The sequence below is a fragment of the Thalassobacillus sp. C254 genome (assembly GCF_001310615.1).
Map to the genome: position 1 here is coordinate 230,135 of NZ_BAXQ01000003.1, position 55,942 is coordinate 286,076.

The following is a 55,942-nucleotide window of genomic DNA, read 5'->3' on the forward strand; positions in this document are numbered from 1 at the left end:
ATTTTTCTAACCTCCTTAAGTCAATGGCTTTCTTCTCCTTTTCTTGCCTGCAGGACCCTGCTCGGCAAATTTTTTCCTAATTTTTCTTCAATAAACAAGGAAGCATGGAGAAGCTTATCCTCCTCTACTCCTGTCTCAATTCCCATCCCATGAAGCATATATAATAAATCTTCAGTAGAGACATTTCCTGAAGCACCTGGTGCATAAGGACAGCCTCCAAGACCTCCGCAGGCACTGTCAAAAGTAGTAATTCCTGCCTGTAATGAGGCCAGTACATTAGCAAGAGCAGTACCACGGGTATCGTGGAAGTGCATGGCCAGCTTATCTTTAGGAAGGTTTGCAACCAGGTGACCTAAGACATCCTGAACCTGCTTAGGATTAGCTACACCAATTGTGTCACCAAGAGACAGCTCTTCAATTCCCATGTCAAACAGAGTATGAGCCACTTTTAATACTTGTTCTGTTTCAACCATTCCTTCATATGGCATCCAAACACCGTCGAAAGGTAGCCTCTTACAGACTTTCCTGCACGCTCTCCTTCTTTTACGACTTCTTGTAATACCGTAAATGTTTCGTCTATGGATTTATTGATGTTTTTCCTGTTATGGGTTTCGCTGGCTGACATAAAAATTGAAATTTCATCAATATTTGTTTCAAGCGCCCCTTCCAGTCCTTTCATATTTGGTACCAGCGCAGCATAGGTAACTTCTTTCTTTCTCTTAATGCCTTTTGCCACTTCTTTTGCATCGGCTAATGCTGGTACCCACTTTGGATGTACAAATGAAGAAATCTCTATATAAGATAGCCCGCTTTCTGTCAATTGATTGATCCATGAAATCTTATCTTCAGTGTTAACAAAAGAAGATTCATTTTGCAGGCCGTCTCTTGGTCCGACTTCTTTTATTTGAACCTTTTCAGACAACATCCTCACCTCCTCTTTCTCTTTTGTCTAATCAAATATCAGGAGGTCTTCGCCTTCATTAACAAAGTCTCCTTCCTGCTTAAGGATAGTCTTCACACTTCCTCCCTGTTCAGCCGTTACCGGGATCTCCATTTTCATAGATTCCAAGATCATAATATCCTCACCCGCGTTAACTATATCTCCTTCTTTCACTAAAATCTTCCAAATATTCCCTGCCATATTTGCCGAAATCTTACTCATCACAAGCCTCCTGAACTTTTATTGTTTAGTTCGAGCAGAAACACCCTTTGTTTCCGCTCGAACTGAGCTCTCTGTTATACCGAAGGTGCTCGCAGCACATCTTGAATAAAAGCGGTTGTTGCTTCTCCTTTTATAAATGATGGATGTTTCACTACCTCTAAAAGCATGGAAATGTTTGTTTTGATTCCTTCTATGCGGTAATTTTCCAAGGCTTTTTGAAGTTGTTCCATCGCTTCATCTCTATTTGTACCGGTAACAATTAACTTTGCAAGCATTGGATCATAAAAAGGAGTCACTACTGAACCCTCGCTCACTCCGCATTCGTGCCTTACAGCTTTTCCTGAAGGCATTTCAAAGACTGTGATTGTTCCAGGGGATGGGAAAAATGTCTTTGGATCTTCAGCGTATATCCTTACTTCTATCGCATGGCCACTTAAGCTGATTTCCTGTTGGGTTAAAGGAAGCGGCTGTCCAGCTGCTACTGCTAGCTGCCATTCAACAAGATCAGTTCCAGTTACTTCTTCGGTTACTGGGTGCTCTACTTGCAATCGAGTATTCATCTCTAAAAAATAGAAGTTCTTTTCCTCATCTACTAAAAACTCAATAGTACCTGCGTTCTGATATCCCAGTGCTTTCGCAGCTTTCACTGCTGTTTCTCCCATCTCTTTTCTTAAGGAATCACTGACAAAAGGAGATGGAGATTCTTCGACGACTTTTTGGTTTCTCCTTTGCACAGAACAATCCCTTTCACCTAAATGAACGCAGTTTCCATGTTTATCGGCAAACACTTGAATTTCAATGTGCCGTGGATTTTCTACAACTTTTTCCAAATACATGGCTCCATTGCCGAAGAAACTTATAGCCCTTTTTTGGTTTCCTTCATATATCTTTCGCAGTTCTTCTTCTGTCTCAGCTCTCTGCATCCCTATTCCACCGCCTCCAGCCGAGGCTTTGAGCATGACAGGGTAACCAATTCTTTTCGCTGTTTCAGCAGCCTCATCTACATTCTCAATCGGGCTGCTCACACCTGGTACCACCGGGACTCCTGCTTTTTCCATTTCAAGGCGAGCTTCGATTTTACTTCCCATTTTTTCCATTACCTCAGGAGTCGGGCCAATAAATGTAATGCCTTCGGCTTCGCATTTGCGGGCAAAATCACCGTTTTCTGAAAGGAGGCCGTATCCCGGGTGAATCGCATCCACTCCAGAATCCTTGGCCGCTTGAAGGATAGCATCTATATTCAAATAGCTTTCATTCACTTTTGGAGGGCCGATGAAATGAGATTCATCAGCCATCCCTGCATGAAGAGCATTCTTGTCTGCTTCTGAATAAACGGAAACCGTTTTAATCCCTAAATTCCGGCACGTTCTTATCACCCGGCAGGCAATTTCTCCACGATTTGCAATCAGTACTTTTTTGAACATACAGCCACCTCTATTCCTCTTTAGATTTCAAATGATGACAACGCTTTCAAAATCATTATCAGCTAGACGTAGAAAATGTGTCTTTTGCCTGTTCCCTCAGTTTAAACTTTTGAATTTTTCCTGATGCAGTCATTGGATATTCATCAACAAATGTAATGTAGCGAGGGATTTTAAAACGTGAAATTTGTCCTTCACAATAATTACGTATTTCTTCAGGAGTGCAGCTTTCTCCTTCTTTTAATCTAATCCATGCTGATACTTCTTCTCCGTATTTCTGATCAGGTATTCCTACAACCTGCACGTCTAACACTTTAGGGTGCTGGTATAAAAACTCTTCTATTTCTCGTGGGTAAATGTTTTCACCACCGCGAATAATCATATCTTTTAATCTTCCTGTAATCCGGCAGTATCCATGTTCGTCCATCACTGCAAGGTCCCCGGTGTGAAGCCACCCGTCTTCTGTCAGCACTTCTTTTGTGGCTGCTTGATTATTATAATAGCCCTTCATAACATGGTAGCCCCTCGTGCACAATTCTCCTTGTGTACCTGTCTCCACTTCCTTGTCCGTCCCAGGCTCGACTATTTTCACCTCGACATTCGGCAAGGCTCTTCCTACTGTTTCAACCTTTCGTTCAATAGAGTCATCTACTCTTGTCTGGGTTATCACAGGGGAAGATTCAGTCTGACCATAAGCAATGGTTATTTCTTCTGCTCCCATTTTGTTCATTACATTCCTCATTACTTCTATAGGGCAGTTTGTTCCTGCCATAATACCCGTTCTCAGACTTGAAAGGTTATACTTATTAAAGTTTGGATGATTCAGCTCAGCTATGAACATTGTCGGCACACCGTGCAGAGCTGTGCACTTTTCCTGTTCTACCGCCTGGAGAACTTTTTCAGGATCAAACTCCTCTACTGGAACCATGGTTGCCCTGTGGTTACACAAGCCATTGTACCTAGAACACACCCAAAGCAGTGAAAGAAAGGGACCGGGATACATAATCTGTCTTTACTTGATAGATTCATACATTCACCAATGTTAAGACCATTGTTTGTTATATTATAATGAGTCAGCATGACCCCTTTTGGAAAGCCAGTGGTCCCTGATGTATACTGCATGTTAATCACATCATGGGGATCCAGACTTGCCAGCCTTTTATCGAGGGCTTCGTCTGTTACTTGATCGCCTTTTTCCATAACATCCTGCCATGTATACATTCCAGGCAGCCGCTCTTCCCCAAGAAATATGACATTTTTCAAATAAGGAAGTGTTTCAGACTTTAGGTTTCCAGGCTCTGCATTTTTAAGTTCAGGCACAATTTCATAAAGCATTTCCACATAGGAAGATCCTTTAAAGCTTTCTTGAAGAATGACAGTTGAGGATTCTGATTGCTTTAATAAATATTCCAGCTCTGATGTCCGGTAATTTGTGTTAACCGTAACAAGAACCCCTCCCATTTTCCCTGTGGAAAATTGAGAAATGAGCCACTCTGGTTTGTTTGTGCCCCAAATTGCCATGTGGTCTCCTTTTTCAATTCCAAGGCTCATAAACCCTTTTGCAGCCTGGCGGCACACTTCTTCAAATTGAGCATACGTATAACGGAGGTCTCTGTCAGGATAAACGACGGCCTCAACTTCCGGCTGTGTCTTTGAGACATTCTTTAAAAGCTCCCCCACCGTCACGTTAAGAATATCTGCCATGGTTCTTCCCCCTTATTAATAAAGTTAGAATTAACAGCCAAGTTCCCTGGCAATAACAAGACGCTGAACTTCAGAAGTTCCTTCTCCGATTTCCATAAGCTTGGTATCGCGAAGCATGCGCTCAACTTCATACTCTCTCATGTATCCATAACCGCCATGGATTTGTATCGCTTGATTACACGCTCTCGTGGACATTTCCGAAGCAAACAGCTTTGCAAAGGATGCTTCTTTTTTGAATGGTTTGCTTGATCCTTCAGCCAGGCAGCTTTTAACACCATTGTCCGTGCCAGATCAATTTCCATCGCCATATCTGCAAGCTTAAATTGAATTGCCTGGAAGCTGGAAATCGTTTTGCCGAACTGCTTTCTTTCTTTTGAATATTGAAGAGCTCTTTCGAATGCTCCTTGTGCAATACCTACTGCTAAAGCAGCAATAGAGATTCTTCCACCGTCAAGGGTATATAAAAATTGCTTAAAGCCGCCTTTCGGGTCTCCTAAGATATTTTCCTTTGGTACTCTTACATCCTCAAGAATTAACTCTGATGTATTAGAACCTCTCACGCCCATTTTTTCGTAAGGACTTGTAATGGTAAAACCTTCAGCATCAGTTGGAACAATAAAAGCTGAAATAATATTTTTTCCTCTTTCATCTTTGCCTGTCACCGCAGTCACCGTTACTGTTCTTGCATACTGGGCATTAGTTATCCAGCATTTTTCACCGTTAATTACATATTCGTCTCCATCAAGAACTGCTCTTGTCTGGGTTCCGCCGGCATCTGAACCAGCGTTCGGTTCAGTTAGACCAAAAGAAGCTAATGATTTACCAGAAGCTAAAGGAATTAGATGTTCCTGCTTTTGTTGTTCAGTCCCAAAATAATAGAGGGGACTTGCTCCCAGAGATACAGCTGCAGCATAACTCAATCCTGTGCTTCCGCAAGCTTTCCCAATTTCTTCTACCGCCAGGGCATAAGAGATGGTATCTCCCCAGATCCTCCATATTCTTCAGGAAAGGGGATACCTAACAAGCCCAATTCTCCCATCTTTTTAAATGTTTCCTCAGGGAACCTTGCTTCACGGTCGACTTCTTCTGCTTTCGGGGCTACCTCTTGTTTAGCAAAATCCCTTACCATATTTCTTATCATTGTTTGTTCCTTAGTCAATTCAAAGTTCATTCTTTATTCCTCCTTTATTTATAGCAGCGTGTACACTGAGCAAATGCTCAGAATTCATAAGAAAAATGATCCTAGATAAGGAGTGGTCCCTCCTAGGAATATATGCGGGGAAGCGTCACACTACACCGGACGCTTCTTTTGTCTGTAAGTTTTTGTGTTTCGGTAATTGTTTCTCCCATTACTTCCTCCGCCTAAGTACAAATCTTTCACTTCGTCATTATCAAGCAGTTGAGCTACCTTTCCTTGGAGAACAATACGGCCGTTTTCCATGATATAGCCGTAATCAGCAATGGAGAGTGCTACATTGGCATTTTGTTCAACAACCAGAATAGAGGTCCCTTCTTCCTTATTGATTTCTTTAATATTGTGGAAAATTTCTTTGACTAACAAAGGAGCTATACCTAAAGATGGCTCATCAAGCAACAGAACTTTTGGTTTAGCCATGATTCCCCTGCCAATGGCAAGCATCTGCTGCTCCCCGCCAGAGAGAAATCCTGCAGCTCTTCCTTTCAAGGCTTTAAGCTTCGGGAAATAGTGATACACTCTTTCCAGGTCTGGTTTCAACTGGTTACGGTCTTTTCTTGTATAGCTCCAGCCAGCAAATTTTCTTCTACTGTTAAATGCTTAAACACCCTTCTTCCTTCAATACATTGAAAGATTCCTTTGCTTACTACTTGATCAGGCGTCAGTCCATTGAGTGACTCATTGTTAAAAGAAATGGAACCATTGACTATCTGTCCCCCTTCACCTTTAAGGAGACCAGAAATCGACTTTAGGGTTGTGGATTTTCCGGCACCGTTGCTCCCCATCAACGCCACAATTTTCCCTTCTGGTACCTCAAGAGACACCCCTTTTAAAGATACTATTATCTTTGAGTAAACCGTTTCTAAATTATGAACGCGAAGCATATCAACACTCCGTTCTTTAAGTAAGATAGGTGATAAAGACATGAGGAACACAGTAAGTTATCCCTATGTTCCTCTGCCGATATTCTATTCGTAATCTTCGTGACTGAAGTAGTCTTCAATAATCTCAAACTGACCGTCTTTCACTTGAGCCAGCCTGATATCCTTCGTTCCCGCATGATCATCAGCGGAGAAACTCACCGGTGCTGCCAAACCGTTAAGATCCAAATCAGTAATCTGTTCAATTCCTTCTTTAATGCCGTCTCCTGTTAAGTCAGGGGCATTGCGGATTCCTTCTGCCATTATGCTTGCAGTTACCCATCCCTGGACAAATTTCTGGTCAATATCTTCTAATGTTTTTCCTTGAGTTTCTAAATATTCTTCAATTTCGCCCAATCCTTCCAGGTCCTCATATGGAAAGGCATGAGTTACTACTCCAATCATCCCTTCAGCAGCATCCCCTGCAATATCAATGACACCTTCACCTGTAGCCCAGTTTAATCCGATAAATTGTGTATCAATTCCAAGTGTCTGTGCTTCACGAAGTATAGTTGATGTTGCTCCCCATGTTTGTTGGATAATAGCATAATCGGGGTCTTTACTCTGCATATTAAGCATTTGAGATTGTGCCTCTGTGGCTGCTACATCAATGACCTGCTCATCCACAACCTCTACACCATGCTCGGCAGCATATTCCTTAATATCTTCAACCGGAGAGCGACCAAAAGCTGTATCGTTATATAATAGTGCTAATGTAGGATCACCGTCTCCTTCATGGTTTTCTTTAATCCATTGGACAACTGCTCTTCCTTGATCAGAGTAAGTAGCTGCAGTTAAGAAATTATAAGGCTTTCATCCATATCTTTTAAATTTTCTGAATAAGCAGCTGAGAAGTATGGCAATTGATCATTAGCAACCTGCTGCCTAAGTGCTTCTGTATCAGCTGTTCCCCATCCTAATACGGCGGCTACTTCGTGGCGGTCTCTCAGGGTTTGATAAATCCTTTGTCCCTCTGAAATATCATAAGCGTAATCCTCGCCAATTAACTCCACCGTAACGCCATCAATACCGCCGTTTTCATTTAGCCATTCCACATATGCCTCCTCGCCGTCAGCATATGGAGAACCAACATCTCCTGTTCCTCCAGTAATATCGTAAAGAGCACCGATTTTCACTGTATCGCCGGCTTCTGCTACGTCAGCTTCTCCTTCAGCGTCCTGAGTACTACTGGCTCCTTCCTCACCGCCTCCACATGCTGACAGTGCTCCTGCTAATAGCATGCCTGTACCTGCTGCCCCAACCCATCTTTTCCACTTTATTGTCATTTGATCTCCCCCATGTTTTCTTTTATCAGGAACAGACAAAACGTCTGGCATCCTCATTAATAGGTAAACGGCCAAAGCTTGAAGTAATTTCTTATATTGCTCCAGATATGGGCAAGCCCTCCTGGTTCAAAAATAAGAAACAAAATAATGACTGCCCCAAAAGCAATTTCCTGAATCGCCGCTAACTGGTGGCCGGCATTAGGCAGAAACACAGATAAAACTTCAGTGAAATAGGAAAGGCCAACAGGCATCAATGTGATAAAAAAGGCGCCTAGAATTGCTCCTAGAATGCTCCCAAGTCCGCCGACCAGGATCATTGCTAAGTACTGAATTGAAACATCAATACTGTAAAGCTCAGGACTAACAATCATGGTGTAATGTCCCATTAAAGCCCCTGCAATTCCAACGAAGAAAGAACTGATGGCAAAAGCAATTACTTTATAGTTGAATAAATTAATTCCCATAATTTGAGCAGCAACATCCTGGTCTCTGACCGCCATGAAAGCCCGGCCTGTTCTCGTTCTAAATAGATTGAGAGAAAAGATGGTAGTAAACAGCAGGATGACCAGGCAGAGATAGTAATAACTGGAGGCCGACATTAAGGTATACCCGCCAATTGAGGGGCGTTGCAGCACCATACCGGAAGTTCCTCCTGTTAATCCGTCCCATCTGCTGATGACAAAAAGAATAATTACTTGAGCTGCAAGTGTGGCGATGGCAAGATATAAACCTTTCAGCCTAAGTGACGGAATTCCAAATATTCCTCCGACAAAGGCCGTAACAAGTCCTGCGGCTGGAACCGCCAGCCAGAAGCTTAGACCAAGGCTCGTTGTTAAAATAGCCGACGTATATCCCCCTACCCCTAGAAAAGCCCCCACTCCGATGGAGATTTGGCCAGTAAACCCAGTTAAGATGTTAAGACCGATTGCCCCTATGGAGGCAATTAAACAAAGGGTCGCCAAACCTACTACGTAATTTGATGTAAACAGCGGCACTAAGGCAAAAAGGGCAATAAGCAAAATCATTCTCATCTTCACTCTCGGTATCGTGAAGAGTGCCATATCATGATTGTATTTTGTTTTATAATTACCGCATTCCATGACAAAAGGATTTCTCATTTTCTCCCATCACACCCTTTCTATACCGCCCTTACCGAACAATCCATGTGGTCTAAGCATTAAAATGAAAACTACAAGGATAAACGGGACTACTTCTTTTAACCCTCCTCCAACCATTGGATCCAGGTATCCACCCGCCATGCTTTGGAAAATCCCGATTGTAAAGCCGCCAACTATAGCTCCCGGAATACTGTCAAGTCCACCTAATATGACAACTGGCAAGACAGTCAGGCCAATAATAGCCATGGTTGCATTTACACCATTGATGTTTCCTAACAAGACTCCCCCTACAGCAGCTACGATAGAAGCAATGGCCCAGGTTACAGCAAAGACCTTTTTCACACTTATCCCCATAGACTGTGCAGCCATTTGGTCATCGGCAACAGCCCTCATCGCAAGGCCCATCTTTGAGTATTTGAAAAACAGCGTAAAAAGAAGAAGCAGTGTCATAACAATGACAAAGGACCAGAGATACACAGGTGTAATGACTAAATCCCCGGCTCTAATTGGTGTGGCTGGAAAGATTTGCGGATACGTTCTTGTTTGATGTCCCCAAATCAGGTGAACAATCCCCCCGAGTAAACTTGCAAGTCCTATGGTTGCCATTATCACTGAAATAACCGGAGCATTCTGTAATGGCCGAAGAACGGTCTTCTCAACTCCCAGCCCTATAACAGCGTTTACCGCCAAGGTAATGGCTAATGCGAGTAGAAACGGGATTTGAAAAATAGTGATAAGAGTTAAACATACATATGCCCCGATTAAGACAAACTCACCGTTGGCCAGGTTCAAAGCATCACTAGCCTTATAAATTAGAACAAATCCTAAAGCTACCAGCGCATAAATACTGCCGACTACGATGCCGCTAACCAGCATTTGCATAAAAAACGTCACCTAGGCAACCTCCCTCTTTTCACCTAATGAAATAACAGGAATGATTTGTTCGTTTACATTTCCTTTTGTAAATGAAACCCTTTCATCAGAGGAATATAAAGAATCAAGCAACTGTTTATATTTTTGTTCTACGTAAGGCCGCCTAAGCTTGTACGTTGGAGTCATTTCATCTTCTGAAGCATTAAGCTCCTTTGGAAGAATAATGAATTTCTTAAAATCAATGCTTTCTGGCAAGAGAGCGGTGATCTGAGATACTTCTTCATGTATCAGCTGGATAACATCCGGATTCGTAGACAAATCCTCATAGGTAGTGTAGGAAAGCTGCTTTTTGTCAGCCCATCTCCCTACATTTTCCATACTGATATTAATTAAACCAACCATATAAGGCTGCTGTTTTCCATAAAGCAAAGCTTCTTGAATATAAGGACTCATCTTCAGCTTGCTCTCTATCGAGCTTGGAGCAACTGCTTGACCTTGTACTCCAGTAATGACTTCTTCTTTCCTTCCAGTCAGACGAACCTGGCCGTCTTCCAGCTTTTCCCCTGTATCTCCCAGGTTTATATATCCGTCTTGATCAAGGTTCAATGCTTCCCCATTAAGATAACCAAGACACTTTCCAGCGGATTTTATAAGGATCTCTTTATCCTCTGTAATCTTAAGGTCTACATGGGGCAGAGGTTCTCCCACACTTTCTGCATCTAGCTTTCCGTCTCTTTGAACAAGAGAAATACCAGAAAGCTCAGTGGCTCCATATGTTTGTTTCACATTTACTCCAATGGAATGAAAGAAATACATCCCCTCATTACCTAAAGAAGCTCCATTTATATAAGCCCTTTTGATTCTTGCTAATCCCAGGTGATCTCTTATTGCACTAAACACTAAGTAGTCGCCAAATTTGTAGATGACTTTCTCTTTTAAAGATAGAGGTTTTCCTCCAAAGTCTGCTTCTGCTTTTCGTTTTCCATAGCGGTTGAAAAAATTGTACACTTTCTTCTTGAAGGACGAGGTATCATTGATGCGGAGATTGAATCTAGCTATGATATTTTCGTAGGTTCTTGGAGTTGCCATCAAGAGATGTGGACCTATTTCCCTTAAGTCCTGCAAGGCTGTTGATGGTTCTTCTGGGAAGTTAATTGTTAATTTTTGCTGGAATGATAATGACAATACAATCAATTGTTCAGACGCCCATGCCAAAGGCAAGAATGATAGATAGTCATCTTTAGAAGAGACCGGGTCCACTTCTTGAAGAGCTGTACCAGTAGCCAGTAAATTATAATGGGATAATAAGATTCCTTTAGGATGGCCCATGGTTCCCGGAGAGTAACACAGGAAGGCTGGATCTTCACCATTCCCCTGTTCAATCTCTTTAACGATGTTTATTTCGCTGCTCTCATTTGCAGCTTTTTGAACATCATCCCAATAAATGAGCCGGTGATCAGAATAGTTTTTTAATCCTTTTGGGTTAATAAAAATAATTGTTTCCACTAAAGGAAGATGGTCTATGATTTTTAACACTTTATCTACCTGTTCCTGGTCTTCTGCTACTATAATCTTAGCTTTACAATCGTTGATCAAGTGATCAAGCTGTTCAGGAGTGCTTTCTTGAAACAGCCCCGTTGAGACCCCCCCAAGACTTTGACAAGCAAGCTCAGCATAGATCCACTCCGGCCTATTGTCACTTAAGATGACCATCCGGTCACCTTTTTGAAATTCGAATAGGTGCTTTATAGCAAGAGCGAAAGATTCAACGTTATCTTTGACTTCTTTCCATGAAATTTCTTTCCAAATGCCAAGCTTTTTTTTCTGAAAGCCGTCCTTTCTGGCTCACTTTCTGCAAGTTCTAACAGAAGCTTTGGAAATGTGTCTTTTCCCATTTATAAGAATCCTCCCCTTGTCAGCTTACTTCTTCATCTTCTTCCTCTCCTAAATAAGCACTGATCACCGCTTCATTTTCTTTTATCTCTTCAGGTGTACCAAAGCCTATAAGCTTTCCAAAATCAAGTACGGCTATATGGTCGGATAAATCCATTACCACACCCATATCATGTTCAATCAGCACTACCGTCATGTCCTGGAGAGCATTCATATCAAGGATAAAACGAGCCATGTCTTGCTTCTCTGAGCTGTTCATACCAGCCATGGCTCATCAAGGAGAATAAGCTCAGGCTGTAATGCCAGGGCCCGTCCTACTTCTACTCTTTTTTGCAGCCCGTAAGGAAGCCTTCCCACTGGAGTATGGCGAATATCCTTAAGCTCTAAAAAAGTCAATAACTTCCTCCACAGCTTTTCTGTGAGCTACTTCTTCTTTTTGAGCAGCTCCCCAGTAGAATCCCCCAGACAAAAGTCCTGACTTCATTTTTGTGTGCCGGCCCAGCTTTAAATTATCAAGCACAGACATTTGTGAAAATAAAGCTATGTTCTGGAAAGCTCGGGAAATTCCTAAGTTTGTTCTTTTATGGGGTTTCATGTTGATAATATCCTTCCCCATAAATTTAATTGAGCCTTGAGACGGACTATACAATCCGCTAATGCAGTTCAGCATACTTGTTTTCCCTGCACCATTAGGCCCAATAAGAGAAAATATTTCTCCTTTTTCAATATGATAAGTAACGTCTACCAAAGCCTTAACTCCCCCAAATTGAAGTGAAACGTTTTCCACTTCTAATGCTGGCATCCTCTTCCCTCCTCTGATGTAAGCGCTATCATCTTTCTAAGATTGATTATAAGGATGAGCTATCACTCAAGTCAACAAAATTTTGATAATTTTTAGAAAATTATCAAAACTATTGTTGGTTTATCTTTTGTTAGTAATATGAAAATATTTTTTAAAAAGAACAAGAGACCATAAGGAATAGGAAATTAGATACTCGATGAGACCAGTCAGAAAGGCACAATTTTTATGAATTGCAGGTAATTTTATTTCAAGTATAGAAAAATCAAGTACAGCCTTCTAAATCAGTATTTGATGTAAGGATATGCTTTTATGACAAAAGCACTGTGTCCTGAAGCCAGTCGACCTTCTTTCTATATAGGGAAGGGGCATAACCTTTCACTCTTACTTACGTTCCAAATTTATTTAAAGATTCCAAATATTTGTCAGGAAACCATGATATAATGACTTATAGGCTATTGCTATAAGGATTAGACAACATTAAGAAGTCACACTAAAGGGGTGTTATGTCCATTGACTTTTGCCATTATATTAGGTGTCATACTTGTCGTTTCGATCATTTCCTGGATCATCGGCTATAACAGTCTAATTAAGTGCTTAAATTGGGTGGAAGAATCATGGGCCCAAATTGACGTGCAATTAAAGAGAAGATATGAGTTGATACCAACTCTCGTAGAGACGGTAAAAGGATATGCAGCCCATGAAAAAGAAACGTTAGAAAAGGTCATAGAATTACGAAATCAAATCACAGCACCTTCAAATGATAGAGCTGAACAAATGGAGGCAAACGATCAATTGAGCGGAATGCTTGAAAACTTATTTGCCTTGGGAGAGGATTACCCGGAATTAAAGGCGAATGAAAATTTTAAAGCTTTGCAGGAAGAATTAATCCAAACGGAAAACAAGATTGCCGATGCTCGTCAACTATACAATGATACCGTTAAAAAGTATAACTCACGCATCCAATCTATCCCTACCAACTTTGTAGCAAACATCCATAATTTTAACAGACGAGACTTTTTAGAGACTCCGGCAGCAGAACAAGAAAACGTTCAGGTATCTTTTTAAGCAGGAGCATAAAAGGAGGTACGACTGCTCCTCTTTATATTTCTGATCGGTTAAGAAAGAAAGTTTCAAGCCTCCCGGTTCTGAGCAACCACCCGCTTTTACGAAAGAATCCACAGTATATCAGTAATGTAACAATACCTATAACAATTTACGATTTCTTCACTTTTAAAAAAATTCTTAGAGTTATATATAATGACCAATTGCCAATAAGAAAAGAAATAAAGGAGTTTATTTTTCTCTCATTCCATGTAACAAGAAACGAAGAAATATTACGAATTTGATATAGTAGTGACAGAGGGAGGCGCTTTGGTTCTATTCCAAACAGCAAGAGATATCCTTTTTCGACAATTTTAGATCATCTCAACCTGCCTCTTATACGTACGATACCATTTTGGGTGGCTGCATGCCGCCTCTTTTTTTTGTCTTTTTTACTTAACATATACCGGCAGACTTTCACCTAATTGAACGTGTTCCAGTGTCAGTATACAGCGTCTCCCCAGCAATGTTACTCCTCTTTCTTTTGCATCAAGAAGAGCTTTTGCAAAAGCAGGATCGATATGGTCTGCAGGACTGATAGACATTACGTCATTTCGCTGAGCCACAAATAAAACAACGGTTTCTATATTTTCTCTCTCTTGAAAATGAGATAACTCTTGTACATGGCGTGCTCCTCTTTTAGTTACAGCGTCTGGAAACAGGCCCCGTTCACCTTTTGCAAGTGTCACACTTTTCACTTCTAATAACATCTTTTTATTGTCCTTGCTTTCAAGGAGAAAATCCCACCGGGAATCACCGAACTTATACTCTGCACGCTTAAATTCCCAGTCACATAATTCCTCTATTTTTTTCTCTTTTAAGGCTGTTTCAATTAAACGATTGGGCAAAGTGGTATTAATTGAAACAAGCTGTCCTTCAGAAGAAGAGGCTAAAACTGCGCTCCATTGTGTTTTTCTTGCAGGCTTATTTATGTACTGCAGCCACACTTTTCTCCCGGGTATGAGCAATTCCTTTAACCTGCCTGGATCAGGAAGATGAACGGTAACCAGCTCACCTGTCGGCTTGTTTAGTTCTTTATTAATAAGCTGGCAGTGAATAATAAACCGATTGGGCCTTTCGACAAAAATAGCTGGGTGCAATGGTTCATCATAGTAAATCACTGGCTTGTCAGACATTTTCTTTCTCACCCTTCACCAGGAAATGAACCAATGACTGGGGTTCAGCAAAAACAATAATTCTGTCAGCCACTTGTTCTGATAAAAAACCTTCTTTCACCATATGTTTTATGAGTGTAAGTAAAGGATCATAATAATGATCAGTATTAAGAAGTGCACAATACTTTTCATGCTGCCCTATTGCATACCAGGTGAGAACCTCTACAAATTCCTCCAGCGTTCCTATGCCCCCAGGAAGAGCAATAAATGCATCAGCATACTCATACATTTTTGCCTTTCTTTCATGCATTGTCTTTACGGTGATCAATTCTGTTACATGCTGATGAGCGATTTCTATATCCTTCAACGTTTCAGGCACAATCCCAATCACTTCTCCTTGCCTTCCTAACGCCCCATCTGCCACAGCTCCCATCAACCCGCTGCTTCCTCCTCCATAGACAGTGATGATCTTATTTTGGGCCAGCTCCTCTCCAAGCTTTTTAGCTTCTTGAAGGTAGAGGGAACGATTTCCATTTCTTGAACCGCAAAAAACTGTGATATGTTTCATTCAATCAGCCATTCCTTTCATTGAATCTTTGGATTAAAGCATCAACTTGAAGTTCACGAGTGGAATCAACAAACCAATCTGCTTCTCTCGCAGCTTGTTCTTCTCCGACGCCAACAGAAAAGATACCAGCCGATTGAAGGGCCCTGATTCCTGCCTCACTATCTTCAATTCCTGCACATTCTTTTGGACTTACCCCCGCCATTTCCGCCCCCTTTAAAAATATTTCAGGATCAGGCTTGCGATTGGAAATGGTATGTACATCAACAATGTGGTCAAAATAGTTTTTAATCCCGACATTGGAAATGACCGTTCTTGCATTAGTACTTGAAGAGGTTAATACTGCTTTGAAATCGGCAGCTCTGGTCTGTTCTAGAAAATCTTTGACGCCAGGTAACAAGTCTTCCGGGCTAAGGTCCTCTATTAAAGCCTGGTAATATGTATTTCTCTGCTCTCCAAGCTTTAGCTTTTCTTCGTAAGAATAGCTCTCTTCCTTTTGTTTCAAAAGAGCTTCTATGGCATCCATACGGCTTCTTCCCTGGAGTTTCATGTTCATTTCATGGTCAAAAGAGACACCAAGATCTTCAGCGAGCATTTTGTTCGCCTTGTAATGAAGAGGAACTGTATTGGTAAGGACTCCATCAAGGTCAAATAAAACAGCTTTTAAACTAGAATTCAAAAAAACCCTCCTTTTATGCTTTATTATTTTATCACACCTCCTTTCACTCTATGGTCAGCAAAAAACGTTCTATTTTTATCAAGAAAAGTTTCATTGCCAATACCTACCTGATAAAATGAAGGCTAAGCATACGTATGAAGTAAACACTACAATAAATGAAAAACTCACAAAGGAGAATGTTTATGACAGACTTTGAGAAAAAGCTAACGAATTATGCAGAGCTTGCTGTGAAAAAGGGAGTAAATATTCAAGAGGGACAAACCCTTGTCATTAATGCTTCACTAGAACTCGCCGAGTTTGTAAGACTGGTAGCAAAGACTGCATATAACGCCGGAGCAAGGAATGTCCATGTGGAATGGAGCGATGATAAGCTGACAAGGATAAAATACGACATGGCTCCTGAAGAAGCCTTTGAGGAGTATCCTGAATGGAAAGCGAGAGGGTTTGAAGAGCTTGCCGAAAAGGGAGCTGCTTTTATGACCATTAAAGGAACAGACCCTGACCTGCTTAAAGGAGTAGATCCAAAACGTATTTCCGCGGCCAACAAAGCAGCTGGAAAAGCTATGGATACATTCAGAGATTACATACAATCTGATAAGGTAAGCTGGCTTGTCATCGCTGCCCCCACCAGGGAATGGGCCAAAGAGTGTTCCCGGATTCAACTGGAGAGGAAGCTGTCAGCCATCTGTGGGAAGCTATTTTTAAAGCTGTCCGTGCAGATGTGGATAATCCGGTACAGGCATGGATGAACATGACCAGAAGCTTCAGGACAAAGCAAAGTTCCTAAATAACAAGCGGTTCCAAAAGCTTCACTATACTGCCCCGGGCACTGACTTAACGATCGAGCTTCCTGAAGAACACATGTGGATTGGCGGTGGAAGCCCTAATAAAAAAGGGGTTCACTTTATTGCCAATATGCCTACTGAAGAGGTTTTTACGGTACCTTTTAAAACGGGAGTAAATGGATATGTAAAGAATTCCAAGCCGCTTAACTACAGTGGAAATTTAATTGATAATTTCACTATCCACTTTAAAGATGGAAAAATCGTGGATTTCTCTGCGGAAGAAGGAGAAGAAACGTTAAAGCATTTAATTGAAACAGATGAAGGCTCTCACTATTTAGGTGAAGTAGCTCTCGTTCCCCACAGTTCGCCAATTTCTCAAACAGGCATTCTATTTTATAACACCCTCTTTGATGAAAATGCATCTAATCATTTAGCGATTGGCAGCGCATATGCTTTTTGTGTAAAAGACGGAGACAAAATGGATAAAGAGGAAAAAGAAAAAAATGGATTAAATACAAGTATAACTCATGTTGATTTTATGATTGGTACTGGGGACATGAACATCGACGGAATCTCCAAAAACGGAGAGAAAGAACCTCTTTTCAGGAATGGAGAGTGGGCTGTCTAGTCTCCTGGAAATGGAGAAGAACTGCTGTTATCTATTACAGCAGTTCTTTTTTCACATGCCAGGTTTCGGAGTAGCACAACAAGGAAATGTATTAACCATAAGTACAGGTATGAGAAAGGAGTTGTCACTTTTTATGGGTTTACCAAGGGTATTAACAATCGCTGGCTCTGACACAAGCGGTGGAGCAGGGATTCAGGCTGACTTGAAAACCTTTCAAGAGCTTGGAGTATACGGAATGACCGCTTTAACAACCATTGTTGCCCAGAATCCTTTTAAAGAATGGCAGCATGATGTATATCCTCAAGAACTTTCTGTTCTTGAAGCACAGCTGGATACAGTTTTATCCGGCATAGGAGCGGATGCTGTGAAAACAGGCATGCTCGGTTCCAAAGAGGTGATTGACCTTGCGGCAAAAAAAATAGACGAGCACAACATTGAAACAGTAGTAGTGGATCCTGTCATGGTTTGCAAAGGGACTGATGAGCCTCTTAACCCGGAACTTGACCAGTATTTGAAAGAAGTCCTCGTACCTAAGGCCTTGCTGGTGACACCAAATCTATTTGAAGCTGCCCAGCTGTCCGGCTTGAACCAAGTAAGCACACTTGAAGACATGAAGAAGGCTGCTGAAATCATTTATGAGTCAGGCCCAAGTTTTGTCCTTATAAAAGGGGGAAACGATATCGATCCTGACACTTCAATTGACGTCTTTTATGATGGAAAAAGCTTTGAGTTTGTGGAATCTGAACGCATAAACACAGAGTATACTCATGGCGCAGGCTGTACTCATTCTGCTGCAATTACGGCACAACTGGTCAAAGGGCGGCCAATGAGAGAAGCTATTGAAACAGGTAAGCAATTTGCATCATCTGCCATAAAAGAATCCTTTAAGCTTAATCAATACGTTGGGGCAGTGAATCATACGGCATACCGGTATCATTCAGTGACAAAAGATTAATAGAAAAAGCACCCTGTTTTCCAGCTATTCTCCTCAATTGTTTTTAAACAACTGAGCTGCAGCTACTCACAGGGTGCTTTTTCATTTGTAGAGTGGTAATTTAATCAGGGGCTTGAGGACACTGTAAAATTATGAAAGAACTTTGCTTAGAAAGCTTTGAGTACGGGGATGCTGAGGATTATCAAAGACTTCTGCCGGAGTTCCTTCCTCCATAAAAACACCCTCATCAATAAAAAACACTCTGTCCCCTACTTCCTTAGCAAATCCCATTTCGTGTGTTACAACTACCATAGTCATTCCCTCTTGGGCCAGCTCTTTCATTACACTAAGGACATCCCCGACCAGCTCTGGATCTAATGCAGAAGTCGGCTCATCAAACAGCATCACTGTTGGATTCATGGCCAGCGCTCTGGCAATGGCAACCCGTTGTTTTTGCCCCCCTGACAGGCTGTTCGGATAAGCAGAAGCTTTGTCAGCCAGCCCTACTTTCTCGAGCAGAGACTTTCCTATTTTGTCTGCTTCCTGTTTTGCCATACCTTTAACCTTTTGAGGAGCCAAAGTTACATTTTCTAATACTGTTTTGTGAGGAAATAGGTTAAAATGCTGAAAAACCATTCCTACTCGTGAACGAACATCATTAATGTCAGTATGAGGATCAGTGATGTCGTCCCCGTCTACAATGACTTGCCCTGATGTTATTTCTTCCAGCATGTTCAGGCAGCGCAGAAATGTACTCTTCCCTGAACCCGATGGGCCTATAACACACACTACTTCTTTCTCCCTGATTTCAGTAGTAATCCCCTTTAACACTTCTGTGTCACCAAAGGACTTTCTTAAATCTTTAACTGTAATCATTCTCGTTCCAGCCTCCGTTCATAGCGGCGTAATATAACCATTGACGGAATTGTGATTATGAGGTAGAACACACACACCATGAGGTAGGCTCAAAGTAAACAAAGGTTCCGCTGGCATATTGCCGGCCTTGGTAAAGAATGTCTGTCACTGCAATAGCTGAAAATAAAGATGTATCTTTTAAACTGATAATGAACTGATTTCCAAGCGGTGGAATCATTCTTTTTAAAGCCTGGGGCCAAATAATGTAGCGCATTGTCTGGGAAGAAGAAAGTCCCAATGAACGCCCTGCCTCGGTCTGACCTTTTTCTACAGATTGAACAGACCCTCGTACAATTTCAGCAATGTAGGCTCCAGCGTTAAGGGCAATTGCCAAAATGGATGCTGTCAGCTTATCCAAATTAACCCCCAGCAGTTCTGGAAGACCAAAATATAAAAAGAAAATCTGTGCCAAAAGAGGAGTACCCCTTACAATTTCAACATAAACCGTGGCTATTCCATAAACCAGTTTATTATTTGATATCCTCATTAATCCAAATATAGCACCAATAATAAAACCAAAAAATACCCCGACAAAGGTAATTAACAAGGTATATTGCAGCCCCTGCAATAAAAAGGCATAACGTCTATGTAATGATTAGCTGTATAAAGATACATGACGGAATATTTCATTCCTTCCTTTTCTAAGTGGTAAAAAGCGTGACAAGTAGATACCTGCCACGCTCTTTTGCCTTATAATCCTTCTGGACGGTCACCGAACCATTTCTCGTAAATATCTCCAAATGTTCCATCTTCCTTGAGTGCATCAATTGCTGCATCTACTTCATCAACCAGCTCTGAACCTTTAGGAAAAGCAATTCCGTATTGCTCTCCCGTAAGCGTATCGCCTACGATTTGAAGCTCTCCGCCTGTCTCGGTTTCAGCATAGTATTGTACGTTTGGAAGATCATAAAGAACTGCATCTGCTCTTTCTGTTAATACAGCTTGGTAAGCCTCTGGAATTTCTGGAAATGCTTCAATGTTTGCTTCTGTGTTTTCGTTTAAGTAGTCTTCGCTTGTTGACCCAACACGAGTCGCTACTGTTAAACCATCCACATCATCAATAGATTGGATATCTGATCCGTCTTTTACAGCCAGCACGAGCCCGGCATCATAATATGGCTGAGAAAAATCTATGTTTTCTTGACGTTCTTCCGTAATTGTCATACCTGCAATACCCATATCAAAACGTTCTGATGGAATAGCAGCAACAATTCCTGAGAACTCCATTTGTTCAATTTCAATTTCAAATCCAGCTTCATCTGCTATAGCGTTAATTAAGTCGATATCAAATCCAACTAATTCACCATCTTCAAGAAACTCAAATGGAATGTAATTGTTATCAGTCGCCACAGAATAGGTTTCTGTCTCTCCGTCTGAAGCTGCTTCTTCACTATCTTCCTCTTCCTCTGTGCCTTCAGTTTCTTCTTCAGCAGCATCCTCCGTCTCTGCATCTATACCAGTATCCTCATCCCCGCCAGTATCCTCTGCTTCACCACAGGCTGCTGCGAACATGAGAATAAATGACATAAGAAGAAATAATAATACCTTTTTCATGCGTTATCCCCCTTTTGTACTAATCTATTTCTACTTACAAAGTGGATTATATCATAAAATTACATATAATTTATTAATTTTCAAAAAATTTTACTTATGAACTCGTAATTTGAAATTAATCAATAAAACACTTTTTTCGTAGAAATAAAGGGATTTTTATAATTATGCAAATAAGGTTAATATTTACCTCTTCCTCTCATATATAGGGAAAAGAGACTATATACGCTTTACTCGCTCTCTAACTAAATATTTTGAATATTTAATTTTATCTGGTATGATAAACATGCAACAATCATATACGAAAGGATGACTTTCATGCACCGATACTCTTCAACGTTTATTTCTGATGTTACTTATGAGTCTGAGGTCTTTCATGACATCCCTTGTCGTTTTTCATTAACTGTTGCCTTTAACCGGCCCAAAGGCCGCCACCTTTCTTTGATATTGTCGAATCCCTTTACTTATGAAGAAGACCGGCGAGACCCTGCTTTAAAACAGCTGGAAAACCTGGCCGTCAATCATCTTCATGATGTTTCTTCGATGACTATTATCAGCCTTCTCCCTTTTTGCGGAGACTCTGAAGAAGTAAAAATCCATACCCAGGAATCCATGCATAGAAGTACGTATGAAACAATTATAAAAAGAAACCAAAGCACCATCAAAAAAGCTGCTGCCTTGTCGGATGGTTTAGTAACAGCCTGGGGGCCACCTCCTTACAATGTTAAAAGAGATCTTGTCGGGCGCTTGTATCAAAAAGAGAAAAGGTGGCTTTTGAAATTCCTCAAAGCTGAAGACAAACCGCTTTTCGTGCTGGACAAAAATGAAGAACAGCCATTGACAAAAGGATCCCATCCTCGTGAACCTCACAGAGGTAATTCGTGTGTCGGGCTGATTCCTTCGCTTATCATAAGCAGCACTCGTGTAGGCATAGCTGAAGCATAATAGCTAACGAATAAGAAGAACCCTCTTGGAGGAGCCTTCTAAGGCTGTTGAGATACTCTTCTCAACAGCCTTTTAAATGATTTTGCTTGAGAACACTTAGCTGCCCTTGAAAGTACAAACATGGTTCAAGCAACCTCAAAAAAAGAATCCTTCAAAGAGGATCTTTTTTTATATTTCTTACCAAAGCTTTTATGAGGGCACTTCAACAATAGGTAAATAAATAGTAAAAGAGGTCCCTTTATTTACTTCACTTCTCACTTTAATTTCTCCATTCATTGCCTTAATAATGCTGTAAACAACCATCGTGCCTAATCCAGTGCCTTTGTCTTTAGTGGTATAAAAAGGAGTTCCTAATCTTTCAATCTGTTCATCATTCATCCCTGACCCTGTATCTTCAACCTGTATGACTCCTTTTTGATCTTCTCGTCTTATGGAGATTGTAATCTTGCCACCTTCCGGCATGGATTCTATGCCATTTTTTATTACATTAATCAGACATTGATGAAACTTTTCCCCTTCTCCTGCCACATGAACTTCTCCTGTTTTTTTCACTTCAATCTTCACATTATTCATAGAAGCAAATGGGCTGACTACTTTTAAGATGTATTGTATCTCCTTATTGATGTTCAAGATTGTGACATCCTCAATTGTCGGCTTGGCAAAAGTAAGATAATCACTAATTGTTCTCTCCGCTCTGTTAAGCTCCTCTAAAGCAAAGGTAATATAATATTGCTTGGTATCCTCTGTAATATCCGAATCTCTTAATAGCTGAATAAACCCCTTTGTTACTGTTAACGGGTTTCTCACTTCATGAGAAATACTAGCTGCAATCTCGCTGACCGTTTTAAGCTTTTCAAGCTTTCTCAGTTCTTTTTCAAGAGCCTTGTCTTTTCTCCCTTTTTCAATAAAATTAATAAACGAGAAAATAGCAGCGGTCTGAACGATTAGAAAGAGAATTATAAAGCTGATATACCTTCCGCTTACTATTTCCGGATAGATCAAAAATGTAACCAAAAGCATGGTTAGAATCCCTGCAGAAGAAACAGTTAATGACAGTGTTACTTTTTTCTTTATACTAGGAGCATTTTTATACCGTGGAATGATATACAGAAGAAGACCTAATATCATAATGTTTACCAAAAGTGCTCCGTAGACTCCTTGCCCTTCCATAGATAAACGATATGCTATAAGAATAATAAATAATGAAACCGCTACCTTCCTTCCTCCGTATAAGGCGCCCAGAATAAATGGCACTTGCCGTAAATCAAAAATATGGCCAGTATCGCTGAAATTAACTGTAAAAGTCATACAAAGAATAATAGAAAGTCCGGAAATAATGACAAGAAGCAACTTGTTTACTGAAACTGAAGTCTTATCTTCTATGAATTTTTGATAGATAAAGAAAAAAGTAAAAACGAAAAATATATTTAAAAGAAAAAGTTTGCAAATCATCAATTATATACTGAATCTTAATCACCCCAAACTTTCACTTAACGCCTAAGCCCACACTAAACCAGACAACTATTGAAAGTCACATTTATGTAAATAGCATCTGGCAACTCTTTAATATGCTAAATAATGGAAATTACAACCGTTACCCATACGTCATTACAAAATGCAGTACAACAGTAGAAGACGTTGAATTTATATACGTATGATTCCTGTCTCCGTTAAACTTTATGGAATCAAACTCTGATAAAGAAAACGTCTCATTTTCGATAACTAAGGAAAGCTCTCCTTTCATTACTGTTACATATTCAATAACACCAGGCTGGTGAGCGCCTGGAGAATATATACTGTTTGGCTTTAAAAAAGCACGGTGTATTTCGCTCGTGGCAAAGGCAGGCATGTTAAACATCGGTTCCAGGGTGCATGCCTTATTTTCGCTCACTACTTTATTCCCCACACCTTTTCTGGAAATTTCCACTTCCTCTGGTTCCTTTACTAACAAGGAAATGGGGATAGATAAACCGTTTGCTATTTTCCAGATTACCGAAAGGGAAGGGTTTGCTTCTCCTCTTTCAATGTTTCCTAAAGTCAACTTACTTACCCTGTTGCCTCAGCCAAGTTCTGGAGACTCATTCCTCGTTCTCTGCGAATTGACCTTAACGTTTCCCCTACCTGTTTGGCCAGCCCGGCTGCGTCAAAGTTGTAATTGTCACGACTCAAAACATTTCCTCCTTTTTATAGTATTAAACAATGTAGTATAATATATTTTATTAAAAGTTAATAATATTATACTAACAAACACGGAGGTACGTATGAGAGAAATAGTAATCGGTTTTCTTGCTTCCATGTTCTTTGCAGTTACCTTCATTTTAAATCGATCTATGGAGCTGTCTGGTGGAAGCTGGCTGTGGAGCTCCTCTCTTCGCTTTATTTTTATGTTTCCATTTTTCTTGCTCATAGTATTTTTTCGCCGTAACGGAAAACAAGTCCTCCAGGAAATTAAAAAACAGCCCCTTCCCTGGATTTTGTGGAGTTTTGTAGGGTTTGTCATGTTTTATGCCCCCTTGACGTATGCAGCCTCCTACGGACCTGGATGGCTTATTGCTGGAACCTGGCAGATCACTATCATAGCCGGGGCATTGTTGGTTCCCTTTTTCTTTACTGAAAAAGTAAAAACAGCAAAAGGGATGAAAACAGTTCGAAAAAAAACTCCTAAAAAATCCTTAGCTATCTCATTATTCATTTTAGCCGGGGTATTGCTTATTCAGCTCCAGCATGCCAGCTCACTTCCTCTTCATACATTCATAGCTGGAATACTTCCGGTCCTTATCGCAGCGTGTGCATATCCCCTCGGCAATCGTAAAATGATGGAGATAAGCGGCGGGCGCCTGGATACGTTCCAACGGATATTTGGGATGACATTGGTAAGTCTTCCTTTCTGGCTGCTGCTCAGCTTCATTGCTTTTATCGATTCAGGAGCTCCTTCAACCGATCAAGTGGTTCAAACCTTTATTGTAGCTGTTTTTTCTGGAGTCATTGCAACAACCTTGTTTTTTGTTGCTACAGACAGAGTAAAACATAATCAAGGAAAGCTTGCTGCTGTTGAAGCAACACAATCAACACAGGTTTTATTTGTCTTAGCTGGCGAAGTCTTTTTATTGTCATCTCCTTTACCAAATGGCCTGGCTATAGGCGGATTATTCATTATCATGCTTGGTATGCTTTTGCACAGCTACCTTTCAAAACTCAGCTCCCCGTCCCAGCGTACTCCCTTTCTTTTTCATAAGAGCAAAGGTGAAAAACTTTAATATTAATTTTTCTTATAGTGGTTATTCTAAGGAAAAACACACAAGAAGGAGCAGAGGTATGGATCATAAAAAGGAAGAGCAAAACAGCGAAGAAGCATACACGGATTTTGCCAATGTAGAAACACAGAGGAACTTTTTAACGAGAGAAGACCTTATTGAAGGCCCTTATGGGTCTCCGATAAATAGAGACGAGCCAGTAAAAAATAAAACCACTCCATGGGAAAAGGACCAACAATACTACAGCGCCTTCACCTACGAATTTAGAAACCTTCACCAAAATCTTCCGAGACAATTCCCTGGCGCCCATCCACCCCATGACGAAAAAAAGAAAAAGGAAGAAAAACCTTACTCTACTCCCGAATCAGATTGATAGTTATCTAAGAGGTTTTTTATGATGTAGATGAATAAAGCTCCCTCCTTTTGTGAAGCACTCGTATCCTGATTTTTCGGGCTTTATTCATCATCTTCCTCTGAATTGTTTAACGCTTTTAAGAAAATGATTGTTGGAAGCAAAAAGCCCAGGGCGGCCTGCATGAGTGCAAAAAACCTTGCACTTCCTACCGGTACCAGGTCACCGTAGCCCACTGACAGGATCGTAACCCCGCTGAAATATAAAAAGTTTAAAAATGTTGGTTCTGCCGGATCCTCAGTAGGATCATTTATTACTAACACCGTTTCCTGAAAAGACAGCAAATAGTAAAGGAAAGCAAACCCTAACGTAAGCCCTAATAAAACAAAAAACAAATTATAAAATAAGACAGAGTCATAGCCTGCTTTCTTAAATGTCTTGTTTGTGAAAAAATAAAAAAGATTACCAATTAAAAATAAAATTGTTAATAAAATTAATATACCTGCAAACATAGACTCTCTCCCCTTTCCCTACTGCTTACTACCCCTCCCTTTTTCAAAAAAAACGTTTTTCATTTTTTATACCTTATGTGATAACGGGAAATCAAATTGTTCCTTTAGAAAAAAACAGAGCAGCAGAAAATGTTTGATTACTTAGGGGGTCTCTCATTTAACGCAGCAATTGATGAGGTTGGAAACATTAAGGAATCAGGGTAAAAACAAATAAAAGAGTTACAAAAAAGATGGTGCTGCCAAGAGCTTTAGGACACCATCTTTATTATTATTTTATTCATTCTCCAATACGATTCTGCCATTGATCCTGCCATCCCTTAAATTTACAAGGGGCATATTCATTATGTAGCTTTATTAGAAGCCTTTTGAGCTGAATCTGAAATTTCATAGGACTTGAATTTAACCATTGAAATAATGCCTAAAACAGGACCAATGCTTAACAGGCTGAATACCCACTGCCAGCCAACTGTTCCTTGAAGCAAAGGAATGAGGTTTATAGAGAAAATAGTAATAAGAAAACCGATGCACATTTGAAATGTTAAGGCCGTACCCACATACTCTACGTCCGCAAACTCAGAGACAGCTGCCGAAAATTGAGCTGAATCTGAAATAACAAAAATTCCCCAGATGACAGCAAGAGCAAAAGTAAGCCAAAATCGATTGACCAAACGTAAACCCTATTAAAATAGCACACATTCCACTGACTCCCATTGAAATAATGGTTAAATACGCTCTGCCGATTTTATCTGCTACCAGTCCTCCCACTACACAGCCGACTCCACCAGCTATCCCAATAGAAATAAAGGAGGCCAGAGCAATAAACCACGTGCTTACTTCTGTCGTTTGTGCGGTAAAGCTGGCTGTAAGAAACACGGGAAGCCAAGTCCACATAGCATACAACTCCCACATGTGACCAAAGTAACCATAATTCGCAAGCATTACTGGTTTATTTTTGACTACTTTTCGTATTAACTTAAAGGAAAAAGGAGTTTTGCCTGGTGAGCCAGGTGCATCTTTAAGTAAGAAATAAACTATAAAAGCCGCTGTCAAAGCGAGAATCGAACTTGTCACAATAACCATTTGCCAATTGACCGCCAAGAAAAATATAACAATAAAATGAGGAAGAGAAGACCCGAGGGTCAACGCTGCAATCAGGATGCCAATAGCCACCCCTCTTTTTTTGGGAAACCACTGGGACAGCAATTTTACTGCTGTAGGATACACCCCAGCAAGCGTGACACCGGTCAATATTCGAAGTGCAATCCCTATCCACGCACTTTGAGAGAAAATTAACAATAAATTCAATAGAGCCCTGCCAATGCTGATACTGCAAATACCTTTCTCGTATTAAAACGGTCAGCTATACCTAAATAGGAACTAAATAAAGCACCGATCACAAACCCTATAGGAACAGAAGCTGTAACCCATGCTTCTGTAGCCGGGGTCAAAGCCCAGAGATCTCTAAGTTCCTGGACGATAACGGAAGCACTAAACCACAAACTTAAAGCAAATAACTCAGCAACAGCAATTAAAAATAAAGCCCACCACTTTCCGTTTTTCACGAACATCTTCCTCCCCCGGGACGGCAGCTTCTCTTAATAAATTACTTTGTTAAAGTCCAATGTTGTCTTAAAAACGCACGACGCCTTCAGGAAAAGCCTTAGCTGAAGAGACCATGCCTGAGGCATAGAAGATACCGGAATGAATGGATCTCCCACTGGTACCTTTAGGTGTAAATGAACCTCTTTAACAAACATCAACCATAAAGTAACAAAGCCCTATTGTTTAGCCATCGCTATATTTCCATAGTAAAAAGTATAAGGTGTCTTGTAAACCTTTTCAAAATATTCTTACTTTATGTTTCGTAAAAATTTCTATACAATAAAATAAACCAAACAAATTGTGAGGTAATAAAACATGGAGAAATTAAGAGAAAAGAACCTGGAATTTATTAAAGAAATAAAGAAAGAAGATCCTTCTTATTTCGACCGCTTAAAAGAAGGACAGTCACCAGAGTACTTCGTCATTGCGTGCAGTGATTCCCGAGTCTGTCCTTCTGTTATTACCCAGATGCCTTTAGGCAATCTTTTTATTCAGCGGAACATTGCAAATCAAGTAAATGAAAATGATGAAAGTCTTACAGCAAGCTTATATTATGCTTTAAAGCACCTGAAAGTAGAGAAAATCATTATTAAAGGTCATACTGGCTGCGGCGGGGTGAAAGCAGCAGCTGACGGAAATGATGAGCCTGAGCTAAAAGACTGGATTGAAAGCATTCAGAGTTCTCTTCCGGCTGAGAAAACAGACCACTCTCTTGATGACTTAGCAAAGATGAATGTTTTAGCTCAAGTGGAAAAGCTGAAACAACACCCTACTTATATCAAACACGGCAAGGGAGTGCCCGTTATCGGCTGTATGTTCCATGTGGAAACAGGAGAATTAGAAGAGCTTGAAACAGTTATTGCGTCTGCCGGAGATGTAGAAGAAACAATATAATGCAAAAGAAAAGGCAGGAGTTTTCCTGCTTTTTCTTTTTGCCCTTCTGTTGCCTTTTTTCAACAAACTCCCCTATATTTTTTCCACTAACATATTTACTGAATATTTCTTTATATTTACTGCGTTCCATCATCTTCCTGTGATACATTAAATACGACAATTACTACATAGGAGCAAAAAATGAAAAAACAATTGTGGCTTTATATTGCACTTTGCATCAGTTCTTGTTTATTTTTAGTATTTTTTATTTGATGGAAAAAGAGCAGCCGTACCAATGGTTCACTGATGGGAGAAGACATTGCTATTTCTTCAGACGACTCTGCCATTGCTTTTTCCTATTATGTAGATGGCTGCCGCTCAATTTATACGGCAGATCCCAGCGGCTCCATACAGGGGAAGGTCACAGAAGATAAATGTGCTCAGGAACACGCGCCCGCTTTTTCATCCGATGGAAACTATATCTTATATTTAGCGGAAGGTGATCCGTTAGTCAGTTCATTGTTTTTATACTCTAAAGAGGATAGAGAAGTAACCCGTGTAACTGGTGATTCTTTACATGTCAGAGACGCTGTGTTTTCCAGGGAAGGAGATACCGTTTATTTTATAGGAATAAAAGCAGAGGATTGGCTGGCTGAAGAACATGAGGATGCTGGAGGGTTTGATTTATATTCAGTCGATCTAGAAAATAGCGAACTATCGAAGCTGACGAATCGAGATGATTTTCTGATGAATGATTTATCGATAAGTTCAGATAGCAGCTCACTTCTTTTTACTGCTTATGAGGACATGGAAGAAACTATTTTTCTTCACTCCTTAAAAGAAAGTGATCAGGAAACACCTTCTCCATTAGATAACCTGCCATCCGGACTCTATTCTCCAGAACTTTCACCTGACGGAGAATGGTTTGCCTATACCACAGTCACCGATTTAGCCAGTGAAGATATTTATACATATGAATTATTCCTATACAACAAAGAGAGTGGACAAAGCCAGCAGCTCACTGACAGAGGCTTGAATGTAGATCAGCCTACCTTTTTTAATCAAGATAACCAACTTGCTTTTTTAACCCAGAAAAACTGGCCAGAAACACCAGCTAGTTATAAGCTTGAAACGATCCATCTTGACTCAGGGGAAACCAGTCAAATACACCTGGACACATACGAAATTATTGAAAACAATTGGTCTGTTACTCTTATTTTAGATCAAATAGTCAATGATTACACAACTGGATCCCTTTACCTGCTTACGATTCTGTTTATTACTTATGTCCTCCATCAAAAAATAAACGTCCGATTGTAGCTATGTTAGTTAGTGCAGGTCTGGGCGTCATTGTTTATGCAACCTGTTATACGGCTGTTTATCTTTATCCCTGGATGAGTCTTTCTATTTTTACTGTAGGTGTTTTTTTAGCTTTATCTGCTATTGTTGCCGGAACAGCTGCCATTTTTTTAGAAAAGTATAAACAACCACCCCTCTCTAAATAATTGAAAACGAAGGCTCAGCTGTTACAAGGAGCCTTCGTCTTAAGGAGTTGTTCTGAAGAATTATTTTTCCCTTGTATTTTTTTCATGATTGATTTCACTTAACTCCTCAGATAATTCTTCGTCAGTCAAGATGTCTTTTTTTGGAGTCTGTGACAGCCTTGCTTTATTTTTATGTTTGTTGTTTCTTGATTGTCCTCTCGTCATGCTATGCGCCCCTCTTTCTCAAATGTGTGGTTATGGTTTGTTTTGAAAAGACCTGGCTCGTTCCTGAGCTTGCTGAAGCTTTGACATGGCTTCCTCCACATCCCGCTGTTCCTGCTTAACCTGCTGCTGTGCATGAAAAAGCTGCTGTGTCTCTTTTTGTACTTGCTGTTGAGCTTGCAATAATTGATCATTTTCATCCTGCAGCTGCTGATGGGCTTGTTGTACTTCCTGCTGAGCTTGCTGCAATTGCTGTTCTTCTTCATGGTTAAAAGCCTGAATAGTTTGAAGCTGCTGCTGAGCCTGTGCCACTTCCTGCTCTGCTTGTTGGAGAAGTATACTATCCTTTACTTGTTCAATGCCTTCCTGAGCAAATTCAACATCCTGCTGGGCCTGGTTGTAGTTCAAGCTAGCCTGTGTATTTTGCAGAGCCTGCTCAGCTTGCTGTACATCCTGCTGAGCCTGAGTATAATTCATGCTCGCCTGAGTATTCTGCAAAGCCTGTTCAGCTTGCTGTACATCCTGCTGAGCCTGAGTGTAATTCATGCTCACCTGAGTATTCTGCAAATCCTGTTCAGCTTGTTGTCTATCCTGCTGGGCCTGATTATCAAAGTCTTCAATTACATCCTCGAAACTGGCCGTCACTTGAGAACTAGACGCAGTTTGTGTATCTTCAGCTAATTGTTCAGCTTCCTGAATATCTTCCAGAGCAGTGTGCAAGCCTTCCACTTCTTCCTCTTCCTCTACTTCCTGTATAGCTTTTTCTGCAATTTTCTTCAGCTTGTTCTTCAAAATTATCCTTATGCTGATCCATTGAGCAACTGCCTCCCATCCATTATTGGTGTAATGCTTCTTGATAGTTATCCTGCTCATAATCAATTTTTCTATGCTATAAAGCATTGGTTGGATAGGTTTATTGCTTTTTCCTACAACTTTAGAACCCAAAAATATATTCAAGCCAGGTTCTTGGCCGCTGATGATTTGCTTCTTCCATCCTTCTTTCAGTGTCAGCCTCTCTTTGGCCTCCTTCTGGCTGAAATCCAGCCTCCTCACCGTCGATTAACTGCTCTAACGTTCTCTCTATATTAATTAATCCAAATCCGTAGTACTCATCATGACCAGCAGGACCTATATCTTCTGTTGTATTTCTTAGTAATTCCATTACTTCTTCGTTTGTTAGTTCTGGGTTGATTGAACGCACAAGTCCTGCAAGCCCAGCAACGTGAGGACATGACATTGAAGTGCCTGACATAAATACGTATTCGTCTTGAAGGAAGGTACTTGGAATATGCTCTCCAGGTGCGGTGACATCCATGTACTCTCCGTAATTTGAAAAAATTGCTTTCTCTCCACCCTCATTTACAGCAGAAACAGCCAGAACTTCATCAAATGCAGCCGGGTACATAGGTACGTTTGTATTGTCGTTTCCAGAGGCTGCAATCAGCATCACATCATTGTCATATGCATATTTCACCGCTTCATGAAGCATAGAGGAAGGATGTGCATCCCCGAGGCTTAAATTCATTACATCTGCCCCTGATCGGTTGCCCACGTAATCCCTTCAACCAATTCATAAAGTGTTCCTTCCCCGTCATCGTCCAAGACTTTTACAGGCATGATTAAATTATCCCAAGATACACCGGCAATACCTGACACATTGTTTGTAATCGCTGATGCAATGCCAGCTACGTGTGTACCATGCCCGTTGTGATCTTCATAATCATTGTTTCCTGTAAAAGCATTAAAACCGTCCACTAATTTCTCAGCCAAATCAACATGATCCGGATCTACCCCTGTATCTAATACAGCAATGGTTACATTTTCACTTCCCTCTGATATTTCCCACCCTTCAAGAGCCTGGATCATCTCCAAATTCCATTGGTAAGGTCCAAAAAATTCATCGTTTGGAAGAGCTGAGTTTATCTGCTGATCAAATACATAATTGGGCTCTACTTCTGTAATTTCAGGTTCCTTCTTAAGCTCTTCCATCATGTCTGCGGTAGACATTTCCTTGTGCTTAAGTAAATAATACTGGTTACAATGTTTTTCCTCTTCAAATTGTGTATTGTTTTCAAGCCACTGTTGTCCTGCTTCTTCATTGGTGAACTTCACCATTACTTCCCCTTCTTTGTATTCCCTCTCTACTTCCTGTGTCTCTTTTGAATGGACGGAAATTTTCCATCCTACCTCAGGGATGACTTCCTCCGAAATATCATCAGGCACCTCCCCTTCTTCCCACCTGACTTCTGGCTTTTCATCTCCGTTTCCATTTGAAATAAAGAGATTACCTTCACCGTCTGCCACTTCGGCAACCTCACCAACGTACGATTGCACAAATCCAAGATCAATCTCCCCGGCGATCCACTCATCTGACTCTCTCTCATACGCCATTAACATATAGGGAGAGCCTTCCCGGCTGTAGGGATTTGAATAAAAAAGATGTCTATCTATATTACGAGCCAGCACTTCATTACCGGCCGGAGCATAAATATCACGAAGCTTTTCATCTGGGAAATTTCCTGCTTTGTATTGCAGGTCCCCATCTTTAATAAATGCAAACGAATGAAAGTATTTATTTTCTTCGTCCTCTAATTCTTCAAGAAATAACTTCTCCATTTCCGTGCCTTCCTCAACATCTGTCCAGCGTTCCAGCTGTAAAGCCATTTTGTTAATAAACATGGACGTTGTGAATGAAAGATCCTCCGCTAATAAACTGTCCATTTGTGCCTGTATATCTTTCTCGTCAGGGCCTGGAGAATAGCCAGCACCCTCTATATTTTGACAACCAGTGAACAGAAGTAAAATAAGTAACCCGCTAATGTAATGTCTTCTCATTCTCCACACTCCTTACTGATTCTTTGTTTAGAGTGTGCTACTCGTTCTAAAATCAATCCCCTTTTTCCAAATTAACGAACAGAACAAGAAAAAAGCTGAACTTTCACAAGTTCAACTTACCTGTCTTATTATTTTTTTTACGAGGACTACGAGTTGGCTGAACCCTTACTTGTGAATTCAAAGCTGTTACTGGTTTGTCGTTGAAACAATCAACCAATACATTACTGAAAACAAAAACAGAGCTCTCACCGATTGAACAGCCTCCATTTTTATCTGTCATATGCCTGAAAATACACTTTACTCATACAAAGCCGTTATCTCTCTAATCATTTCCAGGTCTTCTTTCTCTCACTTTTGCTTTTTCTAAAAGCAGAGTAATCCTTGTAATAATTTGTTTTCTTTCCGAGTCAGATTGACTATATTCTAATTGGGACTGAAGAACATGCAATTCTTTTTGTTCCTCTTTATTTAAATAGTTATAGTCGTTCACTAGGCATTATATCCTTTCTTCTCCAACTAAAATTCTTTGGCAAAATAAGATCTACCTATATCATACCACAGGTATTTTATAATTAGGCTTTGTTGCATTCTGGCATTGATTTTCGATCTTTCATCTTCCTCTTTCTTTTTGAAAACCCCTGAGAAATAAAAAAAGCTATAGAAGCTGATATGATAGCTGCCAATACAGGATAATCTCTCCTTTCCCCAAAGTTCACTTCAGAACTGGCATACCCAGCTTCGATCATTGCAGGATCAGGAGAATACATAGCTGTAAGAATCATTCCAGTAAGTATTTCTACAGCGATGAAAATAAACAAGAAGGCTGTAAGAAAAATAAAATAGTTTTCATTCTTTTTCACTCTTTCTGTGTTTGGTACTCTCTTTTACCTTAACATAATCATCCAGTGACTTCCTCTGTTGCTGGTCCCATTCGTTTGAATAGACCAGCCCCCTATACTGGTTAAAGTAGTTATCTTTTGGTAGTGTGGGAAGGAGACTATATTTTGTTTCATTTGAGGGGGCTCTTTTTAGTGAAAAGTAACTTATTACAATCTCTTCCCACCATGGAGTTATTGACACAGGCCATGGATTACACTCGCGTAGGTGTAATTATCACTGATCCAGAACTGCCAGATAACCCAATCATTTACGCAAACAAGGGGTTTATAAATGTAACGGGGTATTCCAGGGAGGAAATCATTGGGAAGAATTGCCGATTTCTACAAGGGGAAAAGACAAATCCAGAAAAAATAAAAGCCATGAAAGAAGCAATAGCACAAAAAATATCGATTTCTATTGAGTTGTACAATTACAGAAAAGACGGAAGAGGATTTTGGAACGAGCTAAACATAGATCCAGTCTATGTAGAAAAAGAGGACAAGTATTATTTTGTAGGCGTTCAAAAAGATATTACACAAGAAAAAGAGTATAGAGAAAGCCTTCAAACCTATTTAGAAGAAATTAATATGCTGTCAACACCTCTTGTCCCCATTTTAGATCATGTTTATGCTATGCCGTTAATCGGAAATGTGGACAAGGAAAGGTTCACCATGATCCATAGCACCATTACTCAGTCAATATATGAATCAAGCATAGAAACCCTTATTCTTGACCTTTCAGGCCTGAACAGTTTTGATGAAGACGTAATCAGTGAAATCTTTTCCTTTCACAAATTACTGAATCTGCTTGGTACTGAGCTGATCGTTACCGGGATTACTCCTCGACTTGCTTTAACTTCCCGAAAGCTTAATTACGATCTGACAACACTGCAAACTTTTGGAACAATTAAAGATGCAATAAAAGAAAGAAGAAGATAGGGCTATCTTCTTCTTTCTTTTATTATTGAAACAGCCTTTTAATATTAATTACAGAAATATATTTTGTTATAAAGCTTAACAGTTCCGCTTTTACCGAAATATCCAGTATTATTTCCTCAACCTTTATATCTCCTTCGCCCATAGGAGGAGTATGATCAACTTGTATGTAGCTGCCTTCTTCAAAGTCTGTGTCATTATGATCTTTAATATCTTTAGAGAAACGCTCTTTAATGGCCGTGAAAATTTCATTTAAATTCTCTACTTTATAAAAATAGGATTTACTAGGATCTCCATTTTCATATGTCCACACATTTAAATTATTCATGGATTATCCTCCTTTTCTGTCATCGTGATGAGTATAATTACACCCTAACAAAGAATAGGAAGAAAATCTATTCAAGACAAAGGCCTGCGCATTTGTAACGCAGGCCAGATTAATCTGTCCCTTATAGCTTTACATTGTCTTCCTGGTTGGTAACAACGACCAGAACCTTCCCCTCATCAAGCTCTTCTTCCAGCTCGGCAGCTTTTGACTCTTCAATTCCAATCTCAGCCATTTTCGACCTTAGTGCGTCACCAGCTTTTCTGAAGACATTTTTTGTTGAAGTACCCAATCCTGTTACACTGGGCCCAATTTTACTGGCATCTGTTTCTTTTTTCATACGCTTAGTATGACCTCGGTCGTGAGAAAGGACAAAAATATCATCATCACTTACACCGTTGCTTTTAAGCTCTTCGATCGTATCAATCACATTTTGGTCGTTTTCAAATAGCTTATAATTCGGTTCCATTGATATCGCCTCCTCGGAATTTCGATACCCTTTTCACAAGCTTCTAAAACCGGAGAATGAGATGACAATGAGCAAGATAAATGGAGACGCATAAACTAAAGCAACTCCGTCTTTGATGAACCTCCCTCTCCGAAACAATAACTTTCAAAGAGACCAACATTTAGCATACCCTCTGGATTATACCTGGTTAATAAAGGGGAGAGAATCCAAAAGTGAGCAACTGGAGATACAAAAGAACCATTTCAAAAAACAGGCCAGTTGGAAATGTATGGTTAGTTTACCATCCAAAATTAAAGAAACACGGGTATTTTAAGTACTACATCCTTAAGCAACACTCACAGTGGCCCTCTGGCAGCCAACGAATATATCGCATATCAGCTTGGAAAAGAACTTAATTTACCGATGGCTCGAACAAGATTAAGAGTGATTCACGGTAAGTCTGGTGTTGTCTCGGAACGAATAAAAAGAAGGAGGTTATACAACTGGAAAGATTTAAACAGGCGCTATTCTAATGTTTTTTCTAAGCTCGAGCACCCTTACCTGCTATTAAAGATGTTTATTTTTGATGTTTGGCTTGTTAATATCGATAGAAACAACCGTAATATTATTTTGTACCGTAAAAAAAACTCAAGGAAATATAAATTTTATTTAATTGACCATGGGTTAACAGGGTTTGGCTCGTTTACCTGGAAACATGTTAATTGGGACAGTTCCTACTGGGAGGATATAAAAAGATATAACAACCATTACTTGACAGGACTGAGGAGGTATATTAAAAAACATCAAAAAAAGCTATGGTCATATGTCAGGGAAATACAATCATTCCCAGATTTGAAAGTGAGTCAAATCATAACGAAAATCCCTTCAGATCTATTAACCGAACACCAGAAAAACATTTTGATCACTTTTCTTGTCCAGAGAAAGCACCGTCTGCATACGATAATAGAAAGGTTTGTCAGATAGATAACAGATATGAGGATAAGGAATAGCGGAGCTTTTAAAGTATAGGACTAAACGGCAAGTGAAGAAAACAAAAAGCTGACTCAGAATCGATGTTTCTTGGAGTCAGCTTCTTCTTTTTCAATATTTCCGTAATGATTGTATTTCCAGTTTACCTGTTGACCTTTCTTGCCCGATCTTTTGCGATAAAGCCATCTTACATAAACAAAGAAAGCCAGAACGACAAGGGCAAGAAAAACAACTGACAGGCAAATAACAAGCAGGTACTTAAAGTCAGAGAAACTACACCATCAAAGACAAAAATGCTACCACTCCTTATCTGTGTCATAGTGGCGGCTGCGACAAGCTGGAAATAGTTAAGTAGTCAGTCTATAGCCACGTAAGTCACAATTTAATGAGTATAAGTGGTGTGACTGTTCCAATGTGGTCACCTTACGTGAGGTATTCCTTTATCAATCAGTCTCTAAACTTTGCCTTTTTCATTTTTCTCCCTTTATAACAGAGTGACGCCTGAAAAACATCTTCCTTTCTGATAGATTGAACAGCGGAAATGGAGATGAAAAGTCTTCTTCTGATGCTTGGGATTCCTTATATTTTCCTCTCTTCTTGGCAACGATGAGTACAAACTTAACGATGTTTGGAGGACAGGAAATGCTCTTTATCTTCGACCTTATAAAAATGGCTGTAAAGATAAGAAAGCTTACTTTGTTTTTAGTAACGATTGTCTTTTTCATTGCCAGCTCCTTCATCATTCACTGGCTCGAACCAGCTACCTTTCCAGACCCCTTTATAGGCTTTTGGTTTGTTATGACGACGGTAACTACGACAGGGTATGGGGATTTTGTCCCGGAAACGACGATTGGAAAGGTGTTTGGGATATTTTTATATTTTTTTGGGATTGCCTTATTAGGAATAGTCATAGGTAAAATTGTTGAAAGCTTTGGGATCTACCGAAAGTTAAAGGAGGAGGGAAAGTTGACTTATAACGGGCACGGTCATTATGTCATAGTAAAGTGGTCAAATAAAGCCAAACATACAATGAACGAAATTCTTGAAATTGATGAAAAAGCAAAAATCGTCCTTATCGACTCTTTATCTCAATCACCTTTTGAACACGAAAGACTTTACTTTGTACAAGGTAACGCCACAGACACAGAAGTACTTGATAAAGCAAATGTGTTAGGAGCCAAGGCTGTCTTAATTTTCACGCAGGATAACGAGGTAAACCACGTTAGTGCTGATGGCACCTCATTGCTGACTGTTTCGGCAATTGAAGGCTATGCAGCAGAGAAAAAGAAAGACATTTATACTATTGTAGAAATACTTAAAGAAAAGCATATTCCTAATTTCAAACATGCCAACGTAGATGAGTTTGTCATTGCTGATGAAGCACTTTCCGATTTAATGGCTAAATCAGCCGTAAATAAAGGATCCAGTAGATTAATTATGAACCTGTTGAGCAGAAAAAGTGGCGTTGATATATGGAAACTGCCAGGCATTCCTCCTGGACAACCTACAATGACGCATTTGATGATCTTAAAAGAAAAGGAGCGATTTTAATTTCTGATCGAAATGACTTTACCATTGTCAGTAAGCTGTCCAAATCAATACCAGAGGATGCAGAACTCTTCGTCATCTGCAGCAAGGATACCCTCAAAAAGCTGAAACAAGGTACGAAGGAAAATGATTGGTAGACAATCTCCTTTTTTGCCATTCATTAACTTGCCTTAAGGGGATTTTGTTTGTTCTTGCGTTCCCTTTCGAAGAAGACTCTTTACCTAATGCCAGGATAAATATCATGCCGATAATGCAAGCAGTTCCTATCCATTGAAAAAGTCCAAATGGTTCTTGTAACCAAAAGACAGTGGCCAAAACCGCTGCTAAAGGCTCCAGGCTTCCTAAAAGGCTTGTTTCTTTAGGCAAAAGGCTTTGTAAACTCTCAATATAAAACCAAAAGGCAATCATTGTACCAAACAGAATAACAAAACCTAAATAAATATACCCTTCAAGAGTCAGACTACCTTCGCCCATTTGCCAAGGGGGATGAATGGTGCTTAAGGCAACTCCTCCGATAAACATGGCCCATCCTACAATGACAAGGGAATCAAATTGCTTTAACAGGGGAACAGCGTACAATGTATAAAAAGCTAACGCCACACCCGAGAGCACGCCCCAAATAATAGCAAGAGGAGGTACTGCTAACTGAGATATGGAACCATTGGTTAACAGAAAGAAACATCCTCCTAAGGCTAGCGAAACCGTTAGGATGTCTTTTCTGGTTAAAATCATTTGCCTGCGTAACAGTAAATAAAAAATAATCATAACGGGAGCTAAATATTGTAATAGCGTTGCTACTGCTGCGTTACCATGGTGAATGGAAGCCATATATGTATATTGCACTGCAAGCATCCCAAGGAGTCCGAAGATGATTAATGGTAAAGCCGTTCTTCGTTTTTTCCAAACACCAATAATTTGTGCTCGGTCTTTCAACAAATATTGAACAGTCAATAACAACAAACCAGCAATAAGCAACCGTATTGCAACAAGCCAGTTCACATCAACAGAGTATTGTTGAAAGAGTTTCTGTGATACTGTGCCGCCAAGCCCCCACAATGTCGCTCCTATGATAACAAGAAGCAGTCCTGTTCTTCTCTTCGGTCTATTCATTTCCGCTCCCCCACTTATCTTTTATCCATTATATTAGGTAAACTAAACTTACCATAAACTGCTTTTTAAACAACAGGCTTTGTTCATTATTGCGTTAAACCGGTAGGAAAACCTAGAGAAGACCTTATATCGAATTCCACTTTAGCCTATTTATAAAGGTACAAGATAATTTGATTATTTGACTGCATAGAATGATATTCAACTATGGCTGATTGCCTATATAGGGAGGCTGATTCATGAGCCTTATTATGTGAACTCTCACTACTCATATGGTGACGGATATGAATATACTTCAGACTTATTGAACGCACCTCAAATACAGGAACAATATGCTGACCATGAAAGACAATTTATACCGCCTTTTGGACCTCCTGGACCACCTGGACCGCCCAGACCACCTTTTGGACCACCTGGACCTCCTGGGCAAGCTGGGACACCAGGCGCCCCAACCTCACCACCTCCAGCATTTACCCCCTCTCCACCAGCAGAGATTGGAGCATTTGCAGTTGACCCGGGAGCGATTCGTCGATGTTTGTTTAGGTACACTTACGTATGGCTAACGAATCGACAGCAGTTTTGGTTCTACCCGGTGTTTGTAGGAAGAACGTCTGTTGCAGGGTATCGCTGGACCGGATTCTTCTGGGTTTATTTTGGAATAGACTTAAGACGGATATCTTCATTTCAATGTGTCTAAATGAATTACTGGATGCGAACAGAGGGATTTTTTGAATATCCCTCTGTTTTTTCTAGAGTCCTTTTCCCACTATGCTTTTTTCCCACCTTCAACCTGAATCACAATACTAAAATTCAGGACTGGCGCTGCTTTTTTCATTTTTGTTTTTACATAAGGATGGCAGGGGTACAATATGAGTAACTTACTTAAAAAAAGGAGAAGGAGCAATGAGCACCAAAAAAATGAACGAGTCACGCGTCGTAAAGACCGACTTGGTCCTCCCAAACGATACGAACAATCATAATACTCTTTTCGGCGGAGTATTAATGAAGCACATTGACGGAGTAGCTGCGATTTCTGCCAGACGTCACTGTCGAATGGAAGTTGTCACGGCTTCCACAGATTCCGTTGACTTTTTGGAACCCATTAAACCGAGTGATTCCGTGTGTTTGGAGGCATTTGTCACCTGGACAGGAAGAAGCTCTTTGGAAGTTTTCGTAAAAGTTATTGCAGAGGACTTGCTGGCAGGAGACCGGCGTATCGCCGCCACAGCCTTTTTTAACTTTTGTAGGCTTGGATGAAACCGGAAAACCGTCTGCAGTGCCCCAGGTTACACCTGGGACCGATGAAGAGAAAAAGCTTCATGAAATGGGAGAGGAACGAGCAAACGTGAGAAAAGAAAGGCGCAAAAAAAGCAAGGAGCTGGCTTCCTTTCTCACTTTAAGAAAACCGTGGGAATAAAAAGCTTTGACCCATAAAATAGTTATAACAGTTACAGAGACAATGGCTTTCTCTTATTGATCAGGCCTTCTTCTTAAAAAATAAGCTGCAGCAAAGCTAATCCCAACAAGATTAAGAATGACCATTATAATATTATAAGCAGTGATGTCTCCCCCAATCAGGGCAAACAAATAACGTATTAAATTAAAAAAATAATGATAGCAAGAATGATATATAAAACTTTAGATTTAATAGTCGCTTCTCCTTTCATGAGGGTTTTACAAAAAAGATTAATATGTATCCTATATAATTACACTTCTCTCCGTCGTTGGGCAAGATAATAATTATAAATGGTTTACTAAATTATTAATAGTAATTCTTATTTCATTACTAAAAGCAAAGAACATGAGTAGCGAAATTACAATGAGTAGACTTACATCATAATTACTTTTTTTCTTTCTTAGGTTCTTTCATGTTTGTTTCCCTCCTACCCTTTATCGTATCAAAATAAGGTCATAAAAAAGTACTTACATCAAATTCATGTAAGTACTTTCAGATTGTAAAGTAACCCGTTTCTTATCACCCTGTCAGCATCTGCTGTCACACTATTTTAGAATCATCTTTACCTCTACTTCTTTAATCTCGTAAGACTCTTTAATTCCCATTTCCTTTGCCATACTTTGGGCTTGTTCTTTTAAGAAAAACATTCTTGCTTCATCAAGAGTGTTTGTGCGGCCTGCCTCGGTTACTTCCCCTACGATCGACAGCAGCCCGTAAAATTCCCCATGTCTCAAAAACATTCCATCCTTAAATTGAATCACATACTTGGAACCTTGCTTCCCCATCGAACTCCCCCTTTAATTTACTATTCTGAAAAATACTGACGTACTTTTACTGCAAGCAAACCGTTTCCTATTCTTTTTATTTTACACCAAAAAAATAACAATACATACAGGAAACAGATTTTTCCATAGGATAAAAAGAAGTAATTGGAAACTAGGTTGTGTTAAGAAGCTAGCATTAAGGACAAAGAAACCCGAACCATTTATTACAGTGGTTCGGGTTGTCTCTAATGCTGTTCATAAAGGAAGCAATTGTCACCTCCTTCACTAAGACCCATTGAAGACATCCGGTAAAGCTAAATAATATTATTATCCCTTTATCTTTTTGGAGGTATATCTTTCATACTTCTTACTTTAATGATGCCCTTCTTGGTGTGATTCATTATTTTGTCTAGGTAATGTCTCGCTGTCTTCTTCCGAAAGTGAGCCAACAATAAATTGTTTAGTCGGCATCACCTTAGATTCACTCGTATTTGCCTCTATCTTTACAAAGTATAGACCTTCCTCTCTAATCCTCGTCTTCATACTATAGAGGCCATTACCTTCATAGTTGGATTGATAGGAATGCTTTTGTTCTCTTTCTCCATTCTTCCAAATAAAAAATTCTATGTCTTCCACTTCTGGTACATGCCCATCAAATTGTGTAACCAGAGCTTGAACGCCAAATACTTCATTCGCATCTATATCATCCGGTAAATCTATTTCTATTTCCAATACATTTTCTTGTCTATAAAGCTCTTCTGTACCCTCATTTAGTGAACAGCCTATAAGCACCAGAGAATACACAGTTACTAAAAGCCACAGAAGAATTTTCTTTTCCATGTTATCACCTTACGCATTAAAAAATTTCTTCAATCTATCTATCCTCTTTATAATAAGCCAATCAATAAGCAAGGCAGCAGCAAGGGATAAGCCAAATAAAGGGAAAATCATACCCATTCCTATCATTGCCACAATAAACCATCTTGCCATAATTCTTTCAGGTGGTTTAGGAGCACCTATATGATTTTTAGGTTTTCTTTTCCACCACAATATTCCGCCACTTACGACAACCCCGCTTATTCCTAAAGAAAGCAGTAATAATATAATTTGATTAATTAGACCATATTCAAGGCCTTTATGAACGGTGATCCCCCAAGCCATCAGTTTGCCAATTGGCTCATAGTGATCATAACGATAATCAGCTAAAACTGCCCTGTATATTGATCAATATGTATGGTTGCTTCATCTTCTGCTTTAGGTGGAAACGCTGATAATGTATAAACTCCTTCTTTTGAGGATGGATAGATCACTTCATAGGTTGGATGGATATTCATTTCATTTGCCGTTCGAACGACATCATCTATGGAAACGGGAACATATCCATTCATATCTGAAGCAGGAACTGGTAAATTTTGAGCTGCCCATGGGACATCAGCTACCTCTTTTGTTTTAACATTACTTTCTGGAGGACTTCCTACCCAAACAGACGGCGGATATCCCACTCCACTATTTGTTGCCAGATTTTGAGCCATCGTTCCCCAAAGCCCTGTCCATAATAAGCCAGTTAGAATTAAAAATACTAAACCACCTGATATCCAAAAACCAGGTACAACGTGCAAATCTCTGATTACTATTTTCTTTCCTTTTCTTACCCTTGGGATGAGTACCCCGAATAAAGTGTTCTTATTTTTAGGCAGCCACATAAACATTCCAGTTAAAATTAAAACCAGGGTCCAGCATGCTGCCAGCTCTACCAAGCGGTCTCCAAATGTCCCTAACATAAATTCACCATGTAAATCCTTAATAATAGTGGAGAACCTCTGGTGCTCAGGCTGCTCTCCTATAACAGACCCGTTGTATGGATTTACGAATACAATCAGGTTTTCATCCTGTAATGAAATATGTACTTCTGCAGAACGTTCTTCAACCTCACCTGGGCGATATCTTGTAATATTTGCATCTGCATAATGGTTTAACACTGAGTCGATTTGTTCTGATGGTGCTATACTTTCGCCCTCTGCTTCGACCTGGTAATAATCTGCATACAATCTCTCTTCTATTTGTGGAGTAAATAAATAAATGATTCCGGAAATAGTTAGTAAGAAAAGTAACGGTGCAATAATTAGTCCAGCGAAGAAATGCCATCTCCACATGGTGATATAAAACGATTTTGCCTTTCTCTTATTCATATTTTAATCCTGCTTTCTACTAAATAAAAGCTAGTTTCTAAATCTCCGTCTAAGAATCTTCAAAACTCACATTCTACATTATATCACGGTAAATTTTAAGGAATTCACAGGTAAAATAAGTCTCTTTAACGTCCCCTTTCATGCCATGTACGGAGGGTGGTTCGTAATTCCTGTAAGAAAAACCACTCTACATTCTTTACAAAATCTTAACCGTAGAGATTTTTGTTTTTTGTTACAATATCATTAAACGATATCGGTAATTGATTAGAAAGGAGATAAAATGCTAAGAGATTTTTCCTAGGAACCATTAAGATTCATATGTTATATCACGCTTCAAAAGAGCCCATATATGGTTCTTACATGATCGAAGAACTGAAAAACCATGGTTATGATATCAGTCCCGGGACGATTTATCCTACTCTTCACCAGCTTGAAGAAAAGGGTTATTTAAACAAGGAAGAAAAAAGTGGTCAGCGGAAGAATTCGAAAGTACTACACCACCACAGAAAGTGGTAACAACTTACTTGAAGAGGCAAAGAAACAAATTAGAGAGCTGGCAGAAGAAGTCCTCTATGAAAACAAGGAGTGAAATAAGATGGAGAAACAAAAACGAGGAACACTGCTGGAAATTTTAGGAGTCTCCACCAGGTTAGGCTTCACTTCCTTTGGCGGTCCTATTGCACACTTGGCTATTTTCATGATGAATATGTCAAGCGAAGAAAATGGTTGGACGAGAAAGCCTACGCTGACTTAGTTGCACTTTCCCAATTTATCCCAGGTCCTGCCAGCAGCCAGGTTGGAATCGGGATTGGGGTAATGCGTGGGGGCTTGGCTGGTGGAATTGTATCCTTTCTTGGCTTCACTCTTCCTCAGTTATTGCCCTTGTCCTCTTTGCCTTTCTGTTGCAAGGGTTTGATATAGGAAATGCCGGCTGGATTAATGGCCTGAAGATCGTTGCTGTTGCGGTGGTCGCTCACGCCATATTAGGGATGGGGCAGAAGCTGGCTCCCGACCGAGAAAGAGCAACCATTGCTATAGGTACGCTCATCCTTGTCCTCCTCTGGCAAACCGTATACAGTCAAGTTGCTCTAATCTTGTTAGCTGCTGTCATCGGTTTATGGCTATACCGAGGAACAGAGAAAAAAGATGTTGAAGACATGCCTATTCCACTTACATACCGTTTTGCGTCCATTTGTTTAGGATTGTTTTTTGGATTACTCATCCTTTTGCCTATCCTTCGTCAAATATTTTCCTTTCAGTGGCTTGTCTTATTTGACAGCTTTTACAGAGCCGGGGCTCTTGTATTTGGCGGAGGCCACGTTGTACTCCCCCTTCTTGAAAGAGAGGTAGTGCCTGCAGGATTAGTAGGCGAAGAAGCGTTCTTAGCAGGGTACGGGGCTGCCCAGGCAGTACCTGGACCCCTGTTTACCTTTGCTTCCTATTTAGGTGCAATATCTGATGGCTGGATGGGGGCAATGGTGGCAACAGCCGGCATTTTCCTGCCCGCCTTCTTACTCATTCTTGGGACGCTTCCCTTCTGGAATGTCTTGAGGCAGAATCGAAGAATTCAAGGGGCGTTGTACGGGGTCAATGCAGCTGTTGTCGGTATTCTTGCAGCAGCTTTATACCATCCTATCTTTACTACCGCCATTCAATCCTCTGTGGACTTTGCCTTAGCCATTGGTTTATTTGGCCTGCTTGTCTTCTGGAAGCTTCCGGCCTGGATGATTGTGATCATAGGAGCAGCAGGAGGTACAATGATTCAGTTAATGTTTTAATAAAAAGTTGTAAAGAAAGGGAACCTCCTCTTTAGTAGATTCCCTTTCTTTTGGAACTACCGCTGCCCACTATTTCCAAAAAACAATTTGAAAACCACTTTGCTTTGTCATTTATACTAGTACAGACATTGTTACTTCTCCCTTTTTTCCTCCCAAAGCCGTAGACGTTCTTCATGACTGACCTCTTTATGTACTTGGTGCAGCATCCAAATATAACCAAAAGTGTCCATGAATATGGCGTTTGATACCCCGTAGTCAGAAATCTCAGTCACGGGCTGCACCTCTGTACACCCTAAATCCATCGCCTTTGCATAGGTTTCCTTAATGTCCGGGACAGTCACATTCACCCAACTAGTTTTAGGATCGTCAGGTGTGGGTGCGATCAAATGGAATTCTGGATTTTCATCTAACATATGAAATTGAACGTCGTATAGGATAAAAACGGCCTCATTTTCACCACGAGGGAAGTTTGAAACCTCCACCCGCTTGACGTCAAATATACTTTCGTATAACTCCAATGCTTTTAAGCTGTCTTTGACAACCATATTAATTTCTACACCAACCATCGTAAACACACTCCTTTGTCCAACTTAATAAATATCCTGTACATCACTATGCTTTCCAGTTTTAAAAATTCCATTTGAAAAAATATGGTAATATAAACTTACTAATTGATGCTTACCGAGGCAAGCATTTCAAGGCAAAGCCGCCAGTGAAAGTATAAAATCTTTTGTATTTTTAGTAGGAAGCCTTACAATTACGAGATTGTTCTATTGTCCATCCTTCCTTTCAAAGGCCCTTAAACCACTCCATCCCTCTTTAAAAATCTTCGTCTCTTCAAATACCTGCAAAGGATATGTAACACAACTTTACCTAAGGAGGTGAAAACATGAGTGAGGTGCAAAAATATTAAATAATATTTTTATGTGCGGCGAGTCAGATGTTATAGAGATAGCTAATCAAGAAGATATCAAATATATTGTAGACCTTCGGGTTGAAGCAACAAAAAGCATTATCCAAGACCCTCAAGTGATTTGGGCTCACTTCCCCCTTGAGGATGGCAAAGAAAACCAAGTAGAGATGCTAAAACAAGCAATTGATTTTGTAAGCCATGCTTATGAACAGGGAAAACAGGTGATTCTTCATTGACGCGGAGGAAAAAGCCGCACTGGCAGTGTGGCCGTAGGTGTACTATTAAAACTAGGCATAGCAAATTCTATTGAAGAAGGAGAAGAAATGGTAAAACAGGTTCGTCCTCAAGTCTCTCTTCATAAAGAGTTTAAAAAAGACTTACAAAAACTCTATAACTTATAACATAAACGAAGATCAACCTCACCAGTTGATCTTTTTTCCTTTCGATTTCTTTTTCCTTTTCAGCAAAACCGTAATACATTTTGAAGTATTGGAATGTCTGACGGAAACGGTATTAAAAAACTGACTCAATAACGATGTATCTTTGAGTCAGTTTCTTCGTTCTCAATATAATGTAGTCAGTGTAACGGTGACTATGCCATCAAAAAGAAAAATCTTCCCTTCCTTTTAAAAAGCGGGACATAGACATGTACCTTATCTATGTCCCGCTCCTTTTGCTTTACAAATACATGAGTAAAGAAGTTGCAATAGTAAAGTAAATAAGCAAGCCTAAAATATCGTTGACCGTCGTAACAAAAGGTCCTGAGGCAATGGCAGGATCTAATTTCAGTTTGTTAATAATAAGGGGAAACAAAGCTCCAGTGACGGTAGCAATACTTAAAGATAAAAAGATGGATACGGCTACGACACCCGCTAAAACCAAATTCCCGTACAGTATGGTAATCAACCCGACAAGGACAATAGCACACGATAAACCTATTAATACTCCCGTAGAAAATTCTCTTCGGATGGTCTGCCATAGTCCTTTCTTTTCAAAGGATCCTGTAGCAAGGCTTCGAACAACAACAGCAAGTGACTGTGTTCCCGTGTTTCCAGCAGAGTCCATAATGAGTGGAATAAATGCTGCCAGAATAACAATCTCTTCTAACGTTCCTTCAAACTGATCAATCACACCTGCCGTAATCATCCCAAAAACATCAACAAAATAATCCAGGGTGCCCTTTTTTTGCTGCTTCAAAAGCAGAGAGATTGACATCAGTTGCTCCTCTCGTGGCGGAGATTTCACCGATGTCTTCTGTGACTTCTTCCTCGATAATGTCGATCACATCATCGACTGTCACAATACCAACCAGGCACCATCGTCAGTTACGACAGGAGCTGCAAGCAAGTCGTACCTTTGGATAAGCCGCGCTACTTCCTCCTGGTCAGTGGTGACTTTCGTTGAAACGACCCTTGTTCCCATAATATTCTCCACTTTTTCCTCTGTAGGAGAGACAATAAGGTCTCGCAAAGACACTACGCCAACCAGCTGATCTTCCTGATTGGTAACATATAAATAGTATACCGTCTCTGCATCTGGCCCTTCCTTTCGTAAAAACTCAATAACATCGCTTACTCGATTATCGGCTTTTACCGCCAGAAACTCTTTTGTCATGATAGCTCCAGCGGTTTCTTCAGGGTAAGAAAGAAGCTCTTTGGCGTCAGCTGCTTCTTCCTTATCCATTGCAGTTAAGATAGACAAGCGCTTTTCTTCAGGCAGTTCTCCAAGAAAGTCGGCAACATCATCTGAATACATGTCGTTCAGCATATCAGCGATGTAATTATCATCTAATTCGCGACTCACCCATTCCTGTTCAACAAACTCCATCCCCTGAAATATTTCGGCAAACTCTTGAGGATGTAGATAAGCATATAGTCGTTTTCTTTCTGTCTGATTTAATGTGTGAAAGATACTTAACTGGTCTGTTGGATGAAGCTCCAAAAATTGATCCCGAAATTGAGCTTCATCTTCTTTTTGTAACAAGTCAATCACATGTTCTGCGTATTCTTGACGAGAACGTGAATCAAGCTTTTTCATGCCATGCCCCCTAACTTCTTTTTTACTCCCTGACCAACCAGCGAAATGAAAAAAAGTACTTTGTATTTTTATTGTTCCTTCCCTACTCGACCTCTAAACTATCACTTTCTTTCATTACTAACCTCCTTTTCTTAGAATAAAAAAACGTCCTCCACAAAAAGAGGACGCTAAGTGCGCACGATACAACATGATCAGACCCTCCATTCGTAGAGCTTTAGCACTGTGCGGCATAGGATTATCATCCAGCTGCATTAGAAAGGGCCTTATGTCGACCGTTCCAGTTGACCCATTGGCGTCTTTGGACGTTTTTGGGCAGCAGCATATCTCCAGCACAGGAGCCTCACCTAACGAGGTTTATTTTGTTTTTGGAAATACCTTATGTGTCATATGCAGTGTAATAAAAAAGACAAAATGATGTCAACCTGTATTTTGAATATTGATTCTTTTAATTATTTTTTCCTATTCGTTTCGAATAAATAAACGTTTCAGGTAACCAGATTCAATTTCCTACTCCCTCTTACACTTAATAAAACAGCTAAAAGCAGAGCCGGCAACAGTAATTCATAATAGCTGATCATTCCCTCCTGATACGGCGCTAACAGAATGGAGATTATAAGCAAAAGAGCTACAACGATCGCTGACGATTTTACTAAAAGACCTACTATTAAAGTCGCCCCTACAATAATTTCAATAATTCCGGTCAAGTTTCCTAAAAACACAGGAATGCCTGCTTCTTCAAAGGTTTGATTGGCCTGGGAAATATCGGTCACTTTAATTATTCCATGAAGAGCTATAAATCCCCCAAGCAATATACGCAGCAAAAAAGGATCCATTCTGTCCCTTGTTCAATCAGTCTTTTCATTTTTGGTCCCCCATTTCTCTACGTCCTATTCTAATAAACAAGACAGCTATAAAGGGAGGTGTTTCATTGAAAAATTTGTGACATATTCCTTAATACTTTTTATTGCTTTAAACATATGCACCTTTACTTCCTGTATTTCCCTCACACCCTCTAACATTCTTCTTTTTCTGTTGAGAATGTTGTGTAATCACTCGAAGCATTTTTACAAAGTCATAATAGATAACTACAAAGCAATAGGGAAGAAAATAAGTAAGCAGGGTTTTATAAATATTCCAGCCGTTTTTATACAGGAGTTTCCCTGCCATAAGAGCAGCTATTTCTGCCGTCGCAGACAAAAGTGTAAACAATGTGATCCATATCATCCTAGGCCATGCCCTTTTTTGCGCGCAATATATCATGAAACTGGCCACTACTGGAAAATAACCAAGGTTCAACGGATAAATCGTACGATACTGTTTTTCTTTAATTCGTGGCTTTAAGAGCCAGTACCGAGTTCCTTTTGTGTTGATCACAAAAGCAATCAATACACATAAGGGGATGGTAGTGGTCACCAGGTACTTGTCTTTCTGATAAAGGTAGCCACCAAACACCCAAGGAAGCAGAAAACCAAATAGTATGTTAACTGCCATATTATCATCACCTCTCTTCTCATGATTTACCAATGAAAAAGAGACGATGTATTCTTATGAGAATATCAATTTAGAATTTTTTTATTATCCTTTGTATTTCTTGTAATACGTCTGATTAATTGAGCAGCTTCCCCGCCCCCCAGGATAAACACTTTCTCTCCATAAATTATTTTTCCTTAACTCAAAAAAGATGTTGACTGTCATTTAGAGATGATGTACCTTAAACATTGTGTTCAAAAGAGAATATCTTCGTTAGGTGAGGCTCCTGTGTTGGAGATATGCTGCTGCCCAGAAATGTCCAAAGACGCCAATGGGTTGAACAGAGGTCATCGAGATAAGGTGGCATCTAATGCAGTTGGATGAATCCTATCCGCACAGTGTCAAAGCTCTACGAATGGAGAAAACAGATGACCGTGCTTCTTTTGAAAGAAACCAGCGAGCTTCTTTGTGTTGACAAAAACACCTTCATTCGTGAAGGTGTTTTTTATGCACTGTTAGGAAATTTTATCAAAGAAAGGATGGTGGTGGATGAAATGGAAGATCCTTCATCGAGTTGTATCATAAATCATTTGACAATAAATCGAAGACAGACATGGTTACGCGCACACTGCCACCTTTCATATGTCAAACAAAGGTGGCCATGAACTACATACTTAGGAGGTAATTTTCATGGCTCGTACAGAATCAGATCTACAAGCTCAAAAAGAAATGACTCTTTTTCATGAAGCAGAAAGGAAAAAGAGTAATATATTAGTAAACGGAAGCATGTTGCAGATTTGGAAATCAAGACTCCCTTATTTAATTATTACGTTGATTGGCGGTATGACAGCGGGCGCCGTTATCGGGGCATTTGAGGATGCCTTAGAAGCTGTTGTACTGCTCGCCATCTTTATTCCTGTCATCATGGATATGGGCGGGAATGCAGGCACACAATCCTCCACGATTTTCACCCGAGCTTTTGTGTTGGGACAAATTGACTTTAAAAAATATCGCAAACATCTGGCAAAAGAAACGTTAGTGGGTGCTTCCATGGGGGCTCTCTTAGGGACGGCAGCATTCTTCATCGCCATGCTGTGGCAAGGAATACCTGAATTAGGATTAGTGGTAGGATTATCTTTATTCTTTACCGTGACAATTGCGACGGCCTTAGGTTTTTTGATTCCATTCCTTCTCATTAAGCTTGGACTGGATCAAGCAGCTGGTTCCGATCCATTTATCACAACAATTAAAGACATTTCTGGTCTTTTAATCTACTTTACTCTCGCTCAACAGCTTTTGTCTCATATGATGTAAGAAAATTAAATATTACTTCGTTAGGTGAGGCTCCTGTAATGGAGATACGCTGCTGCCCAGAAATGTCCAAAGACGCCAATGGGTCAACTGAAACGGTCGACATAAGGCCCTTTCTAATGCAGCTGGATAAAAGTCCTATGCCATACAGTGCTAAAGCTCTACGAATGAAGGAACAAGACAAAATCATCCCAAAAAACATGACAGCCGCCTTCCTTCCAAAGAAAGGCGGCTTTTTATCTTTACGAGATGAACAATTTTGTAGGAAAGCAGGTGGTGAAAATGGAACTGCTCATCAAACTGAGCCTTGCCCTATTATTCGGTCTTTTAATTGGGATTGACCGTCAGTTAAAACATAAGCCATTGGGATTGAAAACAAGCATGGTTATTTGTGTAGCTAGCTGTTTAATTACCATTACCTCCATCGAAGCAGCATACAATTTCCCTAAAATGGAACATATGATGATGGATCCTATGCGTCTGGCTGCTCAAATTGTAAGTGGGGTCGGCTTCTTAGGAGCTGGAGTCATTTTACGTAGGAACAATGATGTGATCTCCGGGCTAACCACAGCTGCGATGATTTGGGCTGCTTCTGCCCTGGGAATTGCCGTTGGTGCAGGTTTTTTTCTAGAAGCAAGCTACGCTGTTGTATTGTTAATTCTTTCAGTAAACGTTCTGCCCGCCCTGGTGAAAAGATTTGGCCCTCTGGCTCTAAGTCAGCGTGATGTAGCAGTAAAAATCGTCATGGAGCCAAACCTTAAAATGACAGAGCTACTAGAATCTATCGAAAGAAGATCTCATACATTAAAGGAAAAAAAGAACTTTGATATAAACATTCGTAATATTAAATTAAAAGATTTAGAGAATGGAAATCAACAAATAGATTTAACAATATCTGCCCCTGAGAAGCAATACACAACAGAGATTTATTATTTAATAAAAAAAATTGATCACGTTCTTACCGTTGATGTGGAGCATTTATAAAAAATATCAGTAAGGAGGGGTGCACTTATGTTGAAATTAAACTTCAAAAATAGAGAAGAGTATACTTTCTATCTCCATCTTTATTTAAAACAAGGGGAAAAAGAAAAATTCCGCCATGATTTTTTGGCTCTGCATCCTACTGATCAAAGTGAAATCCTATTTGAGTACAATGAACCAAAACGAAAACAGGCATTTCAATATCTCTCTTCAAAAGAGCTGGCAGAAATCTTTCAAGAATTAGAGCCTAGTCAGCAGAAACAAATGGTCTCTGAATTAAGTGAGGAAAATGCTTTAGAAGTTTTTGATGACTTGGCAGCTGACGACATCACGGATTTCTTTTCTGAAATTCCTGAGCACATCGCTACGTACTACTTAAATCAAATGGAACAGGAAGATGCCAATAATATTAAGCATCTCCTTTCTTATGATGAAAGAACAGCAGGTTCCATTATGACTACTGAATTTATTACGTTACAGGAAGAGGAAACAGTTTCACAAACCCTCGAAAGACTCAGCCGAGAAGGAAAAACAGCAGAAACAATCTATTATTTGTATATAGTAAACAAAAACAATGAACTGTTAGGCGTTGTATCGTTACGTGATGTAATTACTTCTGCTCCTAACCTAAAGGTTGCAGAGATTATGAAAGAACAGTTTGTTTCTGTCCACCCTTTCGCTGATCAGGAAGAAGTCAGTCAAATCATTCATGAGTATGATTTTCTCGCTGTTCCTGTGGTGAATGATGCCCGGCAGATCATGGGAATTGTAACGATTGATGATATCCTCGATATTGTAGAAGAAGAAACAACAGAAGACATTGGTGAGATGTCAGCAGTAAAAGGCGCGATTGACCTTGACGTCACCGCCTTTCACTCAGCTATGAAACGATTGCCCTGGCTACTCTTGTTAATGGTTCTTGGAATGGCTACCGCTGGACTGATTGGAACCTTTGAAGAAACGCTTGCACAACTAGCTGTACTTGCTGTATTCATCCCTCTGATTGCGGATATGGGCGGAACTACAGGAACGCAGTCCCTTGCTGTTGTGGTAAGATTACTGGCTCTTGGAGAGATTGAGAAACATACTCTCCCTCGTTTAATGAAACGTGAACTTATAGCAGGATTGATCTTGGGGAGTGTATGTGGCTTTCTTGTCATGGGGATCGTTCAAATATTTGCCTTTGGCGACCTAACGCTTGCGTTAGTTGTCAGCTTGTCCCTTTTTGGTACCATTTTTATTTCCAACCTGACAGGTACCTTGATTCCCCTTGTCATTAACCGTTTGAAAATAGACCTACGGTAGCCTCTGGTCCTTTTATTACAACGATTAATGACATTATTGGATTGTTTATATACTTTACTCTCGCCGGAGCCTTGCTTCATACTTTATAAATGCTCACTGAATCCTGAATTTCCACACAGGAGAAGGTTCCTTATTTGGAATTCTACTTGTTATAAAAAAGATCCTAGAGTAATGGAGAAAACTACCTTTTATATGATTCTATTACCCTTAACACCCATGTGAATAGGAAGACGTTCTATCGTTCACATGGGTATTTTAAATTTAAAACCTGACATTGAGTGCCCCATTGTTATTTTAATTTTAAATGAAGATCCTTCCCGCAAACGAACCCCTTTAAAGAAAATGGAATATGCATTGTTTTAACTAATGTTTAATAAAAAAACTCACCCTTGATATGCTCCCCTAAAGGTAGATTAAACAAATGTTCTGTCCATCTTTAGGTTTTTTTTCGTCGAAACCCCCATCTGCCGCTCTTTCTCGCCCTTTTGTATTTAACATGCCATAAATAAAAAAGAAATAAATAACCTATTTTATTAGTCTCGCTGTAACAGTGATGTATTACACCTTTAACTGAAAAAGCAATTATATTAAGGCCATCCCCTAACTATTGCTCTAAGCATATTACTTCATGTTACATACATATATGTTAAAATAATATTAAGTAACATAGTTGAGGTGATCTCTGTGGAGTTTGTTGCGCCCATAAAAGATATTCGGAAAATTCGTTTAATGAAAAAGGTCATTAAAAAAATCCTCTAGAGATTATTTATTGTTTGTTATGGGGATAAATACTGGTTTTCGAATAGGAGAATTACTCGAATTAAAGGTTACTGATGTGATGGATGAAGAAGGAACCTTTCGGTTATTTTTAGAGTATGAAAACAAACAACAGCCTATTTACCTGAATGAACAGGTAAGGCGCGCTCTTAAGCTTCACTTTCAACAAAAAACACCCATATCTACTGATTATTTATTTCAATCCTCAAGAGGTCATGCTCCCATTACCAGACAGCAGGCGTACCGAATAATCAACGAAGCAGCAAAGCACGTGGGAGTTACAGAAAAAGTTGGAACTCATACGCTTCGAAAAACGTTTGGTTACCACGCTTATGTCAAGGGGATTGCTATTTCCTTGATTCAAAAACGATTTAACCAGGCAACACCGTCTGACACATTAAAATACATTGGCATTGACAAAACTGAACAGCAAAAAATAGATGTGAATTTATAATGGAGGCTAAACATGTTTTTGGAGGCATTTGGAACTGATGCATTTGTTTTAGTAGCTGCTTTGCTGTTAATTAGTGGAGTGTTAGTGGCCAAGTTCTCAAACCGCCTTGGACTTCCTGCACTTGTTCTCTTTATCCTTGTTGGTATGCTCATTGGGAGCGATGGGTTAGGTTTCATTTATTTTGATAACGCCGAAACCGCACAATTAATTGGGATCCTGGCTTTGGTTATCATCTTGTTCGAAGGGGGCCTTCAAACAAAGTGGTCCACCGTTCGGTCGGTTGCTGCTCCTTCTCTATTATTAGCTACGCTTGGCGTGTTGCTTACTTCCGCCATTGTTGGTTTAGCAGCGATGTTAATTTTTGATATCACTTGGTTTGAAGCCTTCCTGTTTGGGGCCATAGTCGGTTCTACCGATGCAGCTGCTGTATTTGCCACTTTAAAAGAACGAAACATTAAGGCAAAAATGGGAGCTACACTTGAAGCTGAATCCGGGACGAACGATCCCATGGCCGTTTTTCTTACACTTGGATTCATCGAGTTAATTCTTGCTGACGATATGAGTATCTTTATGCTTATCCCGAATTTCTTCTGGCAAATGGGAGTGGGGCTTGGACTAGGCTTTGCAATTGGAAAAATTGCTTCTTACTCGATAAACCGAATCAATTTGGAATCTAGTGGACTTTATCCGATTTTTTCAGTAGCTTTTGCCTTACTAACCTATAGTGTTACAGCCTTTATCGATGGCAGTGGATTTTTGGCAGTTTATGTGGCTGCGCTTGTGATTGGGAACTCGGAACTTACTTACCGCTATTCCATTTTTCAGTTTAACGAAGGATTTGCCTGGATGGCTCAAATTCTCATGTTTATCATCCTAGGTCTGTTAGCTTTCCCAGGTCAGCTATTCACCTTGGATGTTATGGCTGCAGGTTTATTCCTTTCTTTTATTTTGATGTTTGTCGCTCGTCCAGTTGCAGTATTTCTTTCTACCCTCGGAATGAAGTATACGCTAAAGGAAAAGACTTTTATCTCCTGGGCTGGCTTAAGAGGAGCCGTACCAATTGTACTTGCCACCTTCCCTGTTGTGGCAGGCCTTGAAAACAGTCAAGTGTTTTTCAATGTTGTCTTTTTCATTGTTCTGACATCTGCTCTCGTACAAGGTTCAACCATTTCACCTGTAGCTAAAAAGCTTAAGCTCACGGGTCCCAAAAAAGACACGCCTCATCACTCAATTGAATTAATTTCGATTGGGAAAGCCAACGCTGAAATGGTGCAATTTAAAACAAATGAAGACACAGCAATTGTAGGTCGAAAATTACACGAGATCCCATTTCCTCGCAAAGCAACAATAAGTGCGATTGTGAGAGATGAAACGCTGATTACACCTTATGGGGAAACAGAAATTCAAGCAGGTGATTTTCTATATATTTTAGTATCCCGAAAAGAAAAGGATGCGTTAAAAAAGCTCATTGAAAAGAAAAAGTGGAACACCAATAAGCGTAAAGAGAAAGCTAAATAAATGTAAAAGTATTAAATGTGAAAATGGAGGA

General features: G+C 40.0%; 57 protein-coding genes, 11 pseudogenes and 3 riboswitches (1 of these 71 only partly in view). Of the genes and pseudogenes, 24 read left to right on the plus strand and 44 right to left on the minus strand.

Annotated elements, in window-relative coordinates; translation table 11 throughout:
- The 13 genes and pseudogenes from JCM19033_RS05720 to JCM19033_RS05775 form a co-directional block, all read right to left on the minus strand.
- Window positions 1-2, minus strand: partial view of an enoyl-CoA hydratase gene (locus JCM19033_RS05720; RefSeq protein ID WP_054635589.1) — a 2-nt sliver only. 778 nt of this gene lie to the left of the window's left edge; a 2-nt sliver of its 780-nt coding sequence is all that appears in the window; the start codon is cut by the window's left edge — 2 of its three bases fall inside, at window positions 1-2; the stop codon falls past the left edge of the window.
- 18 nt (window positions 3-20) lie between these two features.
- Window positions 21-925, minus strand: a pseudogene (locus JCM19033_RS05725) (hydroxymethylglutaryl-CoA lyase).
- A gap of 24 nt (window positions 926-949) precedes the next feature.
- Window positions 950-1,162, minus strand: coding sequence for an acetyl-CoA carboxylase biotin carboxyl carrier protein subunit (locus JCM19033_RS05730; RefSeq protein WP_054635590.1), 213 nt, complete (start codon window positions 1,160-1,162; stop codon window positions 950-952).
- A gap of 74 nt (window positions 1,163-1,236) precedes the next feature.
- Window positions 1,237-2,586, minus strand: a complete 1,350-nt coding sequence (locus JCM19033_RS05735) for an acetyl/propionyl/methylcrotonyl-CoA carboxylase subunit alpha (RefSeq protein ID WP_054635591.1) — start codon at window positions 2,584-2,586, stop codon at window positions 1,237-1,239.
- Between the two features lie 58 nt (window positions 2,587-2,644).
- Window positions 2,645-4,287, minus strand: a pseudogene (locus JCM19033_RS05740) (AMP-binding protein).
- A 30-nt stretch (window positions 4,288-4,317) separates the two neighbouring features.
- Window positions 4,318-5,207 (minus strand): annotated as a pseudogene (locus JCM19033_RS05745) (acyl-CoA dehydrogenase family protein).
- Between the two features lie 32 nt (window positions 5,208-5,239).
- Window positions 5,240-5,458: an acyl-CoA dehydrogenase family protein gene (locus tag JCM19033_RS27975; protein ID WP_374701195.1), complete on the minus strand. Its 219-nt coding sequence runs from the start codon at window positions 5,456-5,458 to the stop codon at window positions 5,240-5,242.
- A 120-nt stretch (window positions 5,459-5,578) separates the two neighbouring features.
- Window positions 5,579-6,366, minus strand: a pseudogene (locus JCM19033_RS05750) (ABC transporter ATP-binding protein).
- Between the two features lie 84 nt (window positions 6,367-6,450).
- Window positions 6,451-7,688, minus strand: a pseudogene (locus JCM19033_RS05755) (ABC transporter substrate-binding protein).
- Between the two features lie 56 nt (window positions 7,689-7,744).
- Window positions 7,745-8,806, minus strand: a complete 1,062-nt coding sequence (locus JCM19033_RS05760; protein WP_054635592.1) for a branched-chain amino acid ABC transporter permease — start codon at window positions 8,804-8,806, stop codon at window positions 7,745-7,747.
- A gap of 9 nt (window positions 8,807-8,815) precedes the next feature.
- Window positions 8,816-9,700, minus strand: coding sequence for a branched-chain amino acid ABC transporter permease (locus tag JCM19033_RS05765; protein WP_054635593.1), 885 nt, complete (start codon window positions 9,698-9,700; stop codon window positions 8,816-8,818).
- Complete coding sequence (locus tag JCM19033_RS05770; protein WP_083465282.1) at window positions 9,701-11,488, minus strand: AMP-binding protein; 1,788 nt, start codon at window positions 11,486-11,488, stop codon at window positions 9,701-9,703.
- 106 nt (window positions 11,489-11,594) lie between these two features.
- A pseudogene (locus JCM19033_RS05775) lies at window positions 11,595-12,374 on the minus strand (ABC transporter ATP-binding protein).
- Between the two features lie 510 nt (window positions 12,375-12,884).
- On the opposite strand from JCM19033_RS05775, the gene JCM19033_RS05780 reads away from it, so the two are divergent.
- Window positions 12,885-13,439: a LemA family protein gene (locus JCM19033_RS05780; protein ID WP_054635595.1), complete on the plus strand. Its 555-nt coding sequence runs from the start codon at window positions 12,885-12,887 to the stop codon at window positions 13,437-13,439.
- A 428-nt stretch (window positions 13,440-13,867) separates the two neighbouring features.
- Here JCM19033_RS05780 and sfsA read toward each other — a convergent pair whose 3' ends face one another.
- From sfsA to pgmB, 3 genes are read right to left on the minus strand one after another with little or no spacing between them, the layout of a single operon-like run.
- Window positions 13,868-14,611, minus strand: a complete 744-nt coding sequence (sfsA, locus tag JCM19033_RS05785; protein WP_054635596.1) for a DNA/RNA nuclease SfsA — start codon at window positions 14,609-14,611, stop codon at window positions 13,868-13,870.
- Window positions 14,604-15,158: a TIGR00730 family Rossman fold protein gene (locus JCM19033_RS05790; RefSeq protein WP_054635597.1), complete on the minus strand. Its 555-nt coding sequence runs from the start codon at window positions 15,156-15,158 to the stop codon at window positions 14,604-14,606. The genes sfsA and JCM19033_RS05790 overlap by 8 nt, the downstream gene beginning before the upstream one ends.
- A 4-nt stretch (window positions 15,159-15,162) precedes the next feature.
- Window positions 15,163-15,834, minus strand: a complete 672-nt coding sequence (pgmB, locus tag JCM19033_RS05795; protein ID WP_054635598.1) for a beta-phosphoglucomutase — start codon at window positions 15,832-15,834, stop codon at window positions 15,163-15,165.
- Between the two features lie 176 nt (window positions 15,835-16,010).
- On the opposite strand from pgmB, the pseudogene JCM19033_RS05800 reads away from it, so the two are divergent.
- A pseudogene (locus tag JCM19033_RS05800) lies at window positions 16,011-17,247 on the plus strand (aminopeptidase).
- A 133-nt stretch (window positions 17,248-17,380) separates the two neighbouring features.
- Complete coding sequence (gene pdxK / locus JCM19033_RS05805) at window positions 17,381-18,202, plus strand: pyridoxine/pyridoxal/pyridoxamine kinase (RefSeq protein WP_054635641.1); 822 nt, start codon at window positions 17,381-17,383, stop codon at window positions 18,200-18,202.
- A gap of 129 nt (window positions 18,203-18,331) precedes the next feature.
- On the opposite strand, the gene JCM19033_RS05810 is transcribed toward pdxK, so the two are convergent.
- From JCM19033_RS05810 to JCM19033_RS05820, 3 genes are all read right to left on the minus strand, one after another.
- Complete coding sequence (locus tag JCM19033_RS05810; protein WP_054635599.1) at window positions 18,332-19,057, minus strand: amino acid ABC transporter ATP-binding protein; 726 nt, start codon at window positions 19,055-19,057, stop codon at window positions 18,332-18,334.
- A gap of 55 nt (window positions 19,058-19,112) precedes the next feature.
- On the minus strand, window positions 19,113-19,664 hold the full coding sequence (locus JCM19033_RS05815) for an amino acid ABC transporter permease (RefSeq protein WP_306301242.1): 552 nt from the start codon (window positions 19,662-19,664) through the stop codon (window positions 19,113-19,115).
- A 122-nt stretch (window positions 19,665-19,786) separates the two neighbouring features.
- Window positions 19,787-20,650 (minus strand): transporter substrate-binding domain-containing protein, encoded by an 864-nt coding sequence (locus tag JCM19033_RS05820; protein ID WP_054635600.1) that lies wholly within the window; start codon window positions 20,648-20,650, stop codon window positions 19,787-19,789.
- A gap of 315 nt (window positions 20,651-20,965) precedes the next feature.
- Between JCM19033_RS05820 and JCM19033_RS05825 the strand changes: the two genes are divergently transcribed.
- Window positions 20,966-21,592 carry a DUF1643 domain-containing protein gene (locus tag JCM19033_RS05825; RefSeq protein WP_054635601.1) on the plus strand — a complete coding sequence of 209 codons (627 nt, stop codon included), beginning with the start codon at window positions 20,966-20,968 and terminating at the stop codon, window positions 21,590-21,592.
- Between the two features lie 189 nt (window positions 21,593-21,781).
- On the opposite strand, the gene JCM19033_RS05830 is transcribed toward JCM19033_RS05825, so the two are convergent.
- From JCM19033_RS05830 to JCM19033_RS27980, 3 genes are all read right to left on the minus strand, one after another.
- Window positions 21,782-22,942 carry an ATP-binding protein gene (locus JCM19033_RS05830; protein WP_374701196.1) on the minus strand — a complete coding sequence of 387 codons (1,161 nt, stop codon included), beginning with the start codon at window positions 22,940-22,942 and terminating at the stop codon, window positions 21,782-21,784.
- A 244-nt stretch (window positions 22,943-23,186) separates the two neighbouring features.
- Window positions 23,187-23,633 carry a helix-turn-helix domain-containing protein gene (locus JCM19033_RS05835; RefSeq protein ID WP_374701197.1) on the minus strand — a complete coding sequence of 149 codons (447 nt, stop codon included), beginning with the start codon at window positions 23,631-23,633 and terminating at the stop codon, window positions 23,187-23,189.
- Window positions 23,634-23,638: 5 nt separating this feature from the next.
- Window positions 23,639-23,761 (minus strand): hypothetical protein, encoded by a 123-nt coding sequence (locus tag JCM19033_RS27980; protein ID WP_374701198.1) that lies wholly within the window; start codon window positions 23,759-23,761, stop codon window positions 23,639-23,641.
- Between the two features lie 92 nt (window positions 23,762-23,853).
- Here JCM19033_RS27980 and JCM19033_RS05840 point away from each other — a divergent pair, with 92 nt between their 5' ends.
- Both JCM19033_RS05840 and JCM19033_RS05845 read left to right on the plus strand, forming a co-directional pair.
- Window positions 23,854-24,849 (plus strand): multidrug resistance efflux transporter family protein, encoded by a 996-nt coding sequence (locus JCM19033_RS05840; protein ID WP_054635603.1) that lies wholly within the window; start codon window positions 23,854-23,856, stop codon window positions 24,847-24,849.
- 58 nt (window positions 24,850-24,907) lie between these two features.
- A complete protein-coding gene (locus JCM19033_RS05845; RefSeq protein WP_054635604.1) occupies window positions 24,908-25,219 on the plus strand; it encodes a hypothetical protein in 312 nt (103 codons plus the stop codon).
- An 83-nt stretch (window positions 25,220-25,302) separates the two neighbouring features.
- Here JCM19033_RS05845 and JCM19033_RS05850 read toward each other — a convergent pair whose 3' ends face one another.
- From JCM19033_RS05850 to JCM19033_RS27205, 4 genes are all read right to left on the minus strand, one after another.
- The gene (locus JCM19033_RS05850) at window positions 25,303-25,710 is read right to left on the minus strand and encodes a potassium channel family protein (protein WP_054635605.1); all 408 of its coding nucleotides are present in this window, start codon (window positions 25,708-25,710) and stop codon (window positions 25,303-25,305) included.
- Between the two features lie 341 nt (window positions 25,711-26,051).
- A complete protein-coding gene (locus JCM19033_RS27195; protein WP_306301243.1) occupies window positions 26,052-26,264 on the minus strand; it encodes a hypothetical protein in 213 nt (70 codons plus the stop codon).
- A gap of 19 nt (window positions 26,265-26,283) precedes the next feature.
- Entirely contained in the window at window positions 26,284-27,015 is a 732-nt protein-coding gene (locus tag JCM19033_RS27200) for an MFS transporter (protein ID WP_306301244.1), read from the minus strand.
- Window positions 27,012-27,272, minus strand: coding sequence for a hypothetical protein (locus JCM19033_RS27205; RefSeq protein ID WP_306301245.1), 261 nt, complete (start codon window positions 27,270-27,272; stop codon window positions 27,012-27,014). The genes JCM19033_RS27200 and JCM19033_RS27205 overlap by 4 nt, the downstream gene beginning before the upstream one ends.
- Window positions 27,273-27,627: 355 nt before the next feature.
- Between JCM19033_RS27205 and JCM19033_RS05860 the strand changes: the two genes are divergently transcribed.
- The 3 genes from JCM19033_RS05860 (at window position 27,628) to JCM19033_RS24095 (ending at window position 29,690) form a co-directional block, all read left to right on the plus strand.
- Window positions 27,628-28,206 carry a carbonic anhydrase gene (locus tag JCM19033_RS05860; RefSeq protein ID WP_054635606.1) on the plus strand — a complete coding sequence of 193 codons (579 nt, stop codon included), beginning with the start codon at window positions 27,628-27,630 and terminating at the stop codon, window positions 28,204-28,206.
- 285 nt (window positions 28,207-28,491) lie between these two features.
- Window positions 28,492-29,505, plus strand: a complete 1,014-nt coding sequence (locus JCM19033_RS05865; protein WP_054635607.1) for a PD40 domain-containing protein — start codon at window positions 28,492-28,494, stop codon at window positions 29,503-29,505.
- Between the two features lie 2 nt (window positions 29,506-29,507).
- Entirely contained in the window at window positions 29,508-29,690 is a 183-nt protein-coding gene (locus JCM19033_RS24095; protein ID WP_198153416.1) for a hypothetical protein, read from the plus strand.
- A gap of 60 nt (window positions 29,691-29,750) precedes the next feature.
- Here the strand turns inward: JCM19033_RS24095 and JCM19033_RS23205 are convergent, their stop codons facing one another.
- The 5 genes and pseudogenes from JCM19033_RS23205 to JCM19033_RS05885 form a co-directional block, all read right to left on the minus strand.
- Window positions 29,751-29,894 carry a YfhD family protein gene (locus JCM19033_RS23205; RefSeq protein ID WP_157049753.1) on the minus strand — a complete coding sequence of 48 codons (144 nt, stop codon included), beginning with the start codon at window positions 29,892-29,894 and terminating at the stop codon, window positions 29,751-29,753.
- Between the two features lie 30 nt (window positions 29,895-29,924).
- Window positions 29,925-30,791 carry a hypothetical protein gene (locus JCM19033_RS05870; protein ID WP_198153417.1) on the minus strand — a complete coding sequence of 289 codons (867 nt, stop codon included), beginning with the start codon at window positions 30,789-30,791 and terminating at the stop codon, window positions 29,925-29,927.
- 34 nt (window positions 30,792-30,825) lie between these two features.
- Window positions 30,826-32,726, minus strand: a pseudogene (locus tag JCM19033_RS05880) (S8 family peptidase).
- A 322-nt stretch (window positions 32,727-33,048) separates the two neighbouring features.
- Entirely contained in the window at window positions 33,049-33,216 is a 168-nt protein-coding gene (locus JCM19033_RS23210) for a hypothetical protein (protein ID WP_157049756.1), read from the minus strand.
- An 82-nt stretch (window positions 33,217-33,298) separates the two neighbouring features.
- Window positions 33,299-33,586, minus strand: a complete 288-nt coding sequence (locus JCM19033_RS05885) for a hypothetical protein (RefSeq protein ID WP_054635611.1) — start codon at window positions 33,584-33,586, stop codon at window positions 33,299-33,301.
- A 171-nt stretch (window positions 33,587-33,757) separates the two neighbouring features.
- Between JCM19033_RS05885 and JCM19033_RS05890 the strand changes: the two genes are divergently transcribed.
- Window positions 33,758-34,543 (plus strand): PAS domain-containing protein, encoded by a 786-nt coding sequence (locus JCM19033_RS05890; protein ID WP_374701199.1) that lies wholly within the window; start codon window positions 33,758-33,760, stop codon window positions 34,541-34,543.
- A gap of 22 nt (window positions 34,544-34,565) precedes the next feature.
- Here JCM19033_RS05890 and JCM19033_RS05895 read toward each other — a convergent pair whose 3' ends face one another.
- Both JCM19033_RS05895 and JCM19033_RS05900 read right to left on the minus strand, forming a co-directional pair.
- Entirely contained in the window at window positions 34,566-34,868 is a 303-nt protein-coding gene (locus JCM19033_RS05895) for a hypothetical protein (RefSeq protein WP_054635612.1), read from the minus strand.
- A gap of 121 nt (window positions 34,869-34,989) precedes the next feature.
- Window positions 34,990-35,334, minus strand: a complete 345-nt coding sequence (locus JCM19033_RS05900) for a general stress protein (RefSeq protein ID WP_054635613.1) — start codon at window positions 35,332-35,334, stop codon at window positions 34,990-34,992.
- Window positions 35,335-35,736: 402 nt separating this feature from the next.
- Between JCM19033_RS05900 and JCM19033_RS05910 the strand changes: the two genes are divergently transcribed.
- Both JCM19033_RS05910 and JCM19033_RS05915 read left to right on the plus strand, forming a co-directional pair.
- On the plus strand, window positions 35,737-36,297 hold the full coding sequence (locus JCM19033_RS05910) for a hypothetical protein (protein ID WP_054635615.1): 561 nt from the start codon (window positions 35,737-35,739) through the stop codon (window positions 36,295-36,297).
- A gap of 534 nt (window positions 36,298-36,831) precedes the next feature.
- A complete protein-coding gene (locus JCM19033_RS05915; protein ID WP_054635616.1) occupies window positions 36,832-37,854 on the plus strand; it encodes a potassium channel protein in 1,023 nt (340 codons plus the stop codon).
- A gap of 93 nt (window positions 37,855-37,947) precedes the next feature.
- Here the strand turns inward: JCM19033_RS05915 and JCM19033_RS05920 are convergent, their stop codons facing one another.
- Window positions 37,948-38,961: a DMT family transporter gene (locus JCM19033_RS05920; protein WP_054635617.1), complete on the minus strand. Its 1,014-nt coding sequence runs from the start codon at window positions 38,959-38,961 to the stop codon at window positions 37,948-37,950.
- Between the two features lie 301 nt (window positions 38,962-39,262).
- Between JCM19033_RS05920 and JCM19033_RS21980 the strand changes: the two genes are divergently transcribed.
- Together JCM19033_RS21980 and JCM19033_RS05925 are read left to right on the plus strand one after the other, a co-directional pair.
- Window positions 39,263-39,655, plus strand: a complete 393-nt coding sequence (locus JCM19033_RS21980) for a hypothetical protein (protein WP_083465288.1) — start codon at window positions 39,263-39,265, stop codon at window positions 39,653-39,655.
- Between the two features lie 206 nt (window positions 39,656-39,861).
- Window positions 39,862-40,375, plus strand: a pseudogene (locus JCM19033_RS05925) (acyl-CoA thioesterase).
- 584 nt (window positions 40,376-40,959) lie between these two features.
- On the opposite strand, the gene JCM19033_RS05930 reads toward JCM19033_RS05925, so the two are convergent.
- From JCM19033_RS05930 to JCM19033_RS05940, 4 genes are all read right to left on the minus strand, one after another.
- Complete coding sequence (locus tag JCM19033_RS05930) at window positions 40,960-41,199, minus strand: hypothetical protein (protein ID WP_054635618.1); 240 nt, start codon at window positions 41,197-41,199, stop codon at window positions 40,960-40,962.
- A gap of 351 nt (window positions 41,200-41,550) precedes the next feature.
- Window positions 41,551-42,018, minus strand: coding sequence for a FixH family protein (locus JCM19033_RS05935; RefSeq protein WP_054635619.1), 468 nt, complete (start codon window positions 42,016-42,018; stop codon window positions 41,551-41,553).
- A 9-nt stretch (window positions 42,019-42,027) separates the two neighbouring features.
- On the minus strand, window positions 42,028-42,339 hold the full coding sequence (locus tag JCM19033_RS27210; protein ID WP_306301246.1) for a PepSY domain-containing protein: 312 nt from the start codon (window positions 42,337-42,339) through the stop codon (window positions 42,028-42,030).
- A 41-nt stretch (window positions 42,340-42,380) separates the two neighbouring features.
- Window positions 42,381-43,367, minus strand: a complete 987-nt coding sequence (locus JCM19033_RS05940) for a PepSY domain-containing protein (protein WP_306301247.1) — start codon at window positions 43,365-43,367, stop codon at window positions 42,381-42,383.
- A gap of 360 nt (window positions 43,368-43,727) precedes the next feature.
- Here JCM19033_RS05940 and JCM19033_RS27985 point away from each other — a divergent pair, with 360 nt between their 5' ends.
- The 3 genes and pseudogenes from JCM19033_RS27985 (at window position 43,728) to chrA (ending at window position 45,145) form a co-directional block, all read left to right on the plus strand.
- Window positions 43,728-43,883, plus strand: a complete 156-nt coding sequence (locus JCM19033_RS27985; RefSeq protein ID WP_374701200.1) for a PadR family transcriptional regulator — start codon at window positions 43,728-43,730, stop codon at window positions 43,881-43,883.
- Window positions 43,834-43,956, plus strand: a complete 123-nt coding sequence (locus tag JCM19033_RS27990) for a hypothetical protein (RefSeq protein ID WP_374701202.1) — start codon at window positions 43,834-43,836, stop codon at window positions 43,954-43,956. The genes JCM19033_RS27985 and JCM19033_RS27990 overlap by 50 nt, the downstream gene beginning before the upstream one ends.
- Window positions 43,957-43,962: 6 nt before the next feature.
- Window positions 43,963-45,145, plus strand: a pseudogene (gene chrA / locus JCM19033_RS05950) (chromate efflux transporter).
- 131 nt (window positions 45,146-45,276) lie between these two features.
- Here the strand turns inward: chrA and JCM19033_RS05955 are convergent.
- Window positions 45,277-45,711 (minus strand): VOC family protein, encoded by a 435-nt coding sequence (locus JCM19033_RS05955; RefSeq protein WP_054635620.1) that lies wholly within the window; start codon window positions 45,709-45,711, stop codon window positions 45,277-45,279.
- Between the two features lie 358 nt (window positions 45,712-46,069).
- Between JCM19033_RS05955 and JCM19033_RS05960 the strand changes: the two genes are divergently transcribed.
- The gene (locus JCM19033_RS05960) at window positions 46,070-46,294 is read left to right on the plus strand and encodes a hypothetical protein (RefSeq protein ID WP_054635621.1); all 225 of its coding nucleotides are present in this window, start codon (window positions 46,070-46,072) and stop codon (window positions 46,292-46,294) included.
- Between the two features lie 27 nt (window positions 46,295-46,321).
- Window positions 46,322-46,459, plus strand: a complete 138-nt coding sequence (locus JCM19033_RS24100; protein ID WP_198153418.1) for a hypothetical protein — start codon at window positions 46,322-46,324, stop codon at window positions 46,457-46,459.
- Between the two features lie 277 nt (window positions 46,460-46,736).
- Here JCM19033_RS24100 and JCM19033_RS27215 read toward each other — a convergent pair whose 3' ends face one another.
- From JCM19033_RS27215 to JCM19033_RS05980, 5 genes are all read right to left on the minus strand, one after another.
- Complete coding sequence (locus tag JCM19033_RS27215; protein WP_306301248.1) at window positions 46,737-47,255, minus strand: magnesium transporter; 519 nt, start codon at window positions 47,253-47,255, stop codon at window positions 46,737-46,739.
- Window positions 47,215-47,358 (minus strand): hypothetical protein, encoded by a 144-nt coding sequence (locus JCM19033_RS27220; protein WP_306301249.1) that lies wholly within the window; start codon window positions 47,356-47,358, stop codon window positions 47,215-47,217. Before JCM19033_RS27220 ends, JCM19033_RS27215 begins: the two co-directional genes overlap by 41 nt.
- Window positions 47,355-48,095, minus strand: a complete 741-nt coding sequence (locus JCM19033_RS27225; RefSeq protein WP_306301250.1) for a magnesium transporter — start codon at window positions 48,093-48,095, stop codon at window positions 47,355-47,357. Before JCM19033_RS27225 ends, JCM19033_RS27220 begins: the two co-directional genes overlap by 4 nt.
- 191 nt (window positions 48,096-48,286) lie before the next feature.
- A riboswitch (M-box (ykoK) riboswitch) is annotated at window positions 48,287-48,454 on the minus strand.
- Between the two features lie 126 nt (window positions 48,455-48,580).
- Window positions 48,581-48,928 carry a DoxX family protein gene (locus JCM19033_RS05975; RefSeq protein ID WP_054635623.1) on the minus strand — a complete coding sequence of 116 codons (348 nt, stop codon included), beginning with the start codon at window positions 48,926-48,928 and terminating at the stop codon, window positions 48,581-48,583.
- A gap of 136 nt (window positions 48,929-49,064) precedes the next feature.
- The gene (locus JCM19033_RS05980) at window positions 49,065-49,586 is read right to left on the minus strand and encodes a hypothetical protein (protein WP_054635624.1); all 522 of its coding nucleotides are present in this window, start codon (window positions 49,584-49,586) and stop codon (window positions 49,065-49,067) included.
- A gap of 241 nt (window positions 49,587-49,827) precedes the next feature.
- Window positions 49,828-49,992, plus strand: a riboswitch (M-box (ykoK) riboswitch).
- Window positions 49,993-50,255: 263 nt separating this feature from the next.
- Here JCM19033_RS05980 and JCM19033_RS05990 point away from each other — a divergent pair.
- The 5 genes and pseudogenes from JCM19033_RS05990 to JCM19033_RS06010 all read left to right on the plus strand — a co-directional run bounded on the left by JCM19033_RS05990 (window position 50,256) and on the right by JCM19033_RS06010 (window position 55,911).
- Window positions 50,256-50,879, plus strand: a complete 624-nt coding sequence (locus tag JCM19033_RS05990) for a magnesium transporter (RefSeq protein WP_054635626.1) — start codon at window positions 50,256-50,258, stop codon at window positions 50,877-50,879.
- A gap of 9 nt (window positions 50,880-50,888) precedes the next feature.
- A riboswitch (M-box (ykoK) riboswitch) is annotated at window positions 50,889-51,055 on the plus strand.
- Between the two features lie 103 nt (window positions 51,056-51,158).
- Window positions 51,159-51,860 (plus strand): MgtC/SapB family protein, encoded by a 702-nt coding sequence (locus tag JCM19033_RS05995; RefSeq protein WP_054635643.1) that lies wholly within the window; start codon window positions 51,159-51,161, stop codon window positions 51,858-51,860.
- A 27-nt stretch (window positions 51,861-51,887) separates the two neighbouring features.
- A pseudogene (gene mgtE, locus JCM19033_RS06000) lies at window positions 51,888-53,251 on the plus strand (magnesium transporter).
- A gap of 689 nt (window positions 53,252-53,940) precedes the next feature.
- Window positions 53,941-54,393, plus strand: a complete 453-nt coding sequence (locus JCM19033_RS06005) for a tyrosine-type recombinase/integrase (RefSeq protein WP_306301251.1) — start codon at window positions 53,941-53,943, stop codon at window positions 54,391-54,393.
- Window positions 54,394-54,405: 12 nt separating this feature from the next.
- Window positions 54,406-55,911 carry a potassium/proton antiporter gene (locus JCM19033_RS06010; protein ID WP_054635627.1) on the plus strand — a complete coding sequence of 502 codons (1,506 nt, stop codon included), beginning with the start codon at window positions 54,406-54,408 and terminating at the stop codon, window positions 55,909-55,911.
- Window positions 55,912-55,942 lie beyond the last annotated feature (31 nt).

Excerpts from the sequence above, each read along its gene's own strand:
- JCM19033_RS05730 (WP_054635590.1), bottom strand. The coding sequence starts at position 1,162 with ATGAGTAAGATTTCGGCAAATATGGCAGGGAATATTTGGAAGATTTTA.
- JCM19033_RS05735 (WP_054635591.1), bottom strand. The coding sequence starts at position 2,586 with ATGTTCAAAAAAGTACTGATTGCAAATCGTGGAGAAATTGCCTGCCGG.
- JCM19033_RS27975 (WP_374701195.1), bottom strand. The coding sequence starts at position 5,458 with ATGAACTTTGAATTGACTAAGGAACAAACAATGATAAGAAATATGGTA.
- JCM19033_RS05760 (WP_054635592.1), bottom strand. The coding sequence starts at position 8,806 with ATGAGAAATCCTTTTGTCATGGAATGCGGTAATTATAAAACAAAATAC.
- sfsA (WP_054635596.1), bottom strand. The coding sequence starts at position 14,611 with ATGTCTGACAAGCCAGTGATTTACTATGATGAACCATTGCACCCAGCT.
- JCM19033_RS05790 (WP_054635597.1), bottom strand. The coding sequence starts at position 15,158 with ATGAAACATATCACAGTTTTTTGCGGTTCAAGAAATGGAAATCGTTCC.
- pdxK (WP_054635641.1), top strand. The coding sequence starts at position 17,381 with ATGGGTTTACCAAGGGTATTAACAATCGCTGGCTCTGACACAAGCGGT.
- JCM19033_RS05810 (WP_054635599.1), bottom strand. The coding sequence starts at position 19,057 with ATGATTACAGTTAAAGATTTAAGAAAGTCCTTTGGTGACACAGAAGTG.
- JCM19033_RS05820 (WP_054635600.1), bottom strand. The coding sequence starts at position 20,650 with ATGAAAAAGGTATTATTATTTCTTCTTATGTCATTTATTCTCATGTTC.
- JCM19033_RS05825 (WP_054635601.1), top strand. The coding sequence starts at position 20,966 with ATGCACCGATACTCTTCAACGTTTATTTCTGATGTTACTTATGAGTCT.
- JCM19033_RS05840 (WP_054635603.1), top strand. The coding sequence starts at position 23,854 with ATGAGAGAAATAGTAATCGGTTTTCTTGCTTCCATGTTCTTTGCAGTT.
- JCM19033_RS05845 (WP_054635604.1), top strand. The coding sequence starts at position 24,908 with ATGGATCATAAAAAGGAAGAGCAAAACAGCGAAGAAGCATACACGGAT.
- JCM19033_RS05850 (WP_054635605.1), bottom strand. The coding sequence starts at position 25,710 with ATGTTTGCAGGTATATTAATTTTATTAACAATTTTATTTTTAATTGGT.
- JCM19033_RS05860 (WP_054635606.1), top strand. The coding sequence starts at position 27,628 with ATGGAGAAATTAAGAGAAAAGAACCTGGAATTTATTAAAGAAATAAAG.
- JCM19033_RS05865 (WP_054635607.1), top strand. The coding sequence starts at position 28,492 with ATGGGAGAAGACATTGCTATTTCTTCAGACGACTCTGCCATTGCTTTT.
- JCM19033_RS24095 (WP_198153416.1), top strand. The coding sequence starts at position 29,508 with ATGTTAGTTAGTGCAGGTCTGGGCGTCATTGTTTATGCAACCTGTTAT.
- JCM19033_RS23205 (WP_157049753.1), bottom strand. The coding sequence starts at position 29,894 with ATGACGAGAGGACAATCAAGAAACAACAAACATAAAAATAAAGCAAGG.
- JCM19033_RS05870 (WP_198153417.1), bottom strand. The coding sequence starts at position 30,791 with ATGCTTTATAGCATAGAAAAATTGATTATGAGCAGGATAACTATCAAG.
- JCM19033_RS05895 (WP_054635612.1), bottom strand. The coding sequence starts at position 34,868 with ATGAATAATTTAAATGTGTGGACATATGAAAATGGAGATCCTAGTAAA.
- JCM19033_RS05900 (WP_054635613.1), bottom strand. The coding sequence starts at position 35,334 with ATGGAACCGAATTATAAGCTATTTGAAAACGACCAAAATGTGATTGAT.
- JCM19033_RS05910 (WP_054635615.1), top strand. The coding sequence starts at position 35,737 with ATGGCTCGAACAAGATTAAGAGTGATTCACGGTAAGTCTGGTGTTGTC.
- JCM19033_RS05920 (WP_054635617.1), bottom strand. The coding sequence starts at position 38,961 with ATGAATAGACCGAAGAGAAGAACAGGACTGCTTCTTGTTATCATAGGA.
- JCM19033_RS05930 (WP_054635618.1), bottom strand. The coding sequence starts at position 41,199 with ATGGGGAAGCAAGGTTCCAAGTATGTGATTCAATTTAAGGATGGAATG.
- JCM19033_RS05935 (WP_054635619.1), bottom strand. The coding sequence starts at position 42,018 with ATGGAAAAGAAAATTCTTCTGTGGCTTTTAGTAACTGTGTATTCTCTG.
- JCM19033_RS27210 (WP_306301246.1), bottom strand. The coding sequence starts at position 42,339 with ATGGCTTGGGGGATCACCGTTCATAAAGGCCTTGAATATGGTCTAATT.
- JCM19033_RS05940 (WP_306301247.1), bottom strand. The coding sequence starts at position 43,367 with ATGAATAAGAGAAAGGCAAAATCGTTTTATATCACCATGTGGAGATGG.
- JCM19033_RS27985 (WP_374701200.1), top strand. The coding sequence starts at position 43,728 with ATGATCGAAGAACTGAAAAACCATGGTTATGATATCAGTCCCGGGACG.
- JCM19033_RS05955 (WP_054635620.1), bottom strand. The coding sequence starts at position 45,711 with ATGGTTGGTGTAGAAATTAATATGGTTGTCAAAGACAGCTTAAAAGCA.
- JCM19033_RS05960 (WP_054635621.1), top strand. The coding sequence starts at position 46,070 with ATGTGCGGCGAGTCAGATGTTATAGAGATAGCTAATCAAGAAGATATC.
- JCM19033_RS27225 (WP_306301250.1), bottom strand. The coding sequence starts at position 48,095 with ATGAAAAAGCTTGATTCACGTTCTCGTCAAGAATACGCAGAACATGTG.
- JCM19033_RS05975 (WP_054635623.1), bottom strand. The coding sequence starts at position 48,928 with ATGGATCCTTTTTTGCTGCGTATATTGCTTGGGGGATTTATAGCTCTT.
- JCM19033_RS05980 (WP_054635624.1), bottom strand. The coding sequence starts at position 49,586 with ATGGCAGTTAACATACTATTTGGTTTTCTGCTTCCTTGGGTGTTTGGT.
- JCM19033_RS05990 (WP_054635626.1), top strand. The coding sequence starts at position 50,256 with ATGGCTCGTACAGAATCAGATCTACAAGCTCAAAAAGAAATGACTCTT.
- JCM19033_RS05995 (WP_054635643.1), top strand. The coding sequence starts at position 51,159 with ATGGAACTGCTCATCAAACTGAGCCTTGCCCTATTATTCGGTCTTTTA.
- JCM19033_RS06005 (WP_306301251.1), top strand. The coding sequence starts at position 53,941 with ATGGGGATAAATACTGGTTTTCGAATAGGAGAATTACTCGAATTAAAG.
- JCM19033_RS06010 (WP_054635627.1), top strand. The coding sequence starts at position 54,406 with ATGTTTTTGGAGGCATTTGGAACTGATGCATTTGTTTTAGTAGCTGCT.